The 57,671-nt window shown below is 43.6% G+C and carries 48 protein-coding genes and 1 tRNA gene; 23 read left to right on the top strand and 26 right to left on the bottom strand.

Annotated features, from left to right (window positions below; genetic code table 11):
* Window positions 1-126 precede the first annotated feature (126 nt).
* From dprA to M917_RS02625, 7 genes are all read left to right on the top strand, one after another.
* Window positions 127-1,392 carry a DNA-processing protein DprA gene (gene dprA, locus M917_RS02655; RefSeq protein ID WP_040641777.1) on the top strand — a complete coding sequence of 422 codons (1,266 nt, stop codon included), beginning with the start codon at window positions 127-129 and terminating at the stop codon, window positions 1,390-1,392.
* Between the two features lie 138 nt (window positions 1,393-1,530).
* Window positions 1,531-2,160: an L-threonylcarbamoyladenylate synthase gene (locus tag M917_RS02650; protein WP_021813210.1), complete on the top strand. Its 630-nt coding sequence runs from the start codon at window positions 1,531-1,533 to the stop codon at window positions 2,158-2,160.
* Between the two features lie 150 nt (window positions 2,161-2,310).
* Entirely contained in the window at window positions 2,311-2,829 is a 519-nt protein-coding gene (locus tag M917_RS02645) for a GbsR/MarR family transcriptional regulator (RefSeq protein WP_021813209.1), read from the top strand.
* Window positions 2,830-2,944: 115 nt separating this feature from the next.
* Complete coding sequence (locus M917_RS02640) at window positions 2,945-3,892, top strand: fatty acid desaturase family protein (protein WP_021813208.1); 948 nt, start codon at window positions 2,945-2,947, stop codon at window positions 3,890-3,892.
* Window positions 3,893-4,009: 117 nt separating this feature from the next.
* Entirely contained in the window at window positions 4,010-4,510 is a 501-nt protein-coding gene (locus M917_RS02635; protein ID WP_021813207.1) for a hypothetical protein, read from the top strand.
* Window positions 4,511-4,534: 24 nt separating this feature from the next.
* Window positions 4,535-5,530: a TIGR01777 family oxidoreductase gene (locus M917_RS02630; protein ID WP_021813206.1), complete on the top strand. Its 996-nt coding sequence runs from the start codon at window positions 4,535-4,537 to the stop codon at window positions 5,528-5,530.
* Between the two features lie 82 nt (window positions 5,531-5,612).
* Window positions 5,613-6,758, top strand: coding sequence for a metallophosphoesterase (locus M917_RS02625; protein ID WP_021813205.1), 1,146 nt, complete (start codon window positions 5,613-5,615; stop codon window positions 6,756-6,758).
* 151 nt (window positions 6,759-6,909) lie between these two features.
* On the opposite strand, the gene M917_RS02620 is transcribed toward M917_RS02625, so the two are convergent.
* Window positions 6,910-8,325, bottom strand: coding sequence for an alpha/beta hydrolase (locus M917_RS02620; RefSeq protein ID WP_040641732.1), 1,416 nt, complete (start codon window positions 8,323-8,325; stop codon window positions 6,910-6,912).
* A gap of 525 nt (window positions 8,326-8,850) precedes the next feature.
* On the opposite strand from M917_RS02620, the gene grpE reads away from it, so the two are divergent.
* Complete coding sequence (gene grpE, locus M917_RS02615; RefSeq protein ID WP_021813201.1) at window positions 8,851-9,450, top strand: nucleotide exchange factor GrpE; 600 nt, start codon at window positions 8,851-8,853, stop codon at window positions 9,448-9,450.
* Window positions 9,451-9,661: 211 nt separating this feature from the next.
* The gene (gene dnaK / locus M917_RS02610; protein WP_021813200.1) at window positions 9,662-11,605 is read left to right on the top strand and encodes a molecular chaperone DnaK; all 1,944 of its coding nucleotides are present in this window, start codon (window positions 9,662-9,664) and stop codon (window positions 11,603-11,605) included.
* Window positions 11,606-11,706: 101 nt separating this feature from the next.
* Here dnaK and M917_RS02605 read toward each other — a convergent pair whose 3' ends face one another.
* Both M917_RS02605 and M917_RS02600 read right to left on the bottom strand, forming a co-directional pair.
* Window positions 11,707-12,528: a methyltransferase domain-containing protein gene (locus M917_RS02605; protein WP_021813199.1), complete on the bottom strand. Its 822-nt coding sequence runs from the start codon at window positions 12,526-12,528 to the stop codon at window positions 11,707-11,709.
* Window positions 12,529-12,738: 210 nt separating this feature from the next.
* Window positions 12,739-13,971: an 8-amino-7-oxononanoate synthase gene (locus tag M917_RS02600; protein ID WP_021813198.1), complete on the bottom strand. Its 1,233-nt coding sequence runs from the start codon at window positions 13,969-13,971 to the stop codon at window positions 12,739-12,741.
* 287 nt (window positions 13,972-14,258) lie between these two features.
* On the opposite strand from M917_RS02600, the gene M917_RS02595 reads away from it, so the two are divergent.
* From M917_RS02595 to M917_RS02575, 5 genes are all read left to right on the top strand, one after another.
* Window positions 14,259-14,798: a porin family protein gene (locus tag M917_RS02595; RefSeq protein WP_021813197.1), complete on the top strand. Its 540-nt coding sequence runs from the start codon at window positions 14,259-14,261 to the stop codon at window positions 14,796-14,798.
* Between the two features lie 220 nt (window positions 14,799-15,018).
* Window positions 15,019-15,567, top strand: coding sequence for a porin family protein (locus M917_RS02590; RefSeq protein WP_021813196.1), 549 nt, complete (start codon window positions 15,019-15,021; stop codon window positions 15,565-15,567).
* A gap of 225 nt (window positions 15,568-15,792) precedes the next feature.
* Entirely contained in the window at window positions 15,793-16,407 is a 615-nt protein-coding gene (locus M917_RS02585; RefSeq protein ID WP_021813195.1) for an NfeD family protein, read from the top strand.
* Window positions 16,408-16,499: 92 nt separating this feature from the next.
* Window positions 16,500-17,381 (top strand): SPFH domain-containing protein, encoded by an 882-nt coding sequence (locus M917_RS02580; RefSeq protein ID WP_021813194.1) that lies wholly within the window; start codon window positions 16,500-16,502, stop codon window positions 17,379-17,381.
* Between the two features lie 193 nt (window positions 17,382-17,574).
* Window positions 17,575-18,951: an esterase-like activity of phytase family protein gene (locus M917_RS02575; RefSeq protein ID WP_021813193.1), complete on the top strand. Its 1,377-nt coding sequence runs from the start codon at window positions 17,575-17,577 to the stop codon at window positions 18,949-18,951.
* A 248-nt stretch (window positions 18,952-19,199) separates the two neighbouring features.
* Here the strand turns inward: M917_RS02575 and hemN are convergent, their stop codons facing one another.
* Window positions 19,200-20,663 (bottom strand): oxygen-independent coproporphyrinogen III oxidase, encoded by a 1,464-nt coding sequence (gene hemN, locus M917_RS02570; RefSeq protein ID WP_152513950.1) that lies wholly within the window; start codon window positions 20,661-20,663, stop codon window positions 19,200-19,202.
* Window positions 20,664-21,166: 503 nt separating this feature from the next.
* Here hemN and M917_RS02565 point away from each other — a divergent pair.
* Window positions 21,167-22,738 (top strand): YifB family Mg chelatase-like AAA ATPase, encoded by a 1,572-nt coding sequence (locus tag M917_RS02565; RefSeq protein ID WP_021813191.1) that lies wholly within the window; start codon window positions 21,167-21,169, stop codon window positions 22,736-22,738.
* 48 nt (window positions 22,739-22,786) lie between these two features.
* On the opposite strand, the gene M917_RS02560 is transcribed toward M917_RS02565, so the two are convergent.
* From M917_RS02560 to M917_RS02545, 4 genes are all read right to left on the bottom strand, one after another.
* Window positions 22,787-23,467, bottom strand: a complete 681-nt coding sequence (locus tag M917_RS02560; RefSeq protein WP_021813190.1) for a phosphoglycolate phosphatase — start codon at window positions 23,465-23,467, stop codon at window positions 22,787-22,789.
* A 154-nt stretch (window positions 23,468-23,621) separates the two neighbouring features.
* Window positions 23,622-24,122 carry a DUF4385 domain-containing protein gene (locus M917_RS02555; RefSeq protein ID WP_021813188.1) on the bottom strand — a complete coding sequence of 167 codons (501 nt, stop codon included), beginning with the start codon at window positions 24,120-24,122 and terminating at the stop codon, window positions 23,622-23,624.
* Between the two features lie 317 nt (window positions 24,123-24,439).
* Window positions 24,440-24,515, bottom strand: a tRNA-Phe gene (locus M917_RS02550).
* A 123-nt stretch (window positions 24,516-24,638) separates the two neighbouring features.
* A complete protein-coding gene (locus tag M917_RS02545; RefSeq protein ID WP_021813187.1) occupies window positions 24,639-25,061 on the bottom strand; it encodes a hypothetical protein in 423 nt (140 codons plus the stop codon).
* A 328-nt stretch (window positions 25,062-25,389) separates the two neighbouring features.
* Between M917_RS02545 and hisB the strand changes: the two genes are divergently transcribed.
* The 4 genes from hisB (at window position 25,390) to M917_RS02525 (ending at window position 28,645) form a co-directional block, all read left to right on the top strand.
* Window positions 25,390-26,037, top strand: a complete 648-nt coding sequence (gene hisB, locus M917_RS02540; RefSeq protein ID WP_021813186.1) for an imidazoleglycerol-phosphate dehydratase HisB — start codon at window positions 25,390-25,392, stop codon at window positions 26,035-26,037.
* Window positions 25,991-26,674 carry an imidazole glycerol phosphate synthase subunit HisH gene (gene hisH / locus M917_RS02535; RefSeq protein WP_084606128.1) on the top strand — a complete coding sequence of 228 codons (684 nt, stop codon included), beginning with the start codon at window positions 25,991-25,993 and terminating at the stop codon, window positions 26,672-26,674. The genes hisB and hisH overlap by 47 nt, the downstream gene beginning before the upstream one ends.
* A gap of 311 nt (window positions 26,675-26,985) precedes the next feature.
* Entirely contained in the window at window positions 26,986-27,360 is a 375-nt protein-coding gene (locus M917_RS02530) for a hypothetical protein (protein WP_040641728.1), read from the top strand.
* Between the two features lie 373 nt (window positions 27,361-27,733).
* Window positions 27,734-28,645 (top strand): DJ-1/PfpI family protein, encoded by a 912-nt coding sequence (locus M917_RS02525; RefSeq protein ID WP_021813184.1) that lies wholly within the window; start codon window positions 27,734-27,736, stop codon window positions 28,643-28,645.
* Window positions 28,646-28,722: 77 nt separating this feature from the next.
* On the opposite strand, the gene M917_RS02520 is transcribed toward M917_RS02525, so the two are convergent.
* A complete protein-coding gene (locus tag M917_RS02520; RefSeq protein WP_021813183.1) occupies window positions 28,723-30,042 on the bottom strand; it encodes a valine--pyruvate transaminase in 1,320 nt (439 codons plus the stop codon).
* Between the two features lie 323 nt (window positions 30,043-30,365).
* Between M917_RS02520 and M917_RS02515 the strand changes: the two genes are divergently transcribed.
* Complete coding sequence (locus tag M917_RS02515) at window positions 30,366-31,877, top strand: serine/threonine-protein kinase (protein ID WP_021813182.1); 1,512 nt, start codon at window positions 30,366-30,368, stop codon at window positions 31,875-31,877.
* A gap of 80 nt (window positions 31,878-31,957) precedes the next feature.
* Here the strand turns inward: M917_RS02515 and M917_RS02510 are convergent, their stop codons facing one another.
* The 13 genes from M917_RS02510 to M917_RS02450 all read right to left on the bottom strand — a co-directional run bounded on the left by M917_RS02510 (window position 31,958) and on the right by M917_RS02450 (window position 46,616).
* A complete protein-coding gene (locus M917_RS02510; protein WP_051354209.1) occupies window positions 31,958-34,528 on the bottom strand; it encodes an ABC transporter permease in 2,571 nt (856 codons plus the stop codon).
* A gap of 29 nt (window positions 34,529-34,557) precedes the next feature.
* On the bottom strand, window positions 34,558-35,274 hold the full coding sequence (locus M917_RS02505) for an ABC transporter ATP-binding protein (RefSeq protein WP_021813180.1): 717 nt from the start codon (window positions 35,272-35,274) through the stop codon (window positions 34,558-34,560).
* Window positions 35,275-35,449: 175 nt separating this feature from the next.
* Window positions 35,450-36,241, bottom strand: coding sequence for an arylesterase (locus M917_RS02500; protein ID WP_040641764.1), 792 nt, complete (start codon window positions 36,239-36,241; stop codon window positions 35,450-35,452).
* Between the two features lie 85 nt (window positions 36,242-36,326).
* A complete protein-coding gene (locus tag M917_RS02495) occupies window positions 36,327-37,601 on the bottom strand; it encodes an MFS transporter (RefSeq protein WP_051354207.1) in 1,275 nt (424 codons plus the stop codon).
* 182 nt (window positions 37,602-37,783) lie between these two features.
* The gene (nqrM, locus tag M917_RS02490) at window positions 37,784-38,029 is read right to left on the bottom strand and encodes a (Na+)-NQR maturation NqrM (protein ID WP_021813177.1); all 246 of its coding nucleotides are present in this window, start codon (window positions 38,027-38,029) and stop codon (window positions 37,784-37,786) included.
* 122 nt (window positions 38,030-38,151) lie between these two features.
* Window positions 38,152-39,297: an FAD:protein FMN transferase gene (locus tag M917_RS02485; RefSeq protein WP_021813176.1), complete on the bottom strand. Its 1,146-nt coding sequence runs from the start codon at window positions 39,295-39,297 to the stop codon at window positions 38,152-38,154.
* A 228-nt stretch (window positions 39,298-39,525) separates the two neighbouring features.
* Window positions 39,526-40,326 carry an SDR family NAD(P)-dependent oxidoreductase gene (locus tag M917_RS02480; protein ID WP_021813175.1) on the bottom strand — a complete coding sequence of 267 codons (801 nt, stop codon included), beginning with the start codon at window positions 40,324-40,326 and terminating at the stop codon, window positions 39,526-39,528.
* A 171-nt stretch (window positions 40,327-40,497) separates the two neighbouring features.
* Window positions 40,498-41,733, bottom strand: a complete 1,236-nt coding sequence (gene nqrF / locus M917_RS02475) for an NADH:ubiquinone reductase (Na(+)-transporting) subunit F (RefSeq protein WP_021813174.1) — start codon at window positions 41,731-41,733, stop codon at window positions 40,498-40,500.
* Between the two features lie 122 nt (window positions 41,734-41,855).
* Complete coding sequence (gene nqrE, locus M917_RS02470; RefSeq protein WP_021813173.1) at window positions 41,856-42,464, bottom strand: NADH:ubiquinone reductase (Na(+)-transporting) subunit E; 609 nt, start codon at window positions 42,462-42,464, stop codon at window positions 41,856-41,858.
* Window positions 42,464-43,135 (bottom strand): NADH:ubiquinone reductase (Na(+)-transporting) subunit D, encoded by a 672-nt coding sequence (locus M917_RS02465; protein ID WP_021813172.1) that lies wholly within the window; start codon window positions 43,133-43,135, stop codon window positions 42,464-42,466. Before M917_RS02465 ends, nqrE begins: the two co-directional genes overlap by 1 nt.
* A gap of 1 nt (window position 43,136) precedes the next feature.
* Complete coding sequence (locus tag M917_RS02460; protein ID WP_021813171.1) at window positions 43,137-44,042, bottom strand: Na(+)-translocating NADH-quinone reductase subunit C; 906 nt, start codon at window positions 44,040-44,042, stop codon at window positions 43,137-43,139.
* Window positions 44,023-45,258, bottom strand: a complete 1,236-nt coding sequence (locus M917_RS02455; RefSeq protein ID WP_021813170.1) for an NADH:ubiquinone reductase (Na(+)-transporting) subunit B — start codon at window positions 45,256-45,258, stop codon at window positions 44,023-44,025. The genes M917_RS02460 and M917_RS02455 overlap by 20 nt, the downstream gene beginning before the upstream one ends.
* Window positions 45,259-45,263: 5 nt before the next feature.
* Window positions 45,264-46,616 carry a Na(+)-translocating NADH-quinone reductase subunit A gene (locus M917_RS02450; protein ID WP_021813169.1) on the bottom strand — a complete coding sequence of 451 codons (1,353 nt, stop codon included), beginning with the start codon at window positions 46,614-46,616 and terminating at the stop codon, window positions 45,264-45,266.
* A 1,092-nt stretch (window positions 46,617-47,708) separates the two neighbouring features.
* Between M917_RS02450 and hisA the strand changes: the two genes are divergently transcribed.
* The 3 genes from hisA (at window position 47,709) to M917_RS02435 (ending at window position 50,640) form a co-directional block, all read left to right on the top strand.
* Window positions 47,709-48,446 carry a 1-(5-phosphoribosyl)-5-[(5-phosphoribosylamino)methylideneamino]imidazole-4-carboxamide isomerase gene (gene hisA, locus M917_RS02445; protein ID WP_021813168.1) on the top strand — a complete coding sequence of 246 codons (738 nt, stop codon included), beginning with the start codon at window positions 47,709-47,711 and terminating at the stop codon, window positions 48,444-48,446.
* A gap of 65 nt (window positions 48,447-48,511) precedes the next feature.
* Complete coding sequence (locus M917_RS02440; RefSeq protein WP_021813167.1) at window positions 48,512-50,143, top strand: mechanosensitive ion channel family protein; 1,632 nt, start codon at window positions 48,512-48,514, stop codon at window positions 50,141-50,143.
* A gap of 188 nt (window positions 50,144-50,331) precedes the next feature.
* Window positions 50,332-50,640: a hypothetical protein gene (locus M917_RS02435; RefSeq protein ID WP_021813166.1), complete on the top strand. Its 309-nt coding sequence runs from the start codon at window positions 50,332-50,334 to the stop codon at window positions 50,638-50,640.
* Between the two features lie 69 nt (window positions 50,641-50,709).
* Here M917_RS02435 and rnr read toward each other — a convergent pair whose 3' ends face one another.
* From rnr to thrS, 4 genes are all read right to left on the bottom strand, one after another.
* Window positions 50,710-52,971 (bottom strand): ribonuclease R, encoded by a 2,262-nt coding sequence (rnr, locus tag M917_RS02430; RefSeq protein ID WP_021813165.1) that lies wholly within the window; start codon window positions 52,969-52,971, stop codon window positions 50,710-50,712.
* Window positions 52,972-53,112: 141 nt separating this feature from the next.
* Window positions 53,113-54,357, bottom strand: a complete 1,245-nt coding sequence (locus tag M917_RS02425) for a toxic anion resistance protein (protein WP_021813164.1) — start codon at window positions 54,355-54,357, stop codon at window positions 53,113-53,115.
* Between the two features lie 405 nt (window positions 54,358-54,762).
* Entirely contained in the window at window positions 54,763-55,266 is a 504-nt protein-coding gene (gene infC / locus M917_RS02420) for a translation initiation factor IF-3 (protein ID WP_021813163.1), read from the bottom strand.
* A 23-nt stretch (window positions 55,267-55,289) separates the two neighbouring features.
* On the bottom strand, window positions 55,290-57,224 hold the full coding sequence (gene thrS / locus M917_RS02415) for a threonine--tRNA ligase (RefSeq protein WP_040641761.1): 1,935 nt from the start codon (window positions 57,222-57,224) through the stop codon (window positions 55,290-55,292).
* Window positions 57,225-57,671: the final 447 nt, after the last annotated feature.

Here is a 57,671-nt window from a genome sequence, read left to right as displayed (position 1 = left end):
TTGTACTCGTTTCCCTTGCTAGTCTAATTTTGGGAATTAGGTTAGGGGTGTATAGAATTTTATACTAACCTATCGCTGGTTCCTAAAACGAACCACGCTAAGTTCGCTTGTACGAGATATATGACTATGACTGCCGTCTCCTCTTTATTAACCGACGATCAGCGCGCCATATTGGCGCTGTGGTATGAGGTGAATGCGTCACTATCTTCGTATCATAAGCTCATTACCTCTTTTGGTGATGCACAGCTTGCGTGGCAGGCCAAAGTAGAAGCTTGGCGACAGCTGGGTATTCATCATACCCATCTCAAACGTCATGAGCAGCCTGAGCAAACGTGCGCCAATATCGACAAAATCCAACAGTCATTAATCGCAGGTCGATATGGTCTACTATTTGCCGATCAGCCTGATTATCCCGCACAGCTCTCGCAAATCTACGACCCACCGCCTTTATTGTTTTACCGTGGTGATAAAGCGCGCTTACAGCAGGCGCAAATCGCTATCGTTGGCAGCCGAAAACCCACCGCACATGCACAAAAAATCACGTTTGATATGGCGCAATATTTGGCGCAGGCAGGTTATATTGTCACCAGCGGTCTTGCTATGGGGGTAGATAAGCGTGCCCATTTAGGTGCTTTGGCGCAGGCAGATTCTGAATACCAAGGTCGCACGGTTGGGGTGATGGGTACGGGTATAGACATAAATTACCCCAATCATCGCGATCAATTATTTGCCCAGATTATCGAGCAAGGAGGCTGCATCATCAGTGAGCTATTGCCGCATACCCAGCCACATAAGCATACCTTTCCCCGTCGCAATCGCTTGGTGGCAGGGCTGAGCTTGGCGACGATTGTGACAGAAGCCAAGGTTCAAAGCGGCTCATTGATTACCGCACGCTTAACCTCGGAGCAGGGCAAGCAGGTCTTTGCGATACCCAGTCATATTGACAACAGCAACGCTGAGGGCTGTCATCATTTGATACGTGAAGGGGCGACGTTGATTTATCATCCTCAGCAAGTCATCGAAGATGTGAATAGTCAGTTGGCTTACCGTCGCCATTCACATCAGGCCACAAGTCTTTCTAGTTCTTCTACATTCAGTACCAATGACCCTCAATTGGATAATCGTCAGCCTTCTCATTCTACAGATCTAGATAAAATGGCTGTGCCGGATGCCAGCCAGCTGTCGCCATCGAACATCAAATCTCCTCGCAGCGCTATCGTCGTACCTAAGCATTTAACGGTGGTTTACGAGCAGCTTGATTGGCATGGGCAAGATCTAGACGCACTCATCATTGCGACCGAAATGACTGCGCCGCAGCTGATAGGGCAGTTGATGGAGCTTGAGTTATTAGGCGTTATCAATGTACAAGGTGGACGGTACTTACGTGTTTAAAATGACATTTTGTCTTTTTGAAACTACAAGGAACACCTAGCGCTCAGAAGGTGTTAGCCGTTTCTAATTTTCATTATCTAATCTAAATCAGCGGCTGTGTTATTATTTACGTATTCCTTATCATGAACTATTCAAACCATGAATCAATCTACCTCTACTATCACATCTTCTGTTAGCCAAGCGGCCAACTCTCTAAAAGTAGGTCAATTGCTTGCTTACCCAACCGAGAGCGTATGGGGCATTGGCTGTGACCCTTATAACAAAGCAGCCGTTCAACGTATTCTGGCCATCAAGCAGCGTCCCGAAGAAAAAGGTATGATCGTCATTACTGATAGCGCCGAGCGTATAGCACCTTTATTAGCAACGCTGGATAACGCCCAACGCGAGTCTATCCTAAAGAGCTGGCAAACGGATAATGAAAATACAGAGTTACAATATCAGCAAGCACATACCTGGCTCCTACCTATTCCGAAAAATCTTGCTACCACTATTCCTTCTTGGATCACCGGTCAGCATCAGACGGTAGCCGTGAGAGTGATCGCTCATCCTCTCATCCGTGAGTTATGTGAGCAATTGGTCAGCCCTCATAATCCGTTCGGGCTATTGGTTTCTACCAGCTGTAATCCATCAGGACAGCCGCCAGCCAGTACATTTCCTGAAGCGTATGTTTATTTCGGCGAGCAAATTAGTTATTTGCAGGCTGCAACATTGGGTTATACCTTACCAAGTCAAATCCGTGATGCGACCACTGGTTTAATTGTTCGTTAAAATCATTATTGCTAGACAAGCCATGATTATCTAAAAATTGACGTTCATATATTTCAGTATTGACAGAAATAAAAGAATAGCGCAAGATGATGTAAAAGATAGCGTAAGTAGCCAATCAAAAGTTTATAAATAATTAAGTGAGTATCTGTCATGAAACTAAACCCCGTTACCGAAAAATTTATTTTACATTGGGGTGAGATGGGCACGCAGTGGGGCGTTAACCGTACCATGTCACAGATTCATGCGTTGTTATACATCATTGGTAAACCTCTAAATGCTGAGGAGATCACTGATACGCTTGGGGTCGCTCGCTCTAATGTCTCTAACAGTATTAAGGAGCTACAGCACTGGGGTTTGGTACAAAAAGTCTCAATATTGGGCGATCGCCGTGATCACTTTAGTACGAATACCGATGTTTGGGAGCTGGCTCGTATCATTGTAGTGGAGCGACAAAAGCGTGAACTTGATCCAACCGTGCAGTTTTTACAAGAGCTTATGGACAGTCCTGAGTTTGAGCATGAGAGCAGCGAGGTAAAAGCCCGTATCCGTGAAACACAAGAGTTCGTGGCAACGGTGACTACTTGGTCCTCTGAGATGCTCAAGTTGCCGACAAAGGCACTTAAAAAGATATTGAAATTGGGCACTAGTATTAAGAAGGTGTTACGCTGATAGTGAAGTCACGGTTTTAAAATAAAAATTTAAGTAGTAATTTCTGTTTTGACAGAAATAAAAGAAAATATACTTATACTGGTTTTTTGATAGCAATAACGAATGGAGGTGTAAAATGCAAACAGATACCGCCCATGATACAAACAGAGGGATTAAGAATGCGACTGGCTTAGTAAAGTGGCAAGACTTACGCCAGCTAACACGTGGTCAAATTGCATATAACGTGATTTTGCCTTATCCATTTTTATTGCTGTCATGGTGGTTTGCTAGCCACTCATGGTATGTATTGGCATGCGGCGCTTCTTATTTGTTTTTTGCAGCCGCCTTCCGGCAAGCGCATGATGGCTATCATCATAGCTTAGGTACGGGTAAACGTACGACTACAGCGCTATTACTGTTGCTGAGCGTACTATTGCTGACCAGTTTGCACAGCATCCGCGCTACGCATATGGAGCATCATCGCAATCCATTGGGCGATAGTGATATTGAAGGTAGCCTAGCAAAAGTGCCATGGTGGCAAGCAATGTTAGGCGGCATTACCTATCGTTTTGCCATCTATCGCCAAGGATGGCACTTAAGTAATCGTCGTAATCAACGTTTTATTTGGCTAGAGTTTGGTTTGATTGCTTTGATCGTCGTCTTTGCGCTTGTGTTGACCGTGTTTCAAGTCTCTGCTCTTAAGATGCTAACGCAAGTACTGGTGTATCACCTGTTGATCATGATTCTCGCCAATGCCAGTGTCGGTATTATCGCTGTGTGGAGTGTGCATCATGATTGTGATGAAGCGATAGCTCGCACTGAGCGAAATCCGCTGGTCAACCTGCTGACCTTCAATCTGCTCTATCACGTAGAGCATCATCTATTTCCAGCCGTACCCTCCAACCATCTGCCTGAACTGGCAAGGCGCTTAGATACAGCAGCGCCGCATCTTACCAAACAGCATGTATTGCCAAGTACGGCAGTTGTAATGGATTTCATCAATAGTCGGTTGGGTAAATTAAAAGAAAAATATCACAATAATGGTAAAGAGGATGAGTGTCCTATTCGTAAACGTTTTGTCTAATAATTATGCTAAATAATATTGAGATACTTATCCACCAATTATCCATGACAAATCCATTATCGTTACCAACGAGCTATTTATACTAACTTAACAACTAAGGTTAATAGGATAAATATAATGAAAATAGATAATAACGTAGATTCATATCCTTATGTACAAGTGATTATTTTGTTTGCAGGCATTGGTAGCGTGGTTGGTGGATTGATAGCACAGCTGTTTTTGTTGCTTGTTTTTAGGAATGCTGATTTTGCCCAAATTGGTTATCAGCCATTGTTATATGTCGGCTTACTTGGTTTTATTCCTGCTTTATTGACGGGCATTTTTGTTGCTAGTAAAAAGATATGGCGCGGTGATCGTAAAAGTATAAGAACGACGTTTGTCATTGGCTTTATAACGTCAGCGATTTATATGGGTGCCATTGTTTTATATCTGCGCATAAATTCATTGATAGAAGTTGGCGTATTATTTGTATTTATGATTACCATAGGGATGTTTGGTGCCATCAATTCCGCGATTGCTAGCTTCATGGCTTTACCAAAGTCATGTAAAAGCCGTTTTGACAATATGGGCGAAAAAGAACACGATTATTATCAAGGGTTATCGTCTTTTAGACAGTGATATACAAAACGTAAGGAAATAATTATGAATATTTTAATCAGTGGTGGTTCGGGCTTTTTAGGTAGTGCATTCAGTCGAGAGTTGATGGCACGATCTCGCGTGCAAAATAAAAACGTAAACATTACGTGGCTCACGCGTGATAGCAGTCAGGCACATCCTGACGATATCAATATGATGACTTATGAAGAACTTGCTCAGTCTGATATGAGCTTTGAGGTTATTGTAAATTTAGCGGGTGCAGGTATTGCCGACTCGCGTTGGAGCGATGAGCGCAAAGAGCAATTGCTCGCCAGTCGTATTCAGCCGACCGAAGCATTACTCGCGTTTATTGCCCGTACTACTATCAAGCCTAAGCTATTGCTTAGCGGTTCAGCCATCGGATGGTACGGTACACAAGGTGATAAATCTTTAACAGAAAGCAGTGGTTTTGAGACAGATTTTGCCCATAAGTTGTGTGATGACTGGGAGCAGTTAGCGCTCAAAGCCATGAACCATGGCGTACCTGTGGCTATTGTACGTACGGGTATCGTGATCCACCCTGAAGGCGGTATGCTTGGTAAGCTTTTGACACCATTCAAAATGGGTGTCGGGGGACAGTTGGGCGATGGTAAACAGATAATGAGTTGGATCAGCCGTGAGGATTGGGTGGGGGCGGCGATATTTATCATTGAACAGCATCTTGCTAATCATACTAGTGAAGGACACCATGCTAGTGAACAACACCATACCAATGTGAGTAGTAGTGATAATGTCTTAGAGACGGCAAATGACACGCCAGCGGTCGTTTATAACCTGACGGCTCCCAATCCTGTGACCAATCATACTTTTACCAAAGCACTGGGAACGTGGTTACATCGTCCAACCTTTTTTACATTACCAGAGTTTTTACTCAAGCTGATGTTTGGTGAAATGTCGACATTATTAATCGATGGACAAAAGGTGTTGCCAAAAGCATTGCTGGAGGCAGGGTACGAGTTTAAACAACCGACGTTTAAGCAAGCATTAACAGAGCAGGAGTAAGAATTTCGCTATTGTTTCATGTGAAACATAGTTGTTAATTGTATGAGATTAGGTTTCATGTGAAACATCATAAAGGATATTCATGCGTTACGCATTTTTCATCACCATTTTTTTGCTCTTGCAGCTGTTTAGTGCGGGCGCTGCTTTAAGCTTACAGTGGTGGTTACAGCCTTGGACAACCTCAACGCTCCAGATTGTCATATGGTCTACTATATTTATCATCACTAACGGATTGTTGATATTAAGTGTCAAAAGAGCGTTTGCTAATAGCTATCGCTGGGTGAGTGGTTGGATGTTGGTCATGCATTTTATGCTACTCACGGCCTTAGGGACGAGTTTAGTATATGGCGGATATGGGTTAATCACCTCACTTATGAGCGAGGCAGTAAGTAATTCTGCATTGGTCGATTTTGCCTTACGAGCGCTGGCGTTGGTTGTGTTTTTGGGACTGTTTATTTATGCGCTATATAATGCCTACGTCCCTATCGTACGCAAATTGTCTGTGCATATCGACAAGCCGCTTGCTAGAACATTAAAGATTGCGGTAGCCAGCGATTTACACATCGGGCGATTGTTCGGCGGTGGGGCGATAGACAGGCTGCAGCGCCTTATTGTTCAAAGTAAAGCAGATATATTGCTTATGCCAGGCGATATCATGGATGACAACACACAGGCGTTTTCTGACTATCATATGGCAGCCAACTTGACTCAGCTATCTGCTAGTGTGCCATATGGGATTTATGCCACATTGGGCAATCATGACTTATATGGTCATGAGCAATCGATCAGTGAGGCGCTGCGCGGTGCTGGCGTAAAGTTGTTAAACGATGAAGCGTTGTGTATAGAGCACGAGGGCATAGCCGTTTGGTTGGTTGGTCGTTTTGATAACCATAAGCATCAACGTGTGGCGACCACTGAGCTATTGGCGCAAGTGGATACTAAGCAGCCAATCATACTGCTCGATCATAGACCGAGCGATATCACAGAACACAGTCAATTATCGATTGATCTACAAGTATCAGGGCATACTCATAATGGTCAGATATTTCCAGCGAATTTTATTGTAAATGCCATCAATCGAGTAGGTTATGGGTATGAAGCCATTGGCAATGGTCACTTTTTGGTGTCCTCTGGTTATGGCTTTTGGGGTATTCCTTTTCGATTGGGGTCGCGCTCAGAGATTTGGTTAATCAGCCTGACTGGTGACACTGTTGGCAAAAAGCACTGATGCGCTGATAACTATAGTCGGTGAAAAGTAATATCAATACAACACGTACTGCTGGTGCAAATTTTTCTTGCTTGCTGTTCCTTCGCAGACAGATGCTGCAAAAAATTTACACCAGCAATACTGTAGCGACTCTAAAGTATTTCAACTATAGCTACGCCGCTAACTGAGATTGGGTACTCATTGTGTCCCGTACAAAGCGTGCAAAGCCATTGATAATATTGTGTGTCTCTTGACCTAAGCCGCTATGCACGCTCATAAAGTGAATAAAGCCATGCGGCGCACCAAGTACGGTATAGGTTCTGACTGGGATGCCATGGCTTTTTATTTGCTTGGCATAAGCCAACGCTTCATCACGCAATACGTCTAATTCAGCGGCAACAATATAAGTGGGACATACTTGACTGTTATCACCGAGCATTGGAGAATTGAGTACATGCTGGCGTGGTAATAGACTGTTTTCAAAACAAGCGGCATCAAATACCGCCACATCGGCATGATCTAATAGTAACCCTTCACCATACAACTCCCAGCTCGGGTAATCTGTCTCGATATCAGTAACCGGATATAAAGGCATTTGCGCCAGTGGTTTGGGTAGGCTTTTTAATAACGTAAATGTCTTTTGACCATCGATACCCACATCTCGCCACGAAGTTTCAGATGGCGCAGTCAGCTGCTGGGCAAGCAGGGTGCACAGTCCACCACCAGCACTATCACCCGCTAGGACAATGCGTGATGGTGACGCATTCAGTGTATGGCAGTGTTCAGCCACCCAAGCATAAGCGGTGATACAGTCTCTCAACGCAGATGGAGATGAGTGTTCAGGCGCCAAGCGATAATCAACACTGACAATCGACCAACCAGTTTGCTCACAAATAGCATGGCAGAACTCATGATGAGTATCGACATCACCAATACAAAACCCGCCACCATGAAAAAACAACATCACCGTGTCATCAGGGTTGTGGCTACGGCGTTTTTTTAAGCCCATGCCATTAGAGCGAAGTCCTGCTTGATAGCAGCGAATCGTCATGTCACCTTCGTCAGCATGGGCAATCACTTTGTCTTCCCAGCGAATTGGCGTATGCCCTTTTTTGGTAAAGTGTTTTATATTGCTGAGCACACTACCACTCGCTTGTTTCCATACTTTTGGCGTTTGCATGGCCACTGCATCGGCGGCAAATTTTTCGCGCAGCTCACGCATTTGTGTGAGCTTTAGTGGGGTTTTAAGCTTACTGTTTATAGCCAGAATCAAACGCAGATGAGCATTGGCATGCAGATACTGGTTTGACGTAGGCCCGTCTAGATAACCAACCAAGCTTTCTAATATGGGCGTTGGTAAATAGCCCAGCCCTTTCATGGCATGGTGTAACGTGTGAGGATTATAGGTGGGTATTGGGGTGTAGCTCAGCATCTTTTCTTTAATGGTCAAGGGCTGCTTTTGAGACCCATTTTTTTCTATGCCGTTATTTACGGGCTCTATCGACGAGAGCTTCAACGTCATCAAGGCTTTGTTCAATAAGGTATTGACTGACAGTACAGTTGAATTTAGTACGGTTGAATTAGACATAACACTTCTCATAAATAATGGTCAGTATCCGTTGTTACACATTGGCGCTTACTTTAAGACAAGTGATACTGTTTGCCGTTATGATAAAGGAGTCAGCTAAAAAACAGCGTGTTTTTTGGTAATGATTGAAATATTAAGGCGTGTCTTCAATTCAATTGATATAGTCAGGCCAATATAAGGAGAGTCAGCGAGACTGGGGTAAGTTTTTTGTAGCATCGAGCTGCGTAGGCACAGCCAGCAAGAAAAATTTGTGCCAGACAGTGTTATTCGTGCAGAGCCATAACAAATATTTTATCGGCGTTTAGTGACGTATTAACACTGTATTTGTTGTAAATGAGAAAAATTCCTGCGTTTTGGGCTTGAAATTTGTAGCCGTCACCTTTATCAAACAGCTAGTAAAACGTATCAATAACAACAATGAGTCAGAACCGTTTAATATCTAATAAGAGCACCGTATGACTCGCGATTAGCGGGTTTTATTGTGTTCTATATTAACCATCATTATTAACATTCTAAGGAGCCATCATGAGCGAGAAAAATCCCAACCACGAATCCCCTGAGCAAAATGTGGCGCATGATAATATTGAGCACAGCGACAGTATTTTAGAAGAAACCATGAGAGAGTTTGATCCAAAAAACCAATCTGGTGAAGAAATGACTATCGAAAATGAAATCGATCTCGACACTTTTAAAGCACGTATTGCTGAGTTAGAAGGCGAAGTTAAGCAAGCAAAAGAAGGCACTGCTCGTGCTAATGCAGAAGCTTACAACGCACAAAAACGCATGGAGCAAGAAGCAGATAAAAGCAAAAAATTTGCCCTACAAAAATTTGCCAGAGAGTTATTAGAGATTGTTGATAACTTAGAGCGCGCCATGGAAAACGCTGACGCCAATGATCCAGTAGCGGAAGGCGTGCAACTGACGCACAAAGCGCTAGTCGCTGTCTTGAATAAAAATGGCGTCGAAGCGGTTGATCCACAAGGTGAAAAATTCAACGCTGATCTGCATGAAGCGGTCGGTATTGATGTAGACGCAGAAGCAGATACAGTTGGCACAGTATTGCAAAAGGGTTATAGCTTGAACGGTCGCCTATTGCGCCCAGCTATGGTACGTGTCGGACAATAGAAACTTAACGTAAAATTTTCACGTTAGGAGTATTTTAAAGTGGTAAACCTTACTAATATTAAGGGTTTTCACAAAAAATCACACGAAAGACCATTTTTGCGTGCTTGTTGCCTTGAAAAAGCCAATAAGTAAACCGATATAAAGCAACAAGTGACCGATTGTGGTCAGAATAGATAAAATTTATATTTAAAACAATTAGGAGCAATTGATTATGGGTAAAGTAATTGGTATTGATTTAGGTACAACCAACTCATGTGTCGCCGTTATGGAAGGTGACAAGGTTAAAGTTATCGAAAATGCTGAAGGTACTCGTACAACGCCATCAATCGTCGCATATAAAAATGACGAAATCTTGGTTGGTCAATCAGCCAAGCGTCAAGCGGTAACCAACCCAAACAATACATTGTTTGCGATTAAACGTTTAATTGGTCGTCGTTTTGATGACAAAGTCGTGCAAAAAGACATCGGCATGGTACCTTACAAAATTGCCAAAGCTGATAATGGTGATGCATGGGTAGAAGTTAACGGTAAAAAACTGGCGCCACCACAGGTTTCTGCTGAAATCTTGAAAAAAATGAAAAAAACAGCAGAAGATTATCTTGGTGAGAGCGTGACTGAAGCGGTTGTCACTGTGCCTGCTTACTTCAACGACTCACAGCGTCAAGCCACAAAAGACGCAGGTAAAATTGCAGGTCTTGATGTAAAGCGTATCATCAACGAGCCAACTGCTGCTGCTCTTGCTTATGGTATGGATAAAAAGCAAGGCGATAGTACGGTTGCTGTTTATGACTTAGGTGGTGGTACTTTTGATATCTCAATCATCGAAATTGCTGATGTCGATGGCGAGCAACAGTTCGAAGTACTCGCGACCAATGGTGATACGTTCCTTGGTGGTGAAGATTTTGACTCAGCTTTGATTGATTATTTGGCTGATGAATTCAAAAAAGACCAAGACGTCAACCTAAAAGGTGACTCATTGGCGATGCAGCGTCTAAAAGAAGCGGCAGAAAAAGCGAAAATTGAGCTATCTAGTGCCCAAAGTACCGAAGTGAACTTGCCATATATCACCGCTGACAGCAGTGGTCCTAAGCATTTGGTCGTGACTATCAGTCGCTCAAAACTAGAAAGTCTCACTGAAGAATTGGTACAACGCACAATGGGCCCTTGTAAAATTGCTCTTGAAGATGCTGGCCTAAAAATCGGTGACATCGATGATGTTATTTTAGTTGGTGGTCAGACGCGTATGCCACTTGTACAACAAAAAGTACAAGACTTCTTTGGTCAAGAGCCACGTAAAGACGTGAACCCTGACGAAGCGGTAGCAGCTGGCGCGGCGATTCAAGGTGCGGTATTGTCTGGTGAAAAAACAGATGTACTACTACTTGATGTAACGCCATTGACCCTTGGTATCGAAACAATGGGTGGTGTGATGACGCCAGTTATCGAGAAAAACACGATGATTCCTACTAAGAAATCACAGGTATTCTCAACAGCTGAAGACAACCAGCCAGCAGTGACCATTCAGGTGTATCAAGGTGAGCGTAAAATCGCCAACCAAAACAAACAGCTTGGACGTTTTGATTTGACGGACATTCCACCAGCACCACGTGGTCTGCCACAAATCGAAGTATCTTTTGACATCAATGCTGATGGTATCATGAACATCTCAGCAACTGACAAAGGCACTGGTAAAGCGCAAAGCATCCAGATCAAAGCGGATTCTGGTTTGTCGGACGAAGAAGTCGAACAAATGGTTCGCGATGCAGAAGCCAATGCCGCAGAAGACGAGAAATTCGCCAATCTAGCGCAAGTGCGTAACGAAGCAGATGGCCGTATCCATGCGGTACAAAAAGCACTAAAAGAAGCAGAAGACAAAGTCACTGCCGAAGAAAAATCAACCGTAGAAACAGCCATCACTGAGCTTGAAGCCGTGATTAAAGAAGATGATCATGATGACATCAAAGCCAAGCTCGAAGCGTTAGACAATGCTTTCTTGCCAGTCAGTCAGAAGATTTATGCTGATAGCGGTGCTGGTGCAGAAGGCATGGATCCAAGCCAATTCCAACAAGGCGCGGACAATGCTGAAAGCAGCAACCAAGCCAATGATGACGTCGTTGATGCTGAATTCACTGAAGTTAATGATGATAAGAAATAATATTTCTTATCGCTAATCAGTAGAGCCAGTCAGTAAAGACAAAAAACGCACCTTTCGAGGTGCGTTTTTTTATGGCTGATGGTTTTTATAATTGATAGTTTTTATGACCGATAAGCATCAATGATAAGCACTTCATAAGTTAGATAGACACAGGGTTGTCCCTCTTTATCTTGTCCTGAGAACTGTTGCCAATATGCCTGCTCAAACTGTTGCAACCGCGCTTTTGTCCAAACAAAAGGGGCGGTATCTTGATTACCTGCTGTACTGCGCCGTTGGGTTTGGTTGGTTGACACGCCGGTCATTTTCATGTGTTTTAGTACGTCATACGGCCGTGCAAACGGTATATCGAAACGCTGAGTCGATAGCTGAATCTGCTCAAGTTTGGCATCATTTAATGCTGAGCGCCATGCTGCAACGCTTGGATAAGCCAGCCCTTGCCCAGTAAGCGCTTTGATTTGCAAAAAATTATCAGGTGTAAAGGTACTGAACAACAGCTGGCCGCCCGCTTGTAGCCGAGCTGAGGACTGCGATATAAAACGTAACGGCTCATCAAACCACTGTACCGCATTGGCACTGACAATCAGACTGTGGTTGTTCTCTAAATCTATCGTTTCTGCATCACCAATACGCAGCTGCGCCATTGGCAATATAGACTGTAGGTTTTTTGCTTGCTGCACGCAGAGTTCATTGATGATCCAGCGTTTGCTTTGTAGATTTGCCGCTAGCAACTGGGTCATCTGGCCAGTGCCAGCACCCACTTCGAGCACGCTATCTTGATGCTGATGTGCAATCTGAGTAAGCAAGTACTGACAAATATGCTGCTGGATGTGAGCATGCTGATCATAGTCATTGGCTTTGGCGAAATGACGGGCGATGCTCTGCTTTCGGGCGCTCAGATCATTTAGTGTGGTGGGGTGTTCCATAACGTTTATTCAATCCAAAATATTACGAGTGTTTGCTAAGACAATGTTAAAGCAGGTTTTCTCAGTTATATAGGGCGTGTTTGATAATTCGACCATGTTACTGCCAGCGAATATTTTTTTGCAGCCTCTGGCAGCAACGGCACAGCAAGCAAGAAAAATTCTTACCAGTCCTGCGTCATGATGTCGTGTATCCACTTTATTTAGGATTGATTATAAGTGCGCGATCAAACGCTGACAATCTGTCGTGCTTATGCTGGCATTCATGACCAGTCGAATGCGTGATGTATTGGCAGGCACGGTCGGCGGCCTTATAGGTAAGGCGTAAAACCCCGCTGCCTGTAGCTGCTCTGCTTTGGTAATGGTTCGAGCATTATCCCCCAATAGATAAGGCACAATGGGTGACTGATAGACGGCCTCTTGCTGACCCGATGTGACCCGATGTACGGGGCTGATGGCTTGGCTAAGCTGTAGAGAGACCTGAGCCAAATGTTGTCTACGCGCCTGCAATTGCGGCATTTTTGCCAAAATAAAACGCGTCCACGCATGATTGATCGGTGGTAAAGCGGTACTAAAGATAAGCGGACGCATGTGATTGATCAGCCACGATTTGACCGTCTCATCGCATAAGACATACGCACCGATTGATGCAAATGCTTTACCAAACGTACCCACCAAATAATCAATATCAGTAAGTGTCTGCGTTTCTTCGGCCAGTCCGCAGCCTTGATCGCCAAAGACTCCCACAGCGTGCGCCTCATCCACATATAGCTCGATACGGCTGTCCAATGCTTTTAAGCGTACCAAAGCCTGTAAGTCTGCGCAGTCGCCATCCATACTAAAGATACTTTCGGTAATAATAATAATGCGCTCAACGTTATCCTCAGCTTGTGCCAATAACGTTGCCAGGTGCTCATAATCATTATGACGATAACGCCGATAGGAACATAACTTATTTTGACTCAAGCGAATACCATCAATGATACTGGCATGTACCAGCTTGTCTGCCAAAATGAGTGTTTTGACAGGCAAAGCAGTGAGGGCTGGTAAAATCCCGATATTGGCATGATAGCCGCTGTTCATTACCAATGCTGACTTTGTAGTAGCGCTATTTCCCTCACCCACTGCCAGCCGATACCAGTGCTCTAACTCATTCTCCAGCAATTGCAATTGTGCGTCGTTCCCGGTTAAAAGGCGCGATGAGGCAGCACTCATTTTGGGCAAGTGTGCTGCGGGATACTGCTGCATGTGCTCAAAGAATTCATATTGCAGTGCGGTGTCACCGCTCAACCCAAGATAGTCATTACTAGCAATATTCAATAAGGTTTTGCCATTATTAACGACATAACGCCCTTGATGCTCAAGATCTGGTAACTGACGGTATTGTTGGTTGTCCTTTAGCTGCACAAGGGCATCCTGTAATCGTTTAGAAATAGGCGCTGGCATGTGGGTTTGTCCTTTATTATATTTTAAATATATAGACGTGGCGTGATGATAAGTAGGAAGTATTGCACAAAATCAAGAGATGTAACAGAAAGTTTCATATCTAGGCCTTTGTAACCCACACACTGATAAATACTTGCAAATCTTAACTCTCATGCCATCAAACACTGACAGAGTGTTTGAAATACTTTGTTACTATGTACTCATCGTTAGCGAACAAGGCGATAGGGCCAAAAGCCCAATATAAAACACATAACTTGTTTGTCCAAACTTCCTCTAAGGAGCTAATAATGAAAACTTTACAAAAAACTCTACTTGCCCTAGCAACAGGTTCTTTACTCGCAGTAAGTGCTCAAGCAGCCGTTGGTTATGGCAATGGCTATACTGGTCAACCATACGCTGGTGTTAAAGTTGGTCAGTTTGACCTAGATGTTGATGGTGCTGATGATCCAACCGCTTATGGCGTATATGGTGGTTACAACTTTGATCCTAACTTTGGTATCGAAGCTGAATACGTTGGTTCAGATGACGCGGACTACAGAGGCGGAAATATTGACGCGAAAACGTATGGCGCTTATGGTACCTATCGTTATGCCTTCCCAAATACTGGTTTATATGCCAAAGGTAAGCTAGGTGTAGCCAAAACTGAAGTAGAAGGTGATTTCGTATCTGGCGTAAACCGAGTTTCTTTTTCAGAAGACGACACTAATATCGCTGGCGGTGTAGGCCTTGGGTATTCAGTCAACCCTGACTTTAGCGTTGAAGCTGAGTATGACATGCTAGGTAGTGATGCTGACCTCATGACGGTTGGTGCACAGCTAAAGTTCTAAGTGCTTGATTGATAGATTATTGAGTAGTATAAAACGATCGCTTCGGCGGTCGTTTTTTATGTGTCGTATTAGGAAAAGATAATGTAATTGCCATTAAAAATACATGCATTATAGAAACCATTCTGTTAATATGACGAATTAAACAATAGTTTGATAAAGTTACGTGTCTCGAAAGAGATTTTTATATACTACATTTTAGTTTCGTTCAACAGGATAGCACATGAACACTTTACAAAAATCTTTGGTTGCATTAACAGTCGGTTCACTATTGAGTGTAAGTGCTCAAGCGGCAATGGATTACACAGGTCAGCCGTACGTTGGTATTAAAGCTGGTAAATTCATGGTAGATGTTGATGAGCTAGATGATCCTACTGCTTATGGTGTTTATGCTGGTTATAATTTCGATTCTAATTTTGGTGCTGAAATTGAGTATGTAGGCTCCAATGATACTGATGTTGATACAGGTCTTAGTGGTGTTAATGCTGAGTATGATCTTAAAACTTATGGTGCTTACGGTACTTACCGTTATCAGTTCCCTAATACTGCTCTATATGCCAAAGGTAAACTAGGCTTTGCTAAAGCTGAGATTGATGTTTCTGTAAGTAACATTCTGGGATACTCTGGAAGTTCGAGCAATAGTGATAGCGGTGTCGCTGGTGGTATTGGTCTAGGTTATAACTTTAACCCTAACATGAGCGTTGAAGCTGAATATGACTATGTTGCTGAAGATGTAACTCTTTTAACGGTTGGCGCACATTACAAATTCTAATATAAAGTGATGGTTTTAGCTTTGATGTTTTTAAAGTTGAATCAATTGAAATAAAAAAAACGATCGCTTCGGCGGTTCGTTTTTTTTGCTTTTTTTAGTATTAATAACTTTTATATTATTAGCGCCATCAAGCTATAAATAACAACACATGATTGATTTTTAAGACAATATTAGCTGTCAAATTGTGCTACATTGAAAGGTAGGAATGCACAGGAGTATACAGTAATGATTGAGACTATTTGGATGATTGAACCTTGGCATTGGTTGGTGTTGGGCTTCTCCTTGATGATTGCTGAGATATTTATTCCGACCTTTGCAAGCCTTTGGTTTGGGGCAGCCGCCGTGATTGTTGCCGCCTTAGGGTGGTTGCTGCCCATTCCGTTATTATTTCAGGTACTGATCTGGCTTACGCTATCGGTTTTGTTTATGTTTGCTTGGGTCAAATACATCAAGCCGCTATCCATAAACCGTAAAAAGGCGGCGCAAAGCAGTAATCTAGTTATCGGTGAGACGGGCATGATCGTGGTCAAACCGCAAAAAGGCATCCCAGGTATGGTGCGCTTTAACGTACCCATTTGGGGCGCAGATGAGTGGCCATGCCGTACAGCAGGCGTGAGTGTCGAGACGGGTGATCGCGTGGTAGTGATAAAGGTAGTCGGCGATGAGCTGATGGTTGCGCCCACGCAGCGCCTCCAAGCACCCAAAACCATAAGGCCAAATATCACACCGACGATCAACAGCCAAATGCTTGCAAGTAGCCAAATGTCTACCAAAAAATCTAAAGCGAATAGACTGAGCTTGCACAAACCTGATCTCAAAGAGACAGGCACTAGCAAATGAAGCGTTATGACATAGCGAAGATTTTTAAATCAAGACAAAAAAGGATATAAATCACGTCGCTAGCAAATAAAGCGAGGGTCAAGGAGAATCACATGGGTAGCATCTTGAGTAGTTTAAATGGCGTCGGTATTGTGATGCTGGTATTGGCAGCATTGGTGATTTTTACCGTCTTTAAGAGTGTTTGTATTGTCCCGCAAGGGTACAAGTGGGTCGTGCAGCGACTGGGTAAATATCAGCAAACACTAGAGCCTGGATTTAGCATTATCATTCCTTTCGTGGATAGAATCGCTTATAAAGTCACCACAAAAGACATCGTATTAGATATCCCATCGCAAGAGGTCATCACCCGTGATAACGTCGTTATTATCGCTAATGCCGTGGCTTATATCAACATCATGCGTCCAGACAAAGCGGTCTACGGTATTGAAGATTATGAGCATGGTATCCGCAATTTAGTACAAACGTCATTGCGTTCAATCATTGGTGAGATGGATTTAGATAACGCCTTATCCAGTCGCGACGAGATCAAAGCATTGCTCAAACATGCTATCTCAGAAGACATTGCAGATTGGGGTATTACCCTAAAAACGGTTGAGATTCAGGATATTAATCCCTCACAGACTATGCAGATGGCGATGGAAGAGCAGGCAGCCGCTGAACGTCAACGCCGTGCGACAGTGACGCGTGCTGATGGCCAAAAGCAAGCGGCCATCTTAGAAGCTGACGGTCGATTGGAGGCCTCACGCCGTGATGCTGAAGCACAGGTAGTACTTGCTCGCGGGTCTGAAGAGTCGATTCGCCTGATTACTAATGCGATGGGCACAGAAGAGATGCCGATTGTTTATTTGTTGGGTGAGCAATATATTAAAGCGATTCGTGAGTTGGCTGAGTCTGATAACTCAAAAATGGTGGTCTTACCTGCTGATATTCTAAGTACAGTGAAAGGTATGGTTGGCGATAAGCTAAAAGTCTAATAGATAGGGTATCTGTACTTCACAGCGGTACGTTCAATATCTAAAGTTAGTTAATCTCCAAAAATAGTCAGTGAGCGTTTTACGCGCTGGCTATTTTTTTGAGTTTGATTTGCTAGAGATTACTCTTATGGTTTTTTAGTAGGGGCTATTGTTTTTACTTAATAATAAAAATACCGATTTAAGGAAGATAGAAATGACGCAGCAACCTGTAAGTACTGACATTATCCATATAAACGCATTTGCACAAGGCAGCCCATTACCTTATAAAGTACTTGATGCGACGCACAATAATGCTGCTTATCCTAACCAAAAATTAGAGATTCGCAATGGCGGCTACGGCTCAGACGCCGCCGCCCATCCTACCAATGGCAATCAATTCTATGTACTGACCGATCGTGGACCTAATGCTGATTTTGAAGGTATTGCAGGTAAGGGTAAGCAGTTTTTAATACCACATTATGTCCCATGTATCGGGCTGTTTGAGTTACAAACAGATGGAACAATCATCAAAATAAAAGACATAGTGCTGAAAGACCGTCATGGCAATCCTATCTCTGGACTGCCAAACCCAAAGACTCTAGGCGGTACCAATGAAATTCCTTATGATGTCAATGGTCAGCCGATGACGATGAATCCAACGCTACCGTTTGATAAAGTGACCAATCCTATTAAAACTGATATCAATGGTTTGGATCCTGAAGGGCTGGCGGCGCTCACCGATGGCAGTTTTTGGATAAGTGATGAGTATGGTCCACACCTCGTACATTACGATGCTGAAGGGATAGAAATTGCACGTATCAATCCTTTTGCCAGTGATGCGCGTAATAATGTGGTTATTGACGGTAAGCCGCTTTTATTACCGGCAGAGTTTGCGAAGCGTCGTGCCAATCGTGGCATGGAGGCGTTAACGATTACGCCAGATCAAACCACACTCGTAGCCATTATGGAATCTTCCATGGACAATCCTGATGAGTCAGGACGTGTGTCTAGTTTGACTCGTATTGTGACGATTGACCTAAATTCTGGTCAAATAGCACAGTATTTGTATCGTCTTGATAAGGCACAACATGTGACCTCGGGTATCGTTGCACTTAGTAACCATGAATTTTATCTGATTGAACATGATCGCAAATTTCCGTTACAAGAGCAGTCTACTCAAAAGCTGATTTACAAAATAGATATTTCGCAAGCGACTGATATTGAAACTATTTTGGGTACTAAAAATATCAAACAAGAAGAAATAGTCGGGTTAACCATCAACAGTCGAACGCTGGAGCAAATGATTGTAGAAACTGAAGGAAACTGGCAAGTACTTGAAGAAATGGACATCAAGCCCGTGAAAAAAATGCTGGTCGTTGATGTTCTTGCTACCTTAAATTATCCTCATGATAAACTTGAAGGCTTGTGGTTACGTCAAGATGGCTCACTGGGCTTACTTAACGATGACGATTTTGCGATGACCGATACGGAAATAACAAATTCAAAAAGCACCATTGAACAAAAATATCTGGATAAAGAAAAAACGATAGAAGATGCCAATAGACTGTATATCGTTATGCCCACTGCATAAGATGGGTGGCCTAATGATAAATGATGATCCTTATCGTAGAATAAAAAAAAGACCTCATTTGAGGTCTTTTCTACTGCTGCGGATTAAGCTATCGTCAAGTCAATATAAAAGAGAGTCAGCGAGACTGGGATGGATTTTTTGCAGCCTCTGTCTGCGCAGGCACAGCAAGCAAGAAAAATTTGTACCAGTCTCGCCTCGTAATATCACGCATCTATTTTATTTGGTATCGACTATATCCGACAAACCCTTTAGATGGCTTTTGAAAAACGGTTTTTGTGTTTTTTATCAAGATATTCATCAAACACCATGGCCACATTGCGACCAAGTAGGCGCCCTCTCGGTAAGACACGGATACCAGCGGCGTCCATATCAATGAGGCGATCTGACTGCATCTCACCCAATTGTTGAATCTCATCAATAAAATACGTGATCGCATCGATACCAAATTTTTGATTTACATCTTTAAAATCGATGTAGTCGTGACAGAGCAAATTCATAATGACGTATTCACGTAAGCGATCTTTGATAGAAGTCTTGATGACTTTTACGGCAGGCATCACCGTAGGATTGCTTTGCGCGGCATCGATGTTGGCTTGATACGCTTGCAGATCAGTCTCATTTTGTAAGATATAGCGAGTATTGGCATTGGCAATTTGACTGATTGAGGAGACGCCGAAACCTAATAAATCACAGTCACCCATGATGGTATAACCCTGAAAATTACGATGTAGCTTGCCTTCGCGCTGGGCGATAGACAGCTCGTCGTCAGGTTTGGCAAAATGATCAATACCGATATATTGATAGCCTGCTTCCGTCAGTGTATTGATGGTGTTGCCAAGCATCGTAAGCTTAGCTGCTGGACTTGGTAAGTCTTCATCCTTGATTTGTCGTTGGGCTTTAAAGCGTTCTGGCAGATGGGCGTAGTTAAACACCGACAGACGATCGGGCGACATCTCGATGATACGGCGCACTGTTTTGTCTAAGGTCACTGGCGTTTGATGCGGCAGACCATAAATCAGATCGATATTGATGGAATGAAAACCCAATTCGCGTGCTTCGTTTAGGACGTTTTCGATCAATTCTACTGAATGCACTCGATTAACGGCAATTTGTACCTTCTCATCCAAGTCTTGTACCCCTAAGCTAACTCGATTAAAACCAAGCTGACGTAGTACCTTTAGTGTGTCACCACTCAGTTCGCGCGGATCAATTTCAATCGAGTAATCGCCTTGGTCTTCTGGTAAAAATTCAAACTGCGTCTGCAAAAACTCCCACAACTGAACCATCTCTTCATCACGCAAAAACGTAGGTGTACCACCGCCCAAATGTAGCTGTTTCACCAAAGGTTTGCTGCTGTCTGCTGGCGTGGACAACAAGCGACGTTTGTGCTTAATCTCCGCGATGAGATATTGCAAATAATCTCCTGAGTCGCTATTTTTTTTGGTGATGACTTTATTACAAGCGCAGTAATAACAAAGATGACGACAAAATGGAATGTGGAAATACAGAGATAGCGGCGCACGGGCTTCGCGATTTTGCAGAATTTTTGTCTCAAGATTATCAGGAATTGGAATGAACTCTAGAGCGGTCGGGTATGAGGTATAGCGCGGCCCTGAACGATTGTATTTATTAATAATCGCTTCATCAAAGGCGGGAAGGTGTTTACTCGTGATACTACCGCGCATACTGGCATAAGGACTCTCTGTCTGCATAACAGGGCGCGTGGTAGTCGGTTGCTCTTCCGCACGATTGTAAGGCTGCTGGGTGTTTTGTCCTGAATAGTCTGTCATGCGGCATTCCTCGTTTCGACCTTATATTCCAAATATTACAACGCTGAACTGGTATAAATTTTGCTTGCTGTGCTTGCGTAGACAGAGGCTACGAAACTTCTTGTTTAAAGATAAGCATTCCAGTCCCGCTGACTCGTTTTTGTACTGAGCTCACTATATGGCTTATGTGATTCATGGTTAAATAGGCCAAAGCCAATATCCGTTTTATCACTTATAAATGGTGATGAGTCATATTGATAGCTGAATCTACTCTACTAACGGCTCAGTAGATAACCAATAGTATAGCAAATCCTTGATAGCGGTGGGGTGGTTGACTTGTTTTCTTATGAGGCAGGGACTGATATCTCATAAATAATAAAACACGACATTTGCGCGCTGATTGATAATACTTTATCATCATTTATTCCCTACATTAGGAAACAGTGATGTCGTTTGCTCAAGTTTATACTCGTTCGGTCGTTGGTTTGCATGCACCCAAAGTTATTATTGAAGTGCATTTGTCACAAGGCTTACCAGCATTGACCATTGTTGGTTTGCCCGAAGCTGCCGTCCGCGAAAGTAAAGATCGTGTTCGTTCCGCGATTCTTAACTCTGGTTTTCAATTTCCGAATCGGCGATTGACGATTAACTTAGCACCCGCTGATTTGCCCAAAGATGGGGCTCGTCTGGATTTGCCCATTGCCATTGGAATATTGGCGGCAAGTGGGCAACTTGAGCCAGAGGTATTGTCAGGGTTTGAATTTATTGGAGAGTTGGCGCTTAATGGTGAACTTAGGCAGGTAACGGGTAGTCTGGCCGTAGCACGAGCGATGAAAGCTGAAGTATTAGCGTCCAAAGCCTTAACGTCATCAGAGGAGGCGGGTCAAGAGCAAAACGAGCCGCCACAACTGATTGTACCAATTCATAATAGCGCCGAGGCCAGCCGTGTCGATGGCGTAACGATACTAGCAGCACCAAGTCTAAAAGCCGTTTGTGATCATCTGCAATCTTTAAGCAATCCTAGTGACTTAGATGCGCGCTTGGATGCGCGTTTGCAGGTGGTGCAGCCCAGTCCCACGCCACCGCAGGTTGGTTATCAAGTGGATTTAGCGGATGTCAAAGGCCAACATCATGCGAGACGCGCGTTGGAGATTGCCGCAGCGGGTGGTCATTCGTTATTATTTACAGGGCCGCCGGGTTCTGGCAAGACACTAATGGCATCGCGACTACCGACTATTTTGCCAGATTTGAGTGCTGAGGATGCGTTAGAAGTTGCCAGCACGTATTCAGTAGCTGACAGCGATTATGATTATGGCACACGGCCATTTAGGCAAGTTCATCACACCATATCAGCGGTGGCTTTGGTAGGTGGTGGCTCACGACCCAAACCTGGCGAGATTACCCTTGCCAATAAAGGAGTTTTATTTCTTGATGAGTTACCAGAGTTTGATCGTACCGTGTTAGAGGTATTGCGCCAACCATTAGAAGCCAAACAAATTACTATTAGCCGTGCCAATTCACAAATGACCTTTCCAGCTAACTTTCAATTGGTTGCGGCGATGAATCCTTGCCCGTGTGGCTATGATGGCGACACATCAGGCCGGTGTCGCTGCCGACCTGAGCAAATCAAACGCTATCAGGATAAACTATCAGGGCCGCTGCTTGATCGCATTGACCTGCACATAACCGTGCCAGCATTGCCTATTGCTGATTTGCAAAACGCGCAGGCTGGAGAGACTTCTGAGCAAGTGCGGATTCGAGTCGCTGCTGCCCACAGACATCAATTAAAGCGGCAACAGAAAGTAAATAACGAGCTTAGTCCTAGCGAGATTGATAAATACATTCAGCTAGGGGAGGGTGAGCAGCAACTATTACAGCTCGCTCAGCAACGCCTAAACTTATCTGCGCGCGGCTATCATCGAGTATTGCGAGTCGCGCGAACGATTGCAGATCTTGCCGCGAGTGTTGATATCACGAGCGCCCACGTGTCGGAAGCACTGAGTTATCGCGGAAAATAAAAGCACTTACAGGTAAAGTGCTTTTAGAATTTTTAAACGCTAATGATTTTATGCGAGTAGCCAATCCAGCAGTTCTTTAAAGTTATCAAAAGCTTGGTTAGGCTGGCTCTCACGAATATCTTTGCCATAATTATAGCCATAAGACAAACCAACCGTATCGATATTGGCACGCTTGCCAGCTTGGATGTCATTGATCGAGTCACCAATCATAAGCGTTTGCAAGGAATCAAATTTCAGTGTTTTACAGACATGAAGTAGGGGCGTAGGATCAGGTTTTTTGACAGGCAAACTGTCTCCGCCCAAAACCATAGCAAAATATGATGTCCAGCCTAAACTCGCCAAAATATCTGGCACAAAACGTATCGGCTTATTGGTGACTAACGCTAGGGTAAAACCTGCGTCTGTTAACTGTTTCAAGCCATCATCCACGTCAGGATAAGCGGCAGTCTTGCTCGTGTCGTGGGCGGCATACGCATCGAAAAATAAACGCTCGGCCGCTTCCACTTCTGTATCTAATAGGTTGGGGTCGATTTCAACGTTACCAGACAGTGCGCGCTCAACCAACATGCGGGCACCATTGCCCACCCATTCTTGTATGGTGTCAATGGGATAAGTGGGTTTCCCTAGCTGACTCAGCATAATATTAGCCGCGTCCGCCAAATCGGGTACGCTGTCGATCAAGGTGCCATCAAAATCAAAAATCAAAAGTTTCTTATTATCTAGTGTCATTATGGGTTATCCACGTGATAAATTTTTTGGGACGTTAGTGTTATTTTTTACAACCTTAGCACAGCAAATGTTCAATCACGTTATTTTGTCGTCTGCCATTATCAATTTTTTACTTTTCAGATTGCTACTTACTATTTACTGATAAGTTTCACTGCTACTCAATATCTTTGTAACGCTCACGGTGTTCAGCTTTCATTTTTAAATACGTTTCATTTTCACGGCACATATCCCATTTTTCTTTAAAAATACGAGCAGATTCAGCTTTGATTGGATCCTCGATTTGCCGTGGCAATTCTTCGCGTCCATGCGATCCGCTTTGACCTTTTTTATCGTCAGGTACAGCGCCTTTGTATTTCTTACCGCCTTTATGGTTGGCATAGCGGCGGGCACGGGTATAACCCATTTGGATGAATTTACGCGCCATGTCCGCGCCCACAAAATCATTACTTGCCAAATAGTCTAAAAACATTTGATAAATTGTCTCGCTGCTCTCGCGGGCAATATCAGGCGTCGCAAAGCGCCAGTGCGGCAATATTTCAGACTTGTAAGGCTCTACCAATAACACGCCCTGCTCACCGCGACCGACACGATATAGTTCAGGCTGCTCACGTAAGTCTAAGTTTTTATAATCTAAATCGTAATCAAACTCTCTCATCACATCACCTGTTAAGAGTATGGTTATTCAGTATACTGAGCTAAGTGGTTGAGAAAGTAGTCTAAAAATGTTGTTCAGCTGTGAAGGTTATAGACGATACAGTTGAAATGCTTTTAAGTCGCTATAGTGCTGTTGGTGCAAATTTTTTGCAGCCTCTGGCAGCAACGGCATAGCAAGCCAGAAAAATTTGCACCAACAGTACGTGTTGTATCGATATTACTTTTCACCGACTATATGTACTCAGGCATAAAAGTATTAAAGCATAAAAAAACCCTCAAATATCGCTATTTGAGGGTTTTTAGAATTTTATCAACAAATGGTGGCTCGAGGCAGGTTCGAACTGCCGACACACGGATTTTCAATCCGTTGCTCTACCGACTGAGCTATCGAGCCGTCTTCGTTGAGGACGCTATTAAACTAAATATACGCACTGCTGTCAAGTTGTTTTTTCATTATATGAGACAAAAGCATATAAATAATCGGATATTGATGAAATCAAAGGTTTGAATGCCGCAGTTAATCTTTAACGCGCAGTAACTCATACTCGCTCATGATGCGATGAATATCGGCATCAACAGGAACAAACTCACGGACACCTTTTCTTACTTCGGCATCATAGACCAGTTTAATGAACTTGGCATCGATGGCGCGTTTGCGATTCTCTGGATGTACAGTGAGGTATTGCAAACGTTTGGCGTTGGTTTGGCCGTCATCAAAGCAGGCCACCGCGGCAATCGGCTTGTCGTTGAACATACCGACATAGAGGCATTGACCCCGTTTAAAGCCTTGCTCAACGAGATTTAACACAGTCGTGCCATCAGGCTGCCCATCATCGCTATCATACAAGGCCTGTAAGCGCTCTGATAACTCATTGTCACGAGCAGGCTTTTTAATCAGTGGTGTGTCCAAACTATTGATGGCAATCGCTTCTAAAGGCATGAGAGTTCCTATAAACAGACAGTTTCTATAAAGTAATATAGCGTGACGTTATAGTGTCGGTCATGATTGATTAAACTGAATTCACTATTTTAGCAGAATGACACAAATTTGTGCGTGGTTTACGGCTTGGTCGTGGCAGTAAATGTTAGGGTTTGCTATGATGAGGCTAGATAATACTTAGTACGTATAAACCCTAATACCTTGATATCTTTTGTATATATCATTTTCTAATAAATTTTTTGCTAGCTGCTGACCCAGACACTAGTAAAGTATTTTGGGCATATTTTTGCCCTATTTATTGACCGCTTTTTATTAATAGAGAATCGCTATGACAGCCAATGCCTCTGAGCAAAATCCTTCACCGAATCCAAACCTATATGGTCGTCCCGCACGTACGGCTACTGTGGAACGCAATACAGCTGAAACGCAAATTACTTGTACCGTGAACCTTGATGGTACGGGTAAAGGCGTTGTAGACACTGGCGTACCATTTTTGGATCATATGATCGATCAAATTAAGCGTCACGGTTTGTTTGACTTAGACATCAAATGTACTGGTGATACGTTTATTGATGATCACCATAGCGTCGAAGATACTGGTATTACGCTTGGGCAAGCATTTAACAAAGCATTGGGCGACAAAAAAGGCATCCGTCGCTACGGGCATTTCTATGCACCACTCGATGAAGCATTGACCCGTGCCGTTGTGGATCTGTCAGGGCGTCCGGGTTTGCATATGGACATTCCATTTACGCGCTCGCATGTGGGCCGCTTCGATGTCGATTTGTTTAGCGAGTTCTTTTATGGCTTTGTTAATCACTCATGGATGACGGTGCATTTGGACAATCTCAAAGGCAAAAACAGCCATCACCAAATCGAGTCAACCTTTAAGGCCTTTGCGCGTGCGCTGCGTATGGCTTGTGAGTATGATGAGCGTGCGCTTAACACCCTGCCATCGACGAAAGAGGCGTTCTAAAGTGACCAAAATTGCACTATTAGATTATGGTATGGGTAATTTGCACTCTGCCAGTAAAGCACTATCGGTGGTAGGAGCGGAAGTTGCTATAACCAACGACCCAAGAGTGGTAGCGGCGGCGGACAAGATCGTATTTCCGGGTGTCGGTGCCATGCGCGACTGTATCGCTGGTATGCACGAAGCGGGCATTGATGAGGTGATACGGCAAGCAATATTCAACAAGCCTGTCATGGCCATCTGTGTCGGTATGCAAGCGTTATTTGAGCGCTCAGCGGAAAACGGCGGTACAGATTGCCTTGGTATTTTGAAGGGCACGGTAGCAGCGTTTGATCCCGCGTGGACGGATGAGCAAGGCGCTACCATCAAAGTACCGCACATGGGCTGGAATACCATCAGCGGTATGGATTTTGCTCATCCATTGTGGAATGGTATTGAAGAAAACGCGCATTTTTATTTTGTGCACAGCTATTATTGTGAGCCTGCCGATAGCGCGCAAGTCGCTGCCATCTGTGATTATGGACAGCCGTTTTGCGCCAGTATTGTGCAAGACAACCTATTTGCCACCCAGTTCCATCCTGAAAAAAGCCATATTGCTGGCTTGCAGTTGTTAAAAAACTTCGTCGAGTGGGATGTGTAGCTACTTCCGCCTTACTCTTGTATCTGCGAGGCGATCACTACGGTTTGGTTTATCGCCTGCTATCGCGTCCTCACCTCAAGACCAAGCTTTCGCCACTCGCTTAGTCAAGTGGGATACCGCGGCAGAATTTACGGAAGTGCTAATTCCTTGCGCAAGGAATTAGCAGTGCTTCCTTATTTCCTCGCTTAGAACTAAAAAGCCCATCAAACTAACCAGCAATACTTTTATCAGATATTCCACCAAACAATGCTATTCAGCATCATACTTATGAGTTAGGCTACGCTACGCTACCCCAAATTTGGAAGACATCAGTGGATTTTTATAGCTTAAAAATCAATATTATCGAAGCGACGGGACTTGAACGAGATGCGCTGCATATTTATGTAGGTATAGCCGCATATCTAGTGTCATTGATGATATTGCGTCCCATTTTTAAAACGCAGTCTACCAGACAGTTAATCGCCTTGATTATTGCCACTGGTGTTGCCATCGCTGGTGAGGTACTAGACATACGTTATAATATCCGAACAGGTATAGGAGTGCGGTGGGGTGAGAGTATCCATGATATTCTCAACACCTGCTTTTGGCCCTATGCGCTTTACGCTTTGATGAGATGGACAAGAATATTTCATCCAACAAATCAATCTCGGTCAGTGACCAGACGCAAACAAAAAACGGACTATTAATGAGTCCGCTTTTTGTTTGTTCGCTTGAGTTTATAATGACATGCTTTGAGTTTCATCATACAGTGCACGCACCATTTCACCAATCCCTTTGATACCATCAATCAGCGTTTTCCCATTAGCAGCGATGCTTGTATACGACCCCCTACACGAAAACTCACACAAACGACTTCTAACATAGTTTATGCCTAAGTCGCTCTTGTCATTTGACAGCTTAGCAGATTAGCAACTTGCGTTTACAAAGCTTACGAAATATAAAAAGTCTTGTCTGTTTAACGCTTCCTCAGTTTGTTATCTTAAAATCAAAGGTAGCGACATTGATGTATCCCCTAAATAGCTATCAGTTCCCCATAACTAATAATAAATAGGAAGCACTATGAATATTCAAGACATACTAGACACTGTAAAAGACACGTTAGGCTTGCAATCACAAGAAACCGAAGCGGGAATATATATTCCTTCCAAGTCATCGCTGAAATTGGCAGCGCCGAGCAAAACCAACTATGATCATACTAAATACGATATGCCGTATACAGGCAACAAAAAAATCCTGATGGTCTGTACCGAGGAGCAATACATGACCATGGAAAACGGTAAAAAGTTTGATACCGGCAATCACCCTGTGGAGATGATGTTGCCTTTGTTGCATTTTAAAAAAGCAGGCTTCGATGTGGACGTCTTTACGCCAACGGGGAAATCTGTCCAAGTCGAGCAATGGGCGATGCCAGAAGAAGATGACGACGTCAAGCAAATATACGCTGAGTATCAGTTAAAGCTTGAGAATCCAAAAAGTATCACTGACTTTGTCAAAAACGACATGGCTGATAGCGATGACTATGCGGCAATATTTGTCCCAGGTGGTCATGGCGCGATGCTGGGTTTGCCTGAGGATAAGAGTCTCGGTAAATTACTACGTTGGGGCTATGACAATGACTTATTTGTCTTAGCGATTTGTCATGGACCTGCTGCTTTATTGGCGGCTAACTTAGGCGATTTTGATACGACAAATAAAGACGCTAAGTCTGAGCGCGACTTTATTTTCAAAGGATATAAGATGGTGGCATTCCCGACTGTTATGGACAAGCAGATGCCAAAAATCGGCTATTTGCCCGGTACGATGCCTTGGTATTTTGGCGACAAATTAGAAGAGTTGGGCGTCACTATTGACAATAAACTGGCGTCAGGACAGACGCATCAAGATAGAAAGCTCATCTCAGGAGATGGACCTTTGGCTGCCAATGAGTTTGGTAAGCTTAGCGCTAATGAATTGCTAAAAGCGCTTAGCTAAAAGGCCTATAGATTCTTAATTTAAATAAAAAACGGACTATTAATCAGTCCGTTTTTTATCTTTATGATTAATGATTTTTACTTGGCGCTATCATACAACTCCCGTACCACCTCACCAATCACTCTAATACCATCAGTCAGCGTCTGCTCGTCAGCGGCGATACTCATACGAATGCACTCATGGGCGTGCTGATAATCACTGACATCGACACCGGGGAAGAAGTACTCACTTGGCACAATCAACGTGCCTTTTTCTTTGAGGCGCTCGTATAGCTCAAGCGTACTAATCGGCAAGTCTTTAAACCACAACCATAAGAATATCGCGCCTTCAGGCTTATGAATCATCAATGGATAATCACCCAAAGCATCTTTTAAAAGCTTTACTGCTAACGTGGCTTGCTTTTGATAAAAGGGTTTAATCTCATTGTCAGCTAACTGCTTGATACGGTCATCGTTAACTAATGGCGTGGCAATCGCTGCGCCAAAGCGCGTCGGTGCTAGATTGACCACCGCATTCATCGCGCTGACTGCTTCGATGACTTTAGCATCGGCCACGATAATGCCGGTACGCATACCGGGCAAGCCAATTTTAGACAGGCTAAAGCAAAGAATCGTATTGTTATCCCAACTTAATTGCGCGTCTGAATAAATGATATTAGGGAAGGGCATACCGTAGGCGTTATCGATGATTAGCGGTATCTCATAACGCTTGGCAATCTCGGCCAAATGCGCCATTTCGTCATCGGTTAAGACGTTGCCCGTAGGGTTGGTCGGACGCGAGCAGCAAATCGCACCGATGCGACCCTCTTTTAACGCTGGCAAGTTCTCCAACGCCTCAAAATCCACACGATACTTAAAGAAACCTTCTTCGCCCTCATGCGTCACTTCATCGATATGCGGCAATACAGCTGCGAAATGCTTCCCTTCGACATGCACATCACTATAGCCAATATACTCAGGGGTCAATGGCAGTAGAATGGACTTGTCGACAGACTGGTTCTGCTCGTTTGTGAATGCACCGCCAAATAGATTAAACAAATAGAAAAACGCATTCTGCGAGCCATTGGTCAGAGCGATGTTTTCTGAGGTGAGGTTCCAATCATAATGACGGTTAAAGAAGCCAACCAAGGCATCGATAAAGCCTGCATCCCCTTGCGGATTGGAGTAGTTCGCCATACTGATAATCGCGCTACTATTGGCTTCACCTGTATCATTATCGTTGCCCAGCGCCTTATACGTCTCCAAAAACAACTCATTGACGGCATCAATTTTGGCAGGATTACCACCGCCCAGCATGTTGACTGGCTGATCGCTTTTTAGCGCGTCACCCAGATCGTCCATCAATTGTGAGATGCCAGTGGGCTGGGTAAATTTTTGACCAAACTTTGAAAATTTCATGCGGTTACCGTGAGTGTTTGAAAGGTTATGTGAGTGATAAAGTGGGGCTAGTATAGCAAATGGCGGGGATGAGGTGAGCACGTAGTGGTGTTGATATTGGTTTATAGGGTAATACGGCATGGGAAGTAAAAAACGCCCTCTATGTGAATAGAAGGAGCTTCTAAAATAAATTGAGTTTGTAGAATTCAAATTCATCTTGAGATGAGTAAGTCAGCTATAACCCTGTAGACACTCATGGTAAAATTTCAATATAGACAGCAATTTCTTAGTAGTTTCTACTTCAAATTTTGTAAAGCTAAATCGACTGAACTTTAAGGATTGAAATGCTTGATATTAGCGATATAGTACATTTCAACAATGATGATTACACCGTTTCTAGCTTCTTAGGACAAGGTGGAATAGGGCATGTCTTTCTTATTAAAGAAAAAAATGGAACGAAGAAGTATGCTTTGAAAACTTTACAGTATTGTTTGGAAGATACTGACACTTATCGTTCTCTCATTAATGAGTGGGAACTTGCTCAAAGTATCAGACATAAAAATGTTATAAGTTACAGAGGGTTTGATAATGGGTCAGTTTCTAAAACCCCATACATTATTATGGATTTGGCGGAAGATGGATCTCTACAAGATTTCCTGAATGTGCAAAAAAAAATGTTGGACGAACAGCTTTGCTTGAACATTTTTCACCAAATTATTGATGGAATGGAAGCAATTAATCAGGTCTTAGTTCATAGAGATATTAAGCCAGATAATATATTTATTGATAATGGAGTTTTTAAGATTGCTGACTTCGGTTTAGCGAAAATTGTACAAGATAAAACACGCTCTAAGACATTCAAAGGATGGGGTACTGAACCTTACATAGCACCAGAAGCTTATAAATTTGAAAAAAATACAATCCAAATGGACATGTATTCAATTGGTTTGGTATTTTTCCAGATCGCGGGAAGAGAGCATGCTCTTGGAAACCCTAAAGATTGGGAGACGGCGCATCTTATGACTGTGCCAAAGGCTTTGAATAAGGTAAATAATAAAATATCTCCTAAAGTAGCTGACGTTATCAATAAACTTATCGAAAAAAGACCTAAAGATCGTTATCAAAACTGGAGTGAAGTCAGAAAGGAACTAAATGTTGCGACCGATAATAATAAGGCCAGTTATAGAAATTCGGTGAATAGGCTTTTAGATAAAAAGCTATCAAAAGACTTAGAGATAAAGGGAATAGAGTCTCAGAATACTCTAAAAGACAATGAATTACTTAGAAGAGAAGGTATTGTAGGCTATCAATTTGAAAAAGTAATAAGAACTCCTTTGAAAGATTTGATGACTCAATTGAATAAAACGGTAGCTCGTTCTGAGTCAGCCGAACTTATCTATAATCTAGCTGATAAAATACATGACATAACTTTTTCATTTGATGGAAAGAAAGTAGGTATCTGGCTCAGTGTAATAGATCAATCTGATGAATTATCTCCAAGCTTACTAAAACAATTTAGAGTTGTGAGTTCTTCTAATTTAAATATATCAAAATCTCTCACGCCTAAGCTTCGGGGTAAAAAAATATTAGCATGGGGGGCGGTCAATTTCTCTGATAGCAGGGGTTTTAATTTACTTTTGGTGCAGTCTGAAGATGATGAGTATGGAGACTGGTATATATTGAGAAACACTAATTTAGTTTCGACACTCAATAGTAACCAAGCTGAGCCTTTTGCACTCGATCGTAAGGGGCTGAGACTTTCCATTTATCTTATAGATGAGAGTTGTATATATAAAATGGACGTTGAAGCCATAGAAAGAACAGACTTAATAGATTTAATTGCAGATGGCTTCTAAGTCTCCTGATTCTAAATAGTAGTAAATTAATAACCCCCCTTAGTAGGGGGTTTTTAGTAAAATGCCAAAATCCCATACGCCTAAATCATCGCCCGTACCCTAGCCATAATCCCACGCCCAATCACCAATCTCACATAAATAATGGCAATGGCAAGCAGTAAAATAATCAATGCCGCACCGCCAATACCCAAGCTCATCCATGGCACACTAAATTGTAGATTAAACCATTGAGTGATAGCAGCCCACGCACCCACGTTTGCGATAATGACCGCAAACACAGCCGCGCTAATACCCAGCACACTCAGCTCTAAGATATTGAGCATATACAAGTCGCGCTTTTGCATACCCAGTAAGCGGAACGACGCGCTTTCCTTCATGCGATCTTGCGAGGTAGATAGCAATGAGCTGATTAATACCATCACGCCAGTCAGTAGGGCGAGTAGGGTAAAGACATAGACCAAGCGGCTCATTTGTACCACCAATTCTTGGATTTGCTGAGCGATGGCTGTACCATCAATAGTCGTGACGGCAGGGAATTCCCGTACCAGCTTGCCCTGTATCTCTGGAATCTCATCGGCGGGCACATGCGCAGTGGCAAATTGAATCTGCGGAGCTGCCGCCAACACCGCTGGCTCAAATAAGAAGTAAAAGTAGGGGCTGGGGCCTTGCTCAAAACGCGAGCGAATACTGGTAATCTGCCCAACGATTTCGATACCTTGAATATCAAAACGAACCTGATCGCCCATATCAACATTCAATAGAGTGGCGGCTGTGTCCAAAATAGACAAAGGTACGACGTCTTGGGTTTGCTCACTTTGATTATCAATAGGCGCGTAAAGCTGATCGCCTTCTATGGCATCTACAATGAACTCAGTGTCCATCACCGTATCGGCATAGCTGAGATTAAAGACACGCGTGGGTTCATCAAAACCATCCTCAGGCTCAATATCTTGTACCGGTACATCATTGGCAGTAATAACCCGTGAGCGAATCACCGGATAGTAGCTCACGGGCGCACCGATTAAGTTATTGATCTCGTCATGTTGGTCGCTTTGGATGTCTAACAAAAATAAATTGGGCGCATCTTCAGGATACGCGTTAATGAACTGGGCATTGATACTGTGATTGAGCGTAGTAATTAGCGTAAGCACAGCGACCGATAATGATAACGTCACAAAAAACAGCGCAGACTGATTGCCTTTGCGGGCAAGGTTATGAATAGCAATACGCTGCATCCAGCCAATACCAGAGCGTTTGGCGAGCTTGGCAAGTAGCCACAACCAACCACGAGCCAATGCCCAAAATATCGCCACAAAACCAATTAATCCTATTAGCAACTGCGCGCCCAGTAGCCATGAGCCAACTTCATAAGCAAAAAACGCATACAGTCCTACCAGCATTAGCCCATACCATAATAACGGTACGCGTCGATACCATTTCAGGTTTTGCGCAGGCGAGCTGACACCTTGATTGAGCAAGGTGGCAGGCTTGGTGGTGTTAAGGGTACTTAAACCGCGCTGGGCGATCAGTAGCGTCAGCACTAAAGCGATAACAGTAGTTTTAATCGCACTGATAGGATTGATGGCGAGGCCCACGTCTGGCGGCAAGATAGCGATCAGATACGGCTGGCCGACTTTGAGCAAGCCAAAACTTAGGACAATCGCCGCAACACAAGCGATGACAGCCGTGGCGACCAGTAGTTGATAGTAGCTGCGTTTGAGTGACGCTAGAGGCTCGCCCAACGCCAAGCGAATCGCATTGCTGGATTGCTGCTTGGTCACGAAAGCCGTGATGACACCGTACATCGCGACCGCTGATAATAAAAGCACGGCAATGACCAATAGCTTTAAAAACATCAACACATTGTCTGAGATATTTGAGATAGAGGTATCTGCCGATTCCGCGTCAGACAGCTCAATGTCAGGATAATTGGTCAGTATTTGCGTCAGCGCATCACGCTGCTGCGTCATGAGTTCAGGCTCACCTGCCATCTCGATACGGTAGTTTATGCGGCTACGTTGACCCAATAAATTGGTGGCAGCCAAGGCATCTTGTTGCATTAACACCCGACCACCAAAACCAAATGCGGTCAGTGGGCGATCAGGCTCGGTCGTCAGCACATCACTGATGGTAAACTGCCCCTCACCAATGGTAATACGGTCACCAATGCTCGCGTTTAAGCTTTTCAGGACTTCTGGTGCGACGACCACATCGTCAGACGTGAGTTTTTGCCATAAAGGCAGCCCTGAGGCTAGTTCTACTTTTCCGTATAGTGGATAAGAAGGAGAGACCGCTTTGACACGAGCAAGTAAAGTCTGCTCATCGGTTACAACCATTGCGCTAAATTGGTAATCAAACACCTTTTGGGTATCAGCGATGGTGTCTACTTGTGCCAATACCTCGCTTGGCCAGTCTTGCTGACTGTTTAATATCAAATCACCACCGACCAGCGCCCGCTGATTGTCATTGATATAACGATCAACAGACTGCTGAATAGAATCAAGGGTGAGATAAGTGGCAAGCGATAACGTCAGCGTTAATAAAAACAACACGGGATATATCCAGCGTTGCCACCAGCTGCGGCTTAGGGCTTGTGCGCCCAAGTGACGCGCTAATACTTGGCTGATGATAGAATCAGAGCGACTGTCCATGGCTTGGTGATCTATTGGTTGGTTATTCATTAAGATACAACCCGTCCATCATGCATGGTGATGACGCGATCTGCCATCTCGGCAAGCGCGGGATCATGGGTTACGACGACCAATGCCGAACCGACTTGTTGGCGTAAATCCAATAACAGTTGCATGACTTGATTGGCATTTTGTTCATCTAGATTGCCCGTTGGCTCATCCGCAAAGACAATTTTTGGGTGTGAAACCAGCGCACGGGCAACGGCTGTACGCTGCTGCTCACCGCCTGACAATTGATTGGGCAAACTGTCACGTCTGTGACCCAAATCGACCGCGTCAATCAATTCAGTCACACGTTCCTTATTGGGACGTCTGGCAATATCGAGTGGGAAGGCAATGTTTTCCGCCACTGTCAATGTCGGCAATAAATGAAACGATTGAAACACAAAGCCCATGTCACGTTGACGGATGACGGCCAGCGCATCTTCATCAAGACTGCTTAACGTTTGCCCTGCCAGCTCAACTGAGCCACTATCAGGATAATCGAGTGCCGCAAGCAGTCCCAAAAGGGTCGATTTACCAGAGCCCGATTTACCCATGATGACGACAAACTCGCCAGCGTTCACATATATGTCCACATCTTTAATAATAGAGAGGGTTTGTTCGCCGACTTGCACGGTTTTTGTGAGTTTTGAGGCGGTCAGTAAGGCGTCACTTTTGGTGTCTGATGTCGGTTTGGCGGCTTTAGTAGTGTTTAATAAAGTCATTACAGGGTCTCAGTAGGCGTATTTTTTGTGGCTGGCTCATTAGGGGCTGTGCAGTTAGGTCAATATAGAAAGGGTTCGAGAGACTGGGGTAAATTTTTGGTAGCCTCTGGCAGCAACGGCACAGCAAGCAAGAAAAATTTGTACCAGTTTCTCGTTATAATGTCGTGTGTGCATTTTATTTAGTATTGACTGTATTTGTATCAGCTGTTTTTAAGTTTTCGAGCGTCGGTTCTAAGATGGGCAAGATATTGTCATTGACGATGACCGTATAGCCTTCTTTAGTTGGATGAATGGCGTCCGCTTGGTTCAGTTCGGGATCACCGCCCACGCCTGCTAAAAAGAAAGGAATGAGCGTCACATCCATGTCTTCAGCGATGCGAGGATAAATCGCTGCAAAAGACTGCACGTAGTCAGAGCCAAGGTTGTCATAAATTTGCATACCGCCCAAAATGACTTCGCTACCATTGTCTTGCAAGCGTTCAATAGCGGTACGGATATTTGCCTCAACAATCGCCACATCGATACCACGCATCGCATCATTGGCACCAATGGTCAAAATCGTCACATCGGGCTTGGTTTGCAGTACCCAGTCCAAACGATTGACCAAGCCCGTACTGGTTTCTCCACTCAAACCTGAGTTGATGACTTTGGCATCTTTATAGCCCAGCTCTTGTAAACGTGTTTCTAACTGAGCAGGATAGTGGGCATCATTGGCTACGCCAAGACCTTCTGTCAGAGAGTCTCCAAGTGCCAATACGGTAATTGATGAATCAACGGGTTGGTTGACTGGTGCCGTGGGTTCAGTGGTGACTGGATTGGTCGTGGCTTGGGTATTTGTTGTTTGGATATCTGTATTTTGCGTATCAGCGGATTCAGAGTTTTTTTGGCAACCGCTAATAGCCATGACGACGGCCACAATAGCCACTATTGGTAAGCGGCGAGCGAAACGAGAAGATACATTCATAATCATTATTCTGTCCTATATACAATCAAACCAGTGTAGCAAAATAAGACAGTGACCAATATTACCCTAAGGTTATTTTATATGCGTTTTATGATGAAACCTTTTTACCATCGACCATTAAGGGACGACTGACCATCCAAGCGATCACCACGTTGGCAATCATCAAAATCAACATAACAAAAAGTGGTATATCCCAATTGCCCGTTGCTTCATGTAACCAGCCCGTCCCTAATGGCCCAAAAAACGCAATCAAGTAACCGACCGCTTGTGCCATACCAGACAGCTCACTAGATTGGTTGGTCGTATAAGTCCGCAAAGAGAACAGCATCATGCTTAAGGTAAAAATCGCCGAGCAACCAATGCCCATCACGCTTGACCACAACCATGCCAGATCAGTCGATAAATAACTGAGGCCCAATACACCAATCACGTTTAGCACCGCTGCAAATACAGCCAACGCCTGAATGGGGCGACCACGGTTAATGAGCCACGTTAAGCTTAAGATAGATATCGGTGCCATAAACTGAAACACCGAACCCATTTGTCCAGCTTGCACGGCTGATAACCCTTTACTGACCCAAATAGACGGTAAAAAACTGGCAACGGTATAAAATAACAAGGATTGCAGGCCCATAAAGACAGCGATTTGCCACGCAAAAGGCGTACGCCACATCGATATTTCTGAAGATCCGATGGTTGGTAAGGCGACTGCTTGATGACTGGATGAGCCGAGATGCAGACGTAAAAATATCCAAATAACGATAGCAAAGACGCCTAATAATGACCACCCACCCAGCGCCCATTGCCAGCCGACCCATTCAGATAACGGCAGTACGACTCCCGCCACTATGCCCGCTGTTACCGTCATGGTTAAACTAAATAACCCTGTTATCAGAGGGATTTGCTTAGGCGTGCGCTGTTTAATCACAGGTGCAGCCAAGGTATTGGCAAAACCGATAGCCAAGGTCAGCAACAATGTGCCAATTAAAAATCCAGACCAAGTGGGAATAACCGTACGAATAATCATACCGATGGTCAATAGCGCAATCATCGCAATGAGCGTATTTTCAAGCCCAAATCGTTTGCCAATCGTTGGTGAGATAAGCGCGCCAATCGCAAAAGTTAACATCGGTACTGCGCCCAGCCAGCCAACTTGAGTCTCAGAAATGTTCAGTGCCCCTTGTACCACTGGCGCAATAGAACCAAGTGCAACAATAGGCGCGCGCATATTGGTGGCCAGTAAAATCATGGCACACAACACCAGCCAAAATGTGAAGCGTGAGGAAGGTAGTGTAGATAGAGATGCAGCACTCGAATGAGGGTTTGTTTGCACGTCAGCGGGTAACTTGGGTGAGATAGACATAGCAGTACGACTATTTATTAGAGTAAGAAAAAAGGCATATCACGAAACAGTGCCGACGTATCACCGCTTGAAAATAACTGATAACACAAATAAAAATAGCGCCAATCCTTTTTAAGGACTAGACGCTATTATAGGAACAAAGGTAAGAGAAAGGCCACCCATGTCTGGGAATAAATCAGCGTTTACACAGATTTGCCCAACTGAGCAGCTTTTAGGGCATTTTCTTGCTGTTCAGCGATTATGGAATCGCATTTATTGGGATCGTTACCACAGAATGAACAGTTTTCATCGCCCATGAGTTTGGCAACACCGCCACACGATCCTCTAAGGGGCTTTTTTTTGACCATATAACCGATGCCCATAAACACAAAGAATAGGACGAATACGGCAAAAGTAATAGCAAGCATAGGTAGCAGTTGGTTAAGCATAGAGGAAACCTCAATTTTTAAAATAGGGCAGTTATCTTTAGTGTTAACTATATAATAGTATAGCAAATTTTTGCACAGCTCGTTGAGGCTTATCGTATGTGTTAAGGTGTTGCCATTAAATGCTAAGGTTTTTTGTCGGCTCGTAACGCTTGCATTGCTGGAGTTTGCACCACTTGCCAATCATCAATACTATCATGAGCATCATCCATTTTTGCACCATCTGCCAATATCACAAACATCACAGCTAAGCCTTGTTCTTGAGCGACTTTCAGCGCCTTTTCATAAGGCATTGCCGTAAGCGCAGTTGCCCAAGCATCCGCCGCTGCAACAGAGTCTGCGGCAACGGTTACTGAGGGTGCACCGCCAGCGATAGGTTTACCAGTAGTAGGATCAATCGTGTGGCTATAGCTTTTGCCATCAAATATGACTGAATTACGATAGTTCCCTGAAGTTGCCAAATGCATTTGATTGTTGATATTTAGGGGTTGGCGAATCGCCAATATTGTCTGGCGCTCGCTCACCGTACTGTCTTCAATAGGTGCATCAATCGCAATTTGCCACGGCTGTTGTTGATTATTGACCCCAGAGGTCGCAATTTCACCGCCAATCTCTACCATATAATTGCGAATTTGGTACTTGTCTCTGAGGACATCAGCGATAACATCGACCCCGTAACCTTTAGCGACTGCTGAAAAATCAAGACCGATACCGTCTTTGGTCTTATAGATTGTCTGGTCGTTTTGTACCACGCCTTCAAAATCTACCAAGGCTTTTGCTTGGGCAATTTCTATGTCGGTTGGTGGACGTTGTAAGCGTTCGACGGTCATGGTACTTCCAAAACCCCAAGTATCGACCAATGGCATGACAGTAGGATCAAACGCACCGCCAGATTGCTTATAGACGATGCGAGAGACATCGAGCACACGAGAAAAATCTGCATCGATAATGATGGGTGTGTCTGCACTGAGCTGGTTGAATTTAGATATCGTTGAGTCTTTTTGATAGGTGGACATACTGTCGTTGATCTGTTGCAAGCGTTCATCTATCGACGCTTGTATCGCAGCTTCATCTGCATCTTCAGGCAGCTGATAACTGATATGGTAGCTTGTCCCCATTGTCTCGCCGCTCAGATAGTTGTAATCTGGTGTTTGCTGACAAGCACTGAGGCTCAAAGCGCTGGCAAGACCGATGCCAACAAATAGGGTAGGACGAATGGTTTTTGTAGCAAAAAAAGAATACTTTGATGAGAAATACGTTGTCGTTTTCATAAGCTCGTTGCTGTAACAGAGGGGTGAATGAGAGTGTCATTAATTTGTGCCTATTTTACACCCCTTGTCACCAGTAAGGCCAATTACAATCAACCAAGCCTCATAACCGAGTCACTTTAGAAACAGTGTATAGTTAGGTCAATATAAAAAATATTTATCCCAGAAAATTGATATTCAAGGTATTTTTTATTTTAAACTGACTGTAGCGGCATAATCCGTAGTGTTTGCTTATTTGACTTGCGACTCACGAATGAGTTTATAAAGCTTGGGTGGTGATAGTCGATTCACCCTGACGGCGAGTTTTTCTTTAGTGCCTGCGACGATAATGTATTCTTCCCCTTTCGTCAGGGCTTTTACGACCTGTTTAGCAAATGCAGTCGCCGTTAGCCCTTCATTGGTTGCTTCATCCATCGTGCCTTGCGCACTACCATCGCCAGTCAACGCATTAATAGAGACATTGGTTTGGATAAATCCTGGAAATATTGTCGCGACCTCTATTCCTTGATCATACAATTCTGCACGCAAACTGTTTGCCCACATATGAATAGCGGCTTTGGCAGCCCCATAAGCACCGCGATATTGAGTACCGAGTAGACCTGCGACACTAGAGACCATTACTATTTTCCCGCCGCCTTGCGCAATCATATCCGGTAACACCAATCTGGTCAGCCGTGTTTGTGCAAAATAATCTATCTCCATAATTTGCCGTTCAACGTCTTCATTTGTTTCTATAATGAGGGAGCGTTGACTGACACCAGCGTTATTAATCAGCCAATCGATCTTACCTGTTTGGGCTTTAATATAATCATAGACCTCTTTCGCTTGCTCTGCATTACTAATGTCAAAAGGCATGACGATATGCTGTTTGGCATGTTTGCATCGTTTTTTAACGGCTTCTAATTTTTCGTTATCACGACCACTTAACACAATAGTGGCACCGCATTTGGCAAAAGCAATGGCTAAAGCTTCACCAATACCGCTAGAAGCACCTGTTATCCAAATGGTTAGTTCTTTAACTTTAGTTTTCATAAGAATCCTTTCTTAGCGTTTAAATAATCCATGATATAGGATCGTTGAGACAGTCTACTATTGAGATTTGTAGTCTTAAAAATTAAGAGCATCTCCCATAAAAAAAGAGCCTCAATTGAGACTCTTTTTCATGACTATTATATGATAGGCTTTTTTACTTAATCACACAGGCTAACCACCAAAGTCGTCAAGCATGATGTTTTCGTCTTCAACACCCAAGCTGTGTAACATATCAATTACCGCCGCATTCATCATCGGTGGCCCACACATGTAATATTCACAGTCTTCTGGGTTTGGATGGCCCTTTAGATACTCTTCTAGTAAGACGTTATGGATGAAACCAGTATAGCCAGTCCAATTGTCTTCTGGTAGTGGATCAGACAAAGCCACATGCCATTCAAAGTTATCGAACTCTTCTTGCAGTTGATCATAATCTTCAACGTAGAACATCTCACGAATAGAGCGAGCGCCGTACCAAAAGCTTATTTTGCGATTAGAGTTCAAGCGTTTAAGCTGATCAAAGATGTGTGAGCGCATTGGTGCCATACCAGCACCACCGCCGACAAAGATCATCTCCGCTTCAGTGTCTTTGGCAAAGAATTCTCCATAAGGACCTGATACAGTGACTTTATCACCCGGCTTTAAGCTAAATGTCCAAGAAGACATCTTACCTGGTGGAATACTGTCAGGGCCACGTGGTGGTGGACTGGCAATACGAATGTTAAACTTGATGAGGCCTTTTTCTTCTGGGTAGTTGGCCATTGAGTAAGCACGAATAACAGGCTCATCAACTTTTGAGACATATTTGAAAATACCAAACTTTTCCCAATCTTCTCTATATTCTTCGGCAACATCGAAGTCTTTGTAATGCACTTCATGCGGCGGCGCTTCTAACTGCACATAACCACCAGCGCGGAAATTGACTTCTTCGCCTTCTGGAATTTTAAGTACCAATTCTTTAATAAAGGTGGCAACGTTATCGTTAGAGACAACCTCACATTCCCACTTTTGTACATCAAAAAACTCAGGGTCAATCTCGATTTTCATGTCTTGCTTAACCGCTACCTGACAAGCTAAGCGCATGTGATTACGGATTTCGCCTTGAGTAAAATAACCTTCTTCGGTGGGCAGGATAGAACCGCCACCTTCAATAACGCGGCAACGACACTGCGCACAAGTACCACCGCCACCACAGGCTGAAGATAAAAAGATACCTTCGCCTGCGAGTGTTTGCAGTAGCTTACCGCCTGCTGGCGTTACGACGTCATTATCGGGATTATCATTGATATGGATGGTAACATCACCTGAACTGACCAGTCTTGAGCGCGCCGCCAAAATAATGGCGACAAGGCCCATGATGATCAAGGTAAACATAGCAACGCCACCAATCGCCGTAGCATAATCCATGATATGTATCCTTAATCTATGGAGTAGGGGTGCGAAAAAACGTCATTGCGTTTTTTTTGAACCCCTACCGAATAAATGAATTAAATAGGTCAAATCGCTAAATAGTTTTTAAGTTTAGCGGTTTAAATTGACATACCGCCAAAAGACATAAAGCCAAGCGACATCAGACCAACCGTAATAAAGGTGATACCAAGACCTCGCAGCGGTGCTGGAATATCTGAGTACTTTAGCTTTTCACGGATACCGGCCAATGCGGTGATAGCCAGCGCCCAACCAAAACCTGCGCCCACACCATAAACCACTGATTCACCAAAGTTATAGTCTCGTTCAACCATAAATAGGACGCCACCTAAGATGGCACAGTTTACGGTGATCAATGGCAAGAACACACCAAGGGCGTTATATAAAGCTGGCACAAACTTGTCCAAAAACATCTCTAGAATCTGTACGGTGGCTGCAATTAAGCCAATATAGCTGAGCAATCCTAAAAAGCTCAAATCAATATCAGGGAAGCCGGCCCATGCCAGCGCCCCATCTTTTAGGATGAACTGAAACAGTAAATTGTTGAGTGGAACGGTAATGGCCATAACGACGATAACGGCAACCCCAAGACCAATGGCAGTTGAGACTTTTTTGGATACGGCCAAAAAAGTACACATGCCTAAGAAATAGGCAAGTGCCATGTTCTCAATAAAGACTGAGGTTATAAATAAACTAACATAATGTCCCATTAGTGACCGCCTCCATGTGCCATGCCTTTAGACTGCGGCTTCATTACAAACTCAGCTTCTTCAACCTGTTCTGGTTTCCAGATACGAACGATTGCAATGAATAAACCAATAATAAAAAACGCTGATGGTGGCAATAGTAATAGACCATTTGGTAAATACCAACCGCCATCGGTCACGGGTTGTAGGATAGTAATACCAAACCAAGTACCAGCGCCTAACAGCTCGCGAATAGTCGCTACGAACAACAGCACCGCAGAGTAACCAAGGCCGTTACCAATACCATCTAAAAAACTTGGAATCGGCGGATTACTCATCGCAAATGCTTCGGCACGGCCCATGACGATACAGTTGGTGATGATCAAGCCAACAAAGACAGATAGCCCTTTACTCACGTCATAAGCAACTGCTTTTAGTACCTGATCGACTAAGATAACCAAAGAGGCAATAATAGTCATCTGCACAATAATACGAATGCTTGATGGAATTTGCTTACGGATAATTGAGATAAAAAAGCTTGAAAACGCCGTCACTAGTGTCAATGCCACAGACATGACGAGTGCATTTGACATGCTGGTTGTGACTGCCAGCGCCGAACAGATACCCAAGATTTGTAAAGCAATGGGATTGTTATCAAAAATAGGCGAGGTTAAAATACTTTTTGTGTCAGCCATGTTATGCCTCCTTGCCGTTTGCTACTGGGAGCGTGGCTGCCAGTTCGGTTTTAGGTTGAGCTGCTGGTTTGGTTGATTGGTTTGCTTGCGTATCAGCACTCTCAAGCGTTTGACCGCTCTCTTTACGTAACGAGTCTAAATAAGGCTTGTAACCTTGATCACCCAACCAAAACTGAATCATATTGCTTACGCCGCGACCAGTAAGCGTCGCACCACTGATACCATCGACCCAATTCTCTTTTGGCGTACCTGCTTTGGTCACACCAGTCGCAACATTACCTTCTGCATCATAAGAGTGGATGCCACTCCACTTCGCCCGCCACTCTGGCTCTTCGATACGAGCGCCAAGACCGGGGGTCTCTTTATGCTCATAAAAACTGATACCTCTGATGGTATTCATATCACTTTCTAGCGTTAAGAAACCGTAAATCGTGCCCCATAGACCATAGCCCTGAATCGGCAGCACAACCATTTCAGGTTTGCCTGCTTCATCATTTTTCACATAGACTTTGGCATATTTTGGCTTACGACCAATACCAGCAGGGTCGTTTTCGCCTAAGTCTTCACTTAGGGCTGCATTCTTAGTGGCTTGGCTGGCATCATATGCGTTACGATCAGGAATACCTGCTTCAAGTAGCGCATTATCATCGACATAGCTGCCGTTGTTCAAGTCAACGATTTCAACATCAAAGTCTTTAAAACGTTCGGCAACATCTTCTGCTGTATCAGACTCAGCATTGTACATATCAGCCGCAATCAAGATATTTTTGTTACGGTCCAAGCGAGCATTTTCGACTTGTGCTGGTTTTAGACCAACCGCCACTGCTGAGACCAATACTGAACACACCAAGCATAGCGTCAAGGCCACACTGATGGTTTTCGCATTATTACTTTTGGGCTTGGACATAACGAACCCTCCGAGCTGTTTGGCGTTTGATGTTTGCTTGGGTCACAAAGTAATCAAACAATGGGGCAAATAAGTTGGCAAATAGAATGGCCAACATGATACCTTCTGGGAAAGCGGGGTTGATTACTCGAATCAATACCGTCATAAAACCAATCAAAATACCATAAGCCCAGCGACCTTTATTGGTATGCGCCGCTGAAACTGGGTCGGTTGCCATAAAGACCGCACCGAATGCGAAGCCACCGATAACCAAATGCCAATAAAACGGCAAGTTCATCATCATGTTGTCATCAGACCCAATCATATTAAAGATGAGAGAGGTGGCAACAAGACCAACCACACAACCTCCCATAATTCGCCATGAAGCAATGCGCGTCCATAATAAGACCGCTGCACCCATCAAGATCGCTAAAGTAGATACTTCACCGATACTGCCCTGCATATTGCCTAAGAACGCATCACTCCACGTGATGGCATTGCCATACACGTCAACGAAGTCTTGAGGAACCACACCTAGCGCCGCAAGGCCAAGAGGCGTCGCACCTGAAAACCCATCAACCGCTGTCCATACTGAGTCACCAGACATGTACGCTGGATACGCAAAATATAAGAACGCACGACCCGATAGGGCAGGGTTAAGGAAGTTTTTGCCTGTGCCGCCAAATACTTCTTTGGCAACCACTACCCCAAAGATGATACCCAAGGCCACTTGCCATAATGGGATATCTGGTGGTAAACATAGCGCAAATAGCACCGAAGTCACAAAGAAACCTTCGTTGACTTCATGTCCGCGTACCACGGCAAAGATAATCTCACAGAGAATACCAACAGCGAAGGTCACTATATAAATAGGCAAAAACTGCATGGCTCCGTAGACAAAGCTTGCCCAGATACTATCTGGATTATAGCCTGCCATGCTAGTGATGACCGTACGCCAGCCTTCAGGCTGCAAGCCTAGCGTTGCAATCGCGGTTAATGCTTGATGACCGATGTTGTACATACCCCAAAACATGGCTGGGAAAGTACATAACCACACGGTAATCATAATACGCTTTAGGTCAATACCATCACGCACATGTGATGAGGCGTACGTGGTTGAGCTTGGTTGACGCAAAAACGTATCAAACATCTCAAAGATGGCATAGTATTTTTCGTGTTTGCCACCTTTGGTGAAAGACGGCTCCATACGATCGAACATATTGTGTAAAAATTTCATCGTGGTTAGCCCTCCAGCTCAATGCGCGTTAAGTTATCACGCAAAATATCACCGAATTCATATTTGCCAGGAGAGACGAAGGTGCATAATGCCAAATCTTCTTCGTCCAATTCGAGTACGCCCAAATCAACAGCGCTAAGGATGTCTTCGACAATCAATGCCCGTAATAACTGGGTTGGCAGATAGTCTTGTGGCATGACCTCTTCATAAACCCCGATAGGCACCATGGCACGCGGTGAGCCGTTACTGGTCGTGGTGAAGTTGTATTTTTTGCCACCAAAAAATTGTGAAATATAGATAGGCAGCTTTGAAAAGCGGTTTGCACCTGGCGTAAAGAAATGAAACGCAGGGCGCTCATGACCTTCAGTCAACACACTCACTTGATTATGAAAGCGACCAAGATAAGCGATATTGCTAAACACTTTGCGACCAGACAATACCGAACCTGAGATAATACGATTCTCGCCAGCAGCCAATTGACCTTTCGTTAAGGCGGTAATGTCAGCACCGCGCTCGGTCATGACCAAATGCGGGTTAGTGACGGCAGGCCCTGCTAAGCTAATCATACGACGCGTATACAACCGACCTGTGGTAAATAACTGACCAATCGCAATCACGTCTTGATAACCAATCGTCCATACGCTTACACCGCGCATGATTGGATGCAAAAAGTGAATGTGCGTACCTGCCAGACCAGCGGGATGTTTACCAGCAAAGCTATGATACTCAGTGACATTATTAGCAGCAGTTTTTGCGACTGGCGTCAACTGGGTATCACCATGATGGCAGACAAAGGTCTTGGGGCTGAGCGTCGATAATACGGCAAGTCCGTCATTGAACGCTTGCAACTGCTCATTGATCAGCAGCATCGGATCAAAGGCCAATGGGTTGGTATCCATGGCTGTGACAAAGACAGCGTGTGGGCGAGCGCCAATTTCTGGAGCACGACTATAAGGGCGCGTGCGAAACGCAGTCCATTCGCCAGAAGCAAGTAGCTGGGTTTCAACGACTTTAGAATCTAGGTCAGCAAGCTGCTGGGAGTCATAGCGCTCAAAGTCTACTTCTTCACCGTTTGGGTCAACCGCAATCACAAGACTTTCGAACACACGACGTTCACCGCGTTTGATTGCGATGACTTTACCAGCAGCAGGCGCAGTATAAATAACGCCGACCCGTTTTTTGTCTTCAAGTACGGGCTGACCTTTGGCTACGATGTCACCTTCTTTGACATTCATCGTGGGTTTCATACCCACATAATCATAGCCAACAACTGCTACATGTGTCGGTTGGTGCTCAGATATCTCGCGGGAGGGTTCACCAGCGATGGGCAAATCCAAACCTTTTTTGATGGTAATCATAAGCGAAAACTTAGTCCATAGTCTAAAACGATACCAGACATCCTGTTTGGTATATCGGTAGCATGAACATCTGCGTCATTCAATAAATACCTCACACATCACTTCCTGTAGTAGGATAGTGATAAAGGATCTCTGAAAATAACACATGAACATAACTACTAGTAAGAGTATTAACGCTGACCTTAGACTCCTTAACAACACGTTAATGTCTTATTCGAATTACCAAAGTGGCGACTGGCTACCAAGGTGTATGTAAAAACCATCCAATCAAAATCAATCGCTAAAGCGGTTAGCTAGAAGTGATGACTCTAAAAATAAACAGTCTTATCATACGTTTCATTAAAAATTACAACTTGTAATACCAGTACAGTTGACCGCTTTTATTAATTGAGTATCATAAAAACAGATACTCAACTGAGTAAGAGTGCAGCCAAGTTTTAATCTATTAAAATAAACGATAAACTGGTTAAAAAACAAACTGGCTGAGCATTATAGAATAAGCAACATTTATTTATTCTGCATTGCTATAAGCACCAGTAATGACGGTTCTAAACAGTTAGCTAATGATAGAGACCTGATAAAAACGTGAAGAAAGGTATCTAATTAGAGTTGGGTACTGCAGAGTAGACTGTTCAAAGGCTACCAGTTGAGATTTCTAATATAACCTTTCTTAGCAATATGTCAGCCAACATTATAGTGAAGCAGTTGGCGGTTGCCCGATTCATTCTAACTGCTGCGCTTTTACTTTAGTCACGAATGATTTGAGCAAAAGCGTGGCGCATGGTTACTATCACATAGAAACAAATAAAAATTTACCTAGGATTATACGCTAAATTGACCTAAAATTGCCAGTCAGTAATTGAATTTACCTAATGTTGCTAGTATTTAAATACATTAAAACTTATGGTTATGATTGCTTGTCCTATATTATCATTCGTCGCTATCCAAGTAGGATTTTTGATCCGTCATCGGTAATGATAAGTCCGTTTATATTTTAATTCGCTTGTTGAATGATATTTTTTATCATTATCTGATGGTTCAACGTTTAATTGTCTCAGTCTGTTTAATATTTTGCTTTATAAGGAATGCTCTATGTGTGCTGTGCCCGTCATTATCCCGGCTATTGATTTAAAAGATGGTAAATGTGTACGTTTAAAACAAGGCCGTATGGAAGATGATACGGTGTTTTCTGATGATCCAGTCGCCATGGCTGCGCGCTGGGTAGATGAAGGGGCACGTCGACTACATTTGGTGGATTTGAATGGCGCGTTTGATGGTGTGCCTGTACACAGACAAGTGGTTCAGGAGATTGCCAAAGCTTACCCGAACTTGCCGATTCAATTGGGCGGCGGTGTGCGTGACATGAACACCATTGAGCAATACATTACCGCTGGTCTGACTTACATCATCATTGGCACAAAAGCGGTTGAAGACCCTAACTTTGTCGCTGAAGCTTGCCGCGAATTTGCAGGGCATATCATCGTGGGTATTGATGCCAAAGACGGTATGGTGGCCACTCATGGCTGGGCGAATGTTACTGATACCAAAGCGACCGAGCTTGCCAAGCGTTTTGCTGATGTAGGCGTGTCTTCTATCGTTTATACGGATATTGCTCGTGACGGTATGATGCAAGGCGTCAATGTCGAGCAAACCGTTAACTTAGCTCGCGAAGGCGGCTTACCAGTGATTGCTTCAGGCGGTGTGACGGACATGAAAGATATTGAGCTACTCAAACCTTATGGTGACTGTATCGAAGGCATTATTACTGGCCGTGCAATCTATGAAGGCACGTTAAATTTGGGCGAGGCGCAAGTTTATTTGGACAGCTAATAGTAATTGAAAATTTAGTAAAGAAAAATCAGCAATAAAATTCGTAAAAAACGCGAAGGATGCTTATGGCCACTTACTTTGACCACTCAATGCTACGCAGTTTTTTTAAAGCGTGTGGTCAAACGCTGTTGCTATTAAGCATCGTTTGCACGTTGCCAGTTCATGCTGCTGAAGAAGTTACGGGCATAACTCCTGCATTAGGAGTAGAGAGTACAGAAAATGAGGGTGCGGATGATACGGTTGTATCAAACGGTGAAGTTGTAGAGCCCGCAGCAGTATTGCCTGAGGCAGATCCACCACCAATCATCACTGGTCAAAGTACCAATAATGCCCAGATTGAAACCACGCCTACTCCACAAAAAGACAATGACATTCGTCAACGTATCAATGGCATCTTTTCTGAAATCGAAGGCTTACAAGCCGTCAATGTAAGCGTCACTCAAGGGGTTGTTACCTTAACAGGAGAGACACCAAACGAGAAAAAAGCACAACAAGCCATCAATTTAACCAATCGTCTGACCGACGTGGTCACCGTCGAAGATCGCATTGATCGTACTCTAGATGTACAAGACAATGTCACGACTGTCTACCAAGGGTTAATGGCGCAAGGTAAAACGCTTATTAAGGCTTTGCCATTACTGTTGGTTGGTATGGTTATATTTGCACTGGTGACGTGGCTTGGTAGTTGGTTGTCGAACCGCAAAAAAATGTGGCAACGCCTAACGCCCAATCCATTTGTCGCTGAACTGCTGTCACAAACTGTTAAAGTCATTTTTATTATTTTTGGTCTTATCCTAGCACTGAGCTTAATCGGGGCAGAAACCATTTTAGGCACCTTGCTTGGCGGTGCGGGTGTTATCGGTATCGCCGTTGGTTTTGCAGTCAAAGATACCATCGAAAATTATATTGCTTCCCTCATGCTCAGCATTCGCCAGCCGTTTCGCGCGCGCGACCATATTGTAATTAATGGACAAGAGGGTATCGTGGTACGTTTGACCTCACGAGCAACGATATTAATGACTTTAGATGGCAATCAGCTTCGTATTCCTAATGCGGAAGTCTTTAAAGGCACCATTCTAAATTACACCAAAAACCCCGAACGCCGCTTCACCTTTGAATTGGGCGTGGATGCCAATGATGATCCGTTAGCCGCCATCAAAGTTGGTATTGATGCAATACATACGTTAGATTTTGTTTTAGAAGAGCCCAAAGCGATTGCCGTCATTACCAATGTTGGCGACTCTAATATCGTCCTAGAGTTTCAAGTTTGGGTAGATCAATCGCAAACAGACTTTTCCAAAGCACGTAGTATCGCCATTCGCGAGACCAAACATGCATTAGAAAACGCAGGCTTTACGCTGCCAGAACCTATTTATCGTCTACGCTTTAATAGCAAACTAGAAAGAGCCTTTGAACATATGCAAAGTAGTAGTGGCTCTAGCAGTGCTACCTCTGACATGACGATTACGCCGACCACTCCTGAGATCGTTGCCAAAAATCTGGGTGACGGTATGAGTGTTGACGATAAAGACAAACAACAAGCAAAAGCACGAGCCAAGCATATTCTGCAAGGGCATGATGCCAAAGAAATCTTGGATGCGCGTCCTAACGATAAATTAATGGAAAAAGTTGAGCAAGAAATCGCGGAAAGCTCAGATGAGACTGATTTATTAAATAGTAATAGTCCACAAGAATGATTCGCAATATAGTCAATCCACTATAAAAGTGTTACAGCGTTAACCTCGCTTGAAGTATGACATATACATCTGCACTCGGTTGCCTTGTACCACTCTTAAATTGGATCAACTATACTCTGCTAAAAAATAGGCATAAAAAATGCAGTGAAACGTGTCTCTGATCCTTATTCAAATACGAGACATTTTTTATGCAGATGAAACATCTCATTATATTCGCATTGGTTGGCATAGTGGCGTTATTGGGTTTTAACCTTATCAACGGTATTCAGCATGATAAAAATAGAGAAGTGGCCGTTGATGGCGTTACCTCTGAGCAATCGATGACCAGCACAGCGGCATCTGATACAGATAAGGCAGTCAGTGGTTCAGAAAATATCGCGAGCAAACCACTTGGTGAACAGCCTAAAGCCATCTTGGATGATGCGACTGCCAAGATTGATCAGGCGCAGCAAGCCGATCAAGCACGATTGGCACAAGTGAATAGTGAAACACAATAAAAATACGCCCATAAAAAAAGGCTAACGTCGATGTTAGCCTTTTTTATTGTTTTAAGATTTTAGCTAAAGCTAGCTTTTCTTGCTAGTGTTTCTACTACGACTATTTCTCTTAGCAGGGCTTTTCTTAGCTTGCCCCTTTTTGGCTTGATTCATCTCACTAGATTGCAGCTTTTCTTTCAAATCAAAGTCAATTTGTAGCAGATCCATGTTCACGCCAGCTACTTTTACTTTGACCAAATCGCCAAGTCCGAATAATGTGCCTTTGTCTTTACCGATAAGCTGCTGTTGCTGCTCATCATAAACAAAGAAGTCATCACCGACGTTAGATATGTGAACCAAACCATCAATATATAAGTCAGTCAGGGTGACAAATAGACCGAAGTTAGTAACTGTGGTTACCACGCCTTCGAAATCTTCACCGACATGATCTGTCATATAATGGCACTTGAGCCAAGACTCTACATAGCGCGATGCTTTTTCTGCACGGCGTTCTGTATCTGACGTTTGCGTACCAGCGCCTTCAAGAGAGAAGTCCATGACTGGTTGCTTGCTATTCGTCACTTTTGCTTTGATCGCACGATGCAGCATCAAATCGGGATAACGGCGAATAGGCGAGGTAAAGTGGCTATATTCGTCATAAGCCAAGCCGAAGTGCCCGATATTGTCAGGTGCATAATTTGCCTGCATCATTGAGCGCAGTAGCATGCTATGGATACTAATCGCGTCAGGTCGGTCTTTCGTTGCTTCAATAATTCGCTGATAATCCGCTTGCGTTGGATTCTCTTCTGGGAAAGGCAAACCGAAGTTCTTTGCATATTCATGAATACGCATCGATTTTTCGCCATCAGGCTTATCGTGGTTACGATATAAGACTGGTAGTTCATGTTTTAGGGCAAAATTCGCCGCACAAGTATTGGCCAGTAGCATACATTCTTCGATAAGCTTCTGAGAATCACCGCGCGTGCGCGGTAAAATAGCGTCGATACCACCTTTTTCATTAAACTTGATGTATGTCTCAACCGTTTCAAACTCCATTGCATGGCGCTCCTCACGTTTTTTAACGAGGAGCTCATACAGCTGATACAAGGTATCGACTGATTTTTTGACGTCTTTGTTACCAGTTAATGAAGTAGGTACACTCTTGTCTTCTGGATTATCAAGATAAGCATTTACCTGATTATAGGTTAAACGCGCTTGCGAGTGCATGACTGCAGGATAAAACTCGTATCCTGTGACCTTGCCTGCCCGTGATATTTTTATATCAGCCACCATACACAAGCGGTCACGATCAGGATTCAATGAGCACAAACCATTAGAGAGTACTTCAGGCAACATAGGAATCACGCGATGCGGGAAATAAACTGACGTACCACGTTCATAGGCATCTTGGTCAAGCGGTGAGTTTGGGGTGACATAATAACTCACATCAGCAATTGCCACCAAGACACGATAGTTACCACCAGAGCGTTTTTCAGCAAAAACGGCATCATCAAAGTCACGCGCATCTTCACCATCGATGGTAACGAGTGGTAAGTCACGCAGATCCTTGCGACCTTTCAAGTCTTTTTCGGTAGGTTCTTGATAGTCGTTGGCTTGCTTAAGGGCTGCTTCACTAAAATCTGACGGAATATCATAATTGAGCAGGGTGGTTTCAATAATCAGTTCGCGGTCATTGTCATTAGACAATACTTCAGTGATTTTGCCCGTTGCAAACTCATGCTGGTTTGGCCAATCAATGATGTCCACCTTGACAGGAGAGCCTTGCTTAGCGTTTAGGGCTTGGACGTTATCTTCAGTGACTGTAATCGGTTGATGGTTATTTGGACTGCCAAGCTCGACACAATAACCATCCTCATCACGAGCAAGTGTCCCAATGAAGTTGTCTTGACGACGTTCAACGACATCGACGATACGACCTTCAGTACGACCACGATTATCTGTTGACGTACCAACGGCTTCTACAGTATCGCCATTGAACACCCAACGCATCTGTTTTTCATGCAAGAATAAATCTGGCATATCGCTTAACAAGACAAAACCAAAGCCTTTAGGATGTGCAGACACAGTGCCTGTAATGACATCTTGCTTAGTCACTGTGCGATAGCGATAAGGGCGGCCATCGCGATTGACTTGTCCATCACGTGCCATTGCTTTTAGGCGATTGCCTAACGCATCAAACTGGTCTGGATCATCAATATTAAAGGCTTTTGCCAATTGTTGATGCGTGACTTCACCATTCTCATTAATCGTGCTGAGTATCAGCTCACGACTAGGGATGGGATTGTCATATCTTTTTGCCTCACTTGAGGCGTTTGGATCGTTCCAACTCATAAATTACCATATCTATTTTTAAAATTATTAATAAGGGCTATCTTAACACGAACGACATTGCAATATCTTGCGTCAATTGTCTTATGTATATTCAATAGCATGGGATTATCGCCCTTAACAGGCAAAAACTATCGGACTAAATCAAATATCAACATCGATCGTACTTGATTTATTGGTTATCTTTTTACTGTCTATCTCTTTGGATACTTCTAGTACCGTAGTTTGATTAGACTTATCGAGATATTTTTGGGCTTTATCAACCTCGGTAGTCAAAGTATTGACCGTCTGTTTCATGTTCTCTAACGCTTCAATTTTATAATTGCTGATCATATCCATCGTATCATATACATTATTGAAGGCATTTTGTAATTTATCAAGCTCGATACTGCTACTGGTTGCTTGTTCATGAATCTCACCAGATTGGCGTTTAAGCATGGCTGAGGTTGATTCAATCAAACTGCTGGTGGTTTTATTTAAAGCCGTAATCTGATCTAGTACTAGTTTTTGATTGGTCATGGCTTGGGCAACGACAACGGCTGTACGCAATGCAGAAATAGTGGTCGTGGTCGCACGATCCACACCTTTAATCAACTCTAAATTATTGCGGCGAATGGTATCGAGTGCCAAATACCCTTGCACATTGACGGCCAACTGTGTCAAAAAATCGGTATTTTTCTGACGCACATAGAACAACATCTCTTCTTTAATGATACGAGCTTTTTCGGGGTCCGTCGCTTCTATGGCATAGACCTTTTGCTCTAATTGCTCGTCAATTTTTTTGCCGACATAGACATATTGACGAATAGACTGCATCAGCTCCCACATATTGATTTTTTCTTGCTCAATCATGGCATTATCTTTGAGCAGTTCGTCCTTGCCATTGTACAGACTGGTCACAACAGCATTGATATGTGATTGAGCCGACTCGTATTGACGAAAATAATCTCGTACTTTATTACCAAAAGGAATGAGACCAAACAACTTGCGTGAGCTGGTGAGTTCTTTTTTACTTGGATCCAAATCTTCGACAATCCCGCGTAATTCCGTCAGTGACTTTGCGATAGGAGAGTTATCAAATAAGCTGTCATTCAAGCTTTTTGCTGGTAAATCGAGCATACGATTAGACACTTGCGCCGATTCACGAATCTCTTTAGTCCCTAGATTATGAATGGATTGCACATTTTGCTGAAACTCAGGGCTATGCACAGAGTTGGTAATCACATGGTCGACAAAAGCATCAACTTTGGCATCAAGCTCTGGAATTTGGCTTTCATCCAATTTGACCATCTGATCTGCTTCACTTTTTTGTATTTCTTTCACAGGCTCAGGCGCGGTCAAAGAAATACTTGGAGTACTGGCGTTTTCTGGTGGGGTCAATTCTTGCATGAAATTTCCTATAATATCTAAAATAGAAGGTATTTTGAATCAATGATAATGTGGTTCGATAACTATATAAGAGTAAATCGTAAAAAATATTAATAATAAACAATTTTTTATACGTAATGGATTATTTGAGTCTTATTTTAATAGTGCCAAGTTTAGTAGTGTCAATCGAATGCAGCTGACCTTTAGACTAACTTGTAATCAAATGGTTGAGAAGGTGGATTTTGTAAAATAGCGTCAGCCAATTATATCTCGCTGAAAACATCCAAAAGGCACATACATCAGTTCAAATAATAAAAAACCATCAATATCCCGCAGCATATTGATGGTTAAGAGTATATATATAAATATAGAACAATTAAATCGACTAACTAACAGCCACAACTAATTCATAATCTAAAGCACCGATTATTTCTTCTTAGTTGGCCCAAGCAGCATACCCATTTGACGACCTTCCATCTTAGGGTACTGTTCGACGTTTGAGATATCAGCGGTATCTTCAATGATACGATCAAGTTGTTTACGCCCAATGTCTTGGTGCGCCATTTCACGTCCACGGAAGCGGATGCTAATTTTAACTTTGTCTTGATCTTCCAAGAAGCTCACGATTTTTCTCAGTTTCACCTGATAATCGGCCTCTTCGGTACTAGGGCGTAGCTTCATCTCTTTGAGCTGAGTCTGCTTCTGGTTTTTCTTAGCTTCTTTGGCCTTTTGCTTTTGATCATAGAGGAAATGCTTATAATCCATGATCTTACATACTGGCGGCTTGGCTTCAGGAACTAATTCGACCAAATCTAGATTGTCTTCACGTGCCGCTTTCATCGCGGTATCGATATCGACCACGCCCATTTGTTCGCCATCTTCTTTAACGAGACGGACTTCTTTGGCACTGATATCTTCGTTAATGTTCAAACGGTTCGACTGTTTAATAGGTATTACTCCTCATCTGTTTTTGGGGTCTGTCGGCCTTTCTCAGCGACAGCGGTCTGTACTAATGTAATAAATTCAGAAACACTCATCACCCCGAGGTTCTCACCTTCGCGGGTACGGACATTGACACTGCCCGATTCGACTTCTTTATCCCCTAATACTAGCATATAGGGAATACGTTCTAATGTTTTCTCTCGTATCTTAAATCCAATCTTTTCGTTACGCAAGTCACTAACAGCGCGAATACCTGCATTTTTTAGCTCACTCACCACATTTTCGCAGGCATTGCCTTGTTTGTCAGTGATATTCATGACCGCTACTTGCTGCGGCGCGAGCCATACTGGCATCCAACCCGCATAGTTTTCAATGAGTATACCGATGAAGCGCTCGAATGAACCCAAGATCGCACGGTGCAACATAATAGGCACTTCGCGCTCATTTTGTTCATTGACGAATTCTGCATCAAGGCGTTCAGGCATGTTTGGATCAACCTGAATAGTACCGCACTGCCAAACACGCCCTAAAGAATCCTTGAGACTAAATTCAATTTTCGGGCCATAGAATGCGCCTTCTCCCGGGAGATAATCCCAATCAAGACCGGAGCTATCAAGGGCGTCAGCCAGTGCTTTTTCTGCAGAATCCCAAGACTCATCACTGCCAACGCGTTTTTCAGGGCGAGTAGAGAGCTTCATAATAATGTTATCAAAACCAAAGTCTTCATAAACAGCAAGGGTTAGTTTGATAAAATCAGCCACTTCTTGCTGAATTTGCGCTTGAGTACAGAAAATGTGTGCATCATCTTGAGTGAAACCACGTACTCGCATCAGGCCATGCAGTGAGCCTGACGGTTCGTTACGATGACAAGAGCCAAACTCTGCCATACGTAATGGCAAATCACGGTAAGACTTCAAGCCTTGGTTAAAGACTTGCACGTGGCAAGGACAGTTCATCGGCTTTACCGCATAATCACGGTTTTCACTAGAGGTTGTAAACATATTGGTCGCATAGTTGCCCCAATGTCCAGAACGCTCCCATAAGCTACGATCAACGATTTGTGGCGTTTTGATTTCTTCATAGCCATTATCGTATTGTACTTTACGCATATATTGCTCAAGTACTTGATAAATCGTCCAGCCGTTTGCATGCCAAAAAACCATACCGGGCGCTTGTTCTTGCATATGAAACAGATTGAGCGCTTTACCGATCTTACGATGGTCACGTTTTTCTGCTTCTTCAATACGCTGAATATACGCTTTTAAATCTTTCTTATCCGCCCACGCTGTACCATATATACGTTGCAGCTGTTCATTTTTGGCATCACCGCGCCAATAAGCGCCAGACATCTTAGTCAGCTTAAATACTTTTAAGAAACGTGTGTTTGGCACATGCGGGCCACGGCACATATCCACATATTCTTGATGATGATAAAGACCGAAAGCTTCTTCACCGGGCATATCGTTAATCAGTTTGAGCTTATAATCTTCGTCACGTGACTGAAATATCTCAATCGCTTCAGCGCGTGGAGTCATTTTTTTAATCACGTCATAATCTTGCTTAATCAGCTCCATCATGCGCTTTTCGATTGCTTCCATGTGCTCAGGTGTGAACGGCGTCTCACTAAAAATATCATAATAAAAGCCGTCATCGATGACAGGGCCAATCACCATTTTGACATCAGGATATAGCTGTTTAACGGCATGACCCAATAGATGAGCACATGAGTGGCGAATGATATCAACACCGTCAGCATCTTTTGGTGTTACGATTTCGACATTAGCATCAGCAATAATAGGATCGTGCGCATCTACCAAATGTCCGTTCACACGCCCAGCAACCGTTGCTTTAGCAAGTCCTGCCCCAATACTCTGCGCCACTTCCATGACTGTGGTATTGCCTTCGAAGTTTTTTACGCTACCATCGGGTAAAGTAATCGCTACCATAATATATTCGCCTGTTTTTGGGTCCGCTGGCAGTGATGATTGCAACCATCAATCATATAACCGTGAGACCACATCAATTGTATTCAATCATTGTGATATATAATAAAGCCACATGCATGTTTTTTCTGCTCTAATACAATCCACTTCCAACTTTCAGAGCCAATCATGAATAATACTTGACTGGATTATAATAGAAAGCAGGATTTTACCTATATATAGAAGGAATTAAGTAATAGAAGAGTAGAAAAACAATGCTATGCAAACGACTATTATAGCAAAAACTGTCTATAAACACTAGATAGCAAGGAATCCACCTAACTGTAAACAACAGCGACAAGGTAAGAGTTAATCAACTATATATAAAAAAGCTTTTAGATAGCGTTACTGATTACTGTTGCTTCTATATAAGGTCAATAAGGGTAAGATCAATAAACCTTAAAAAACCCC

Source organism: Psychrobacter aquaticus CMS 56, assembly GCF_000471625.1.
GTDB classification, from domain to species: Bacteria; Pseudomonadota; Gammaproteobacteria; order Pseudomonadales; family Moraxellaceae; genus Psychrobacter; species Psychrobacter aquaticus.
Note: the sequence above shows the minus strand (reverse complement) of the source record. Positions and strands in the feature narration are given on the sequence as shown.

What these genes read in the sequence shown, in the direction of transcription:
- dprA (WP_040641777.1), top strand. Translation starts at nt 127, where the DNA reads ATGACTGCCGTCTCCTCTTTATTAACCGACGATCAGCGCGCCATATTG.
- M917_RS02650 (WP_021813210.1), top strand. Translation starts at nt 1,531, where the DNA reads ATGAATCAATCTACCTCTACTATCACATCTTCTGTTAGCCAAGCGGCC.
- M917_RS02645 (WP_021813209.1), top strand. Translation starts at nt 2,311, where the DNA reads ATGAAACTAAACCCCGTTACCGAAAAATTTATTTTACATTGGGGTGAG.
- M917_RS02640 (WP_021813208.1), top strand. Translation starts at nt 2,945, where the DNA reads ATGCAAACAGATACCGCCCATGATACAAACAGAGGGATTAAGAATGCG.
- M917_RS02635 (WP_021813207.1), top strand. Translation starts at nt 4,010, where the DNA reads ATGAAAATAGATAATAACGTAGATTCATATCCTTATGTACAAGTGATT.
- M917_RS02630 (WP_021813206.1), top strand. Translation starts at nt 4,535, where the DNA reads ATGAATATTTTAATCAGTGGTGGTTCGGGCTTTTTAGGTAGTGCATTC.
- M917_RS02625 (WP_021813205.1), top strand. Translation starts at nt 5,613, where the DNA reads ATGCGTTACGCATTTTTCATCACCATTTTTTTGCTCTTGCAGCTGTTT.
- M917_RS02620 (WP_040641732.1), bottom strand. Translation starts at nt 8,325, where the DNA reads ATGTCTAATTCAACCGTACTAAATTCAACTGTACTGTCAGTCAATACC.
- grpE (WP_021813201.1), top strand. Translation starts at nt 8,851, where the DNA reads ATGAGCGAGAAAAATCCCAACCACGAATCCCCTGAGCAAAATGTGGCG.
- dnaK (WP_021813200.1), top strand. Translation starts at nt 9,662, where the DNA reads ATGGGTAAAGTAATTGGTATTGATTTAGGTACAACCAACTCATGTGTC.
- M917_RS02605 (WP_021813199.1), bottom strand. Translation starts at nt 12,528, where the DNA reads ATGGAACACCCCACCACACTAAATGATCTGAGCGCCCGAAAGCAGAGC.
- M917_RS02600 (WP_021813198.1), bottom strand. Translation starts at nt 13,971, where the DNA reads ATGCCAGCGCCTATTTCTAAACGATTACAGGATGCCCTTGTGCAGCTA.
- M917_RS02595 (WP_021813197.1), top strand. Translation starts at nt 14,259, where the DNA reads ATGAAAACTTTACAAAAAACTCTACTTGCCCTAGCAACAGGTTCTTTA.
- M917_RS02590 (WP_021813196.1), top strand. Translation starts at nt 15,019, where the DNA reads ATGAACACTTTACAAAAATCTTTGGTTGCATTAACAGTCGGTTCACTA.
- M917_RS02585 (WP_021813195.1), top strand. Translation starts at nt 15,793, where the DNA reads ATGATTGAGACTATTTGGATGATTGAACCTTGGCATTGGTTGGTGTTG.
- M917_RS02580 (WP_021813194.1), top strand. Translation starts at nt 16,500, where the DNA reads ATGGGTAGCATCTTGAGTAGTTTAAATGGCGTCGGTATTGTGATGCTG.
- M917_RS02575 (WP_021813193.1), top strand. Translation starts at nt 17,575, where the DNA reads ATGACGCAGCAACCTGTAAGTACTGACATTATCCATATAAACGCATTT.
- hemN (WP_152513950.1), bottom strand. Translation starts at nt 20,663, where the DNA reads ATGCAGACAGAGAGTCCTTATGCCAGTATGCGCGGTAGTATCACGAGT.
- M917_RS02565 (WP_021813191.1), top strand. Translation starts at nt 21,167, where the DNA reads ATGTCGTTTGCTCAAGTTTATACTCGTTCGGTCGTTGGTTTGCATGCA.
- M917_RS02560 (WP_021813190.1), bottom strand. Translation starts at nt 23,467, where the DNA reads ATGACACTAGATAATAAGAAACTTTTGATTTTTGATTTTGATGGCACC.
- M917_RS02555 (WP_021813188.1), bottom strand. Translation starts at nt 24,122, where the DNA reads ATGAGAGAGTTTGATTACGATTTAGATTATAAAAACTTAGACTTACGT.
- M917_RS02545 (WP_021813187.1), bottom strand. Translation starts at nt 25,061, where the DNA reads ATGCCTTTAGAAGCGATTGCCATCAATAGTTTGGACACACCACTGATT.
- hisB (WP_021813186.1), top strand. Translation starts at nt 25,390, where the DNA reads ATGACAGCCAATGCCTCTGAGCAAAATCCTTCACCGAATCCAAACCTA.
- hisH (WP_084606128.1), top strand. Translation starts at nt 25,991, where the DNA reads ATGAGCGTGCGCTTAACACCCTGCCATCGACGAAAGAGGCGTTCTAAA.
- M917_RS02525 (WP_021813184.1), top strand. Translation starts at nt 27,734, where the DNA reads ATGAATATTCAAGACATACTAGACACTGTAAAAGACACGTTAGGCTTG.
- M917_RS02520 (WP_021813183.1), bottom strand. Translation starts at nt 30,042, where the DNA reads ATGAAATTTTCAAAGTTTGGTCAAAAATTTACCCAGCCCACTGGCATC.
- M917_RS02515 (WP_021813182.1), top strand. Translation starts at nt 30,366, where the DNA reads ATGCTTGATATTAGCGATATAGTACATTTCAACAATGATGATTACACC.
- M917_RS02510 (WP_051354209.1), bottom strand. Translation starts at nt 34,528, where the DNA reads ATGGACAGTCGCTCTGATTCTATCATCAGCCAAGTATTAGCGCGTCAC.
- M917_RS02505 (WP_021813180.1), bottom strand. Translation starts at nt 35,274, where the DNA reads ATGACTTTATTAAACACTACTAAAGCCGCCAAACCGACATCAGACACC.
- M917_RS02495 (WP_051354207.1), bottom strand. Translation starts at nt 37,601, where the DNA reads ATGTCTATCTCACCCAAGTTACCCGCTGACGTGCAAACAAACCCTCAT.
- nqrM (WP_021813177.1), bottom strand. Translation starts at nt 38,029, where the DNA reads ATGCTTAACCAACTGCTACCTATGCTTGCTATTACTTTTGCCGTATTC.
- M917_RS02485 (WP_021813176.1), bottom strand. Translation starts at nt 39,297, where the DNA reads ATGAAAACGACAACGTATTTCTCATCAAAGTATTCTTTTTTTGCTACA.
- M917_RS02480 (WP_021813175.1), bottom strand. Translation starts at nt 40,326, where the DNA reads ATGAAAACTAAAGTTAAAGAACTAACCATTTGGATAACAGGTGCTTCT.
- nqrF (WP_021813174.1), bottom strand. Translation starts at nt 41,733, where the DNA reads ATGGATTATGCTACGGCGATTGGTGGCGTTGCTATGTTTACCTTGATC.
- nqrE (WP_021813173.1), bottom strand. Translation starts at nt 42,464, where the DNA reads ATGGGACATTATGTTAGTTTATTTATAACCTCAGTCTTTATTGAGAAC.
- M917_RS02465 (WP_021813172.1), bottom strand. Translation starts at nt 43,135, where the DNA reads ATGGCTGACACAAAAAGTATTTTAACCTCGCCTATTTTTGATAACAAT.
- M917_RS02460 (WP_021813171.1), bottom strand. Translation starts at nt 44,042, where the DNA reads ATGTCCAAGCCCAAAAGTAATAATGCGAAAACCATCAGTGTGGCCTTG.
- M917_RS02455 (WP_021813170.1), bottom strand. Translation starts at nt 45,258, where the DNA reads ATGAAATTTTTACACAATATGTTCGATCGTATGGAGCCGTCTTTCACC.
- M917_RS02450 (WP_021813169.1), bottom strand. Translation starts at nt 46,616, where the DNA reads ATGATTACCATCAAAAAAGGTTTGGATTTGCCCATCGCTGGTGAACCC.
- hisA (WP_021813168.1), top strand. Translation starts at nt 47,709, where the DNA reads ATGTGTGCTGTGCCCGTCATTATCCCGGCTATTGATTTAAAAGATGGT.
- M917_RS02440 (WP_021813167.1), top strand. Translation starts at nt 48,512, where the DNA reads ATGGCCACTTACTTTGACCACTCAATGCTACGCAGTTTTTTTAAAGCG.
- M917_RS02435 (WP_021813166.1), top strand. Translation starts at nt 50,332, where the DNA reads ATGCAGATGAAACATCTCATTATATTCGCATTGGTTGGCATAGTGGCG.
- rnr (WP_021813165.1), bottom strand. Translation starts at nt 52,971, where the DNA reads ATGAGTTGGAACGATCCAAACGCCTCAAGTGAGGCAAAAAGATATGAC.
- M917_RS02425 (WP_021813164.1), bottom strand. Translation starts at nt 54,357, where the DNA reads ATGCAAGAATTGACCCCACCAGAAAACGCCAGTACTCCAAGTATTTCT.
- thrS (WP_040641761.1), bottom strand. Translation starts at nt 57,224, where the DNA reads ATGGTAGCGATTACTTTACCCGATGGTAGCGTAAAAAACTTCGAAGGC.